Here is a 56213-nt window from a genome sequence, read left to right on the forward strand (position 1 = left end):
GTGCGGATGGTGCGGCGGCGATCCGGCACCGGGCGCGCGGGCGCGCTCCGAACAACCGGATCCATGCCGCCAAGCGCGACTATGCCCTGTCGTTGATCCGCGAGAGCTATGCGGATTTCGGGCCGACGCTGGCGGCGGAACGGCTGCGGGACGACCACGGCCTGACAGTCTCGCGCGAGACCCTGCGCAAGTGGATGGTCGCGGACGGCTTGTGGCTGTCGCGCAAGCAACGCCGGGCCTTTCACCAGCCGCGTTTGCGCCGCGAATGTTTCGGCGAGCTGATCCAGATCGACGGCTCGGAGCATCGCTGGTTCGAGGATCGCGGCGATCCCTGCACGCTGCTGGTGTTCATCGACGATGCCACCAGCACACTGATGGAACTGCGCTTCGTCACCTCCGAGTGTCAACGCCGACTGAAGTTTCCCCAGAAGTGCCGAAGTAAAATTCCCCAGTTTCCGGGTGCGGTGATCAGCCGTGCAGTTGATCGATCCTCCCATCTTTCGGGGGGCGCCCTCGGCGTTTTGGCTGCGGAGGCGGCGCGATGGTAGCGTGAGCGCGGGTATGTTCGGGCATGAGGTCGGCATGGGCCCGCAAGCGGTAGCTGGCGCCTTCGATCTGGACGACGATCGCATGGTGCAGGAGGCGATCGAGCAGCGCGGTCGCAACGACCGGGTCGCCGAACACTTCGCCCCATTCGGCAAAGCCGCGGTTCGAAGTCAGGATCATAGCGCCCTTCTCGTAGCGGTGGTTTACCAGTTGGAAGAACAGGTTCGCGCCACCAGGGGTGATGGGCAGGTAGCCGATCTCGTCGACGATGAGCAGGCTGTTGCGGCTGAAGAAGCGGAGCTTTTCCGGCAAGCGGCCGTCGCGCTCGGCCCGACTGAGCGCGTCGATGATCTCAGCCAGGCTGGCGCGGTAGACCCGCTTGCCGGCCCTGACGGCCTCGACGCCCAAGGCAGTTGCGAGATGGGATTTTCCGGTGCCCGGAGGGCCGAGCAGATGCACGACTTCCGCCCGCTCGATGAAGTGGAGTTGCGCCAGCGCCAGAATTCGACCGCGATCGAGCGAAGGCTGGAAGGAGAAGTCGAAGCTCTCGAGCGTCTTGATCGGCATCAGTCGCGCGGTCTTCACCGCGACGGTCACTCTGCGCCCTTCACGCGTGACATGCTCCTCCGCCAGCAGGCCGTCGATGGCTTCGATGGCGGTGATCTCGCCGCGCTCGAGCCGGCGGAGGGTATGGTCGAGCGCCTCGAGCGCCCGGGCCATGCGCAAGCCGACAAGGCTGGCACGAATGCGGTCGAGGATTTCGGTCATTTCCGCAGCCCCTCGCCTGAGGCCATCCGCTTGGCGACGGCATCGTAGAAGGCGAGCGGTCGACGCCCCACCTCTGTCACCCGTCCTGGCATGGCAGGCATCAAAAGCTCAGGCGGTCTCGGCGGCACGGGTCTGCGGTGACTGGGATCGGTCCGCCGCTGGTTCTTGCCCTCCAGCACCGGATGCACGGCGATCAGCACGCGATCCTCGAAAATGCGGATCTCGCGCGGATGGTTCTGGACTTCGACCACGCGTTTGCGGGTGGCGTCCGGCACGCTGTAGAGATTGCCGCCCACCGAAACCATGCCCTCGTGGCTCACGCGCCGCTCCACGGTCAAGACGGCGCTGTAGGGGATGACCGGCAACGCGGTCAGATGTGGGTGCTCTTCGGCGAAATGCTCATCGATGATCCGCCGGGTCGTTGCGTGGAGGCGGGAGTTGGCGATGGTCGTGCGCCAGTCCTCGAACTGGGCATTCAGGTCGTCCATGTTGCGGAAGGTCCGGGCGAGGAAGAAGTCCTGCCGCACATAGCGATAGGGACGCTCGACCTTGCCCTTGGTCTTGGCCCGGTAAGGGCGGCACGCTCTTGGCAGCGCGCCGTAATGCGTGAGTAGCGCGACCAGCGAGCTATTGTAGGTAATCACGCCTTCGGCGTCCTCGTCGATCACCGCCGTCTTCATCCGGTCGTAGAGCAGCTCCTGCGGCGCCCCGCCCATGGAGGTGAAGGCATCGATATGACAGCGCATCACCGTTTGCAGGTCCTGCGTGGCGCAGAAGCGTCCCCAGAGCCAGCGGCTGTGGCCAAGCACCATGGTGAACAGCCAGACGATCCGCACCACGCCGGGCTCATCGGCGAACTCGACCCGGAACTGGGCGAAGTCGACCTGACCCTGACGACCGGCCGGGGTTTCGAAGCGGCGTTCGAAGAGCTTTACCCGACCCGGACGCACTTCGCGAAGGTAGTCGGTGACGGCCGTGTAGCCCCCGCCATACCCCATTCCACGGATCTCCCTTAGAAGCCGTCGGCCCGACAGGTCGGGATAGGCAAGGATCCGTTCGTGCAGATAAGGCTCGAACCCCTCAAGGAGCCGCAGCCGTGGTGCGCGCGGACCGTAGACCGGTGCGGTCACGCCGTTCTCCAGGTGCTTGCGCACTGTCTTGCGGTCGAGCCCGACCTTGCGGGCGATGGCAGAGATCGAAAGCCCCTGCCGTTTCAAGTCATGGATCATGACAACTTCCCCAAGTCTGATCACCCGTCGCCTCCATTCCGGTCGGCATGATCAGGTGATGCGATGTGGCCGCTGCCAAGCTGTGGGGGCATGCCCTCCACAGCTTGGCGCTCAAACCCGGAAAGCTGGGGAATTTTCAAACGGCACTTTTGGGGAGAATACGTCCGGCACTAACACCGAGAGCACGTTCAGCTATTTCGAGGCACTGGAGCGCTACCTGGTGCAACATGGCCGCCCGGTCGCCTTCTACAGTGACAAGCACTCGGTGTTTCGCGTGCCGAAACCCAGCGACCACATGACCGGCATGACCCAGTTCGGTCGGGCCCTGGCGGAGCTGCAGATCGAGATCCTGTGCGCCCATTCGAGCCAGGCCAAGGGCCGTGTGGAGCGCGCCAACCGCACGCTGCAGGATCGGCTGGTGAAGGAGCTGCGTCTTGCCGGCATCTCGGACATCGCGGCGGCGAACGCGTTCCTGCCGGGCTTCGTGGCGCGCTATAACGCGAAGTTCGCCAAGCCCGAGAGTGTCAGATCTTCTGTGTATGAGTGATCCGGTCCATGCTTCTTCGAAAGGAAGCATGCATGACGATCTCCAAGGAACTGCTGGACGAACTTCTGAAGGGCGTAGAGCGCCCTGAGGACCTGCTCGGCGAGGCCGGGCTGATGAAAGAGCTGAAGATCAAGCTCATGGAGCGGATGCTCGGCGCCGAGCTGACGGCGCATCTTGGCTATGAAGAGGGCAAGGAAGCTCCTCAGGGTCAGAGCAATCGCCGGAATGGCGTCTCGACCAAGGTGCTGAAGGGGCAGGACGGCGAGATGCCGGTGGCGGTGCCTCGCGACCGCGACAGCAGCTTCGAGCCGGAACTGGTGAAGAAGGGCCAGACCCGGATCGACGGGATGGATGACAAGATCATCGGGCTCTACGCAGCCGGGCTGACGGTCCGGGACATCCGGACCCATCTACTCGACATCTATGGCCTGCAGGTCTCACCCGACCTCATCAGCCGTGTCACTGACGCCGTTCTGGACGAGGTCCGGGAATGGCAGAGCCGGGCGCTGGAGCGGATGTATCCGATCGTGATCTTCGACGCGCTGCGCGTGAAGATCCGCGATGCCGACAGCCGGACCGTGAAGAACAAGGCGGTGTATGTCGCCCTCGGCGTCACCCGTGATGGCCAGCGCGAGGTTCTGGGCCTATGGATCGCCGAGAACGAGGGCGCCAAGTTCTGGCTCTCGGTGATGAACGAGCTAAAGAACCGGGGCACTCAGGACATCCTGATCGCGGTCGTGGACGGGCTGAAAGGCTTCCCCGAGGCCATCACCGCCGCCTTCCCGGACGCCATGGTCCAGACCTGCGTCGTGCATCTGGTGCGCCATTCCCTGAACTTCTGCTCCTGGAAGGACCGCAAGGTCGTGGCGGCCGACCTGCGCCGAATTTACAGCGCCCCGACCGCCGATTTGGCCGAGGCCGAGCTTGATGCCTTCGAGGAAAAATGGGCCGGGAAATACGCGTCCATCGCGCCGGCCTGGCGTCGGGCATGGCAGGAGGTGATCCCGTTCTTTGCCTTCGATCCGGCGATCCGCAAAATCATATACACCACCAACGCCATCGAAAGCCTGAACCGCGTAATCCGGAAATCCATCAAGACGCGTGGGTCCTTCCCGACGGATGAGGCCGCGACCAAGCTGATCTACTTGGCCATCCGCAACTTCGAGAGGGACGGTCGAAATGTTCGGGAATGGTTTGCAGCCCGAAATCAGTTCGCCATAATGTTCGGCGAGCGCTTCGACGCTTGAGTATTCCAAACCGCATGGGCCGGCCCGGATACACAAAGTTGAGGGCACTCCCCCAAGCCCGCCGCCAGGCCGGACAACCTGCACAGGCCGCTGAATGTCGCGCCGGATCGACTGGTCGAGATCTTCTGCCTGCGCGACAAGCGCTATGTCAGCAAGGATCTGACGCTAAAATACGACCACAAACGCATCCGGCTGGAGGTGAACGATCTGACCCGCGAACTGGTGGGCAAATACGCCGATACCTACGAATTTCCCGATGGCCGCATCCAGATCCGGCACAAGGGCATCGTCCTGCCCTGCGCCATCTTCGATCCGCATCAGCAGCGTGTCACCCACGCCGCGATCACCAAGAACAAGCACCTCGGCGCGGTGCTGGCTCACATCAAGCGACAGCAGGACAAGGCCACGGCTGCACCCGAGGTGCGTCCCGAAAGCGCCCGCACCGGGTATCGCAAGACCGGTCGCCGCAACGACGGCTGGAACTCGAAGCTGGCTCGCCGCGCCCAGGCCCGCGCAGCCGGTCAGGCCTCCGAGAACTGAGGTCTCCGCCCTGCTCGGCTGCGCTCCCGTCAAAACCACCAGCGACACTTCTGCTTTGCAGAGCCGGTGACAATTCTGCTTGTTTGCAACAGTTGATTCGAGTGGTGGATTCACGTTCGAAGTGCAACTTCTGTATAGAAACAGATGGTTACATGGAGAGCAATCGATGGGCACCTGCTACGCACATTTGGATCTCGAAGAGCGCCAGAAACTCGCGCGGTGGCGCGAGGCAAGATTGCCGATGAAAGAGATCGCCCTGCGGCTCGGCCGCGCGCCCTCCACGCTTTACCGGGAGATGCGGCGCAATCGCTTCGTAGACGGCCACCCACGGACTCTCCGTCAGACCGGAGGAAAGACGGGTCTCCGGTCAACCGTCATCATCTGCGTTGCCGGCGGCGGGATCATCCACCTCAACCCGCGGCATGATGGACACGTCATGAAGGCGCCAATGCAGGTCGAGAAGCTGCACCTCGGCTGCCTCCACCTCGTCAGGCGAAACTGCTCCCTCGCGAGGGACGACGTAAATCGTGCCGGTGAGAAACCGGCCCTCTTCGCGTAGACGGAGGCGGCTTTCCCGCACCCAGGGCAGAGCGTCGACACTATCCCGAACTTCGTCGATCAAGGGGTCGAACTCTTTGTCGTCGATCGTCCGCGGCATCTCGTCGCTCAGGTCACGGATCGCGGCTCCTGTGTGCTTGTAGCCGTCATGCAGCACGTCGAGCGCGATCATGATGGCCGCGGCCGCGTCGGCCCACCACCACCCCATCCCGATCCCAAGGATGCCGACCACAGCGGCCAGGCTAGTCGTCCAGTCGGCCTTGTTCATCAACGCATCGGCGTAGAGCGTTTTGTCGTGGAGCTTGCGTGCCGGCCCCATCTTCAGCCGACCAAAGATGACCGGCAGCACGATACTATAGGAGAGGGCTGCGATCATAACCCAGCCGAACCATATCGTGACGCCGAAGAGCTCAAAGCTGCCGATCGTGGCATGTTCCTGCTTGATCAGCGCCATAGAGGAATCGACGATGAGGAAGAGGCCCACGCCCGCCAGCGCCACTGCGCTAACCAGGTATGTGACCGACGTCACCCGGATGTAGCCCAGCGGGAAGTTCTGGTTCGGTTTCCAACCCTCGATCCATGATCCGACTAGGAACGCCACAGGCGGAATGAAACTCAGCAAATCTTCGATCCAAGCGGTCTTCATCGCCTGACTGCTGCCGACGGCGAAGTAGATCGCCGTCACGATCGTCATCAGCACTACGATCCAGATACCTTCCAGCCAGCGTGCGCGACGTAGGCTCAGGACCCATTGATCTTGATGAGGCTGCGTGATTCAGGCTCCCCGAGGAGCATGATCAATGAGCAATCTTTTCTGGCTGACGACCGAGCAGATGGCCCGGTTGCAGCCCTTCTTTCCAAAAAGCCACGGCAAGCCACGCGTCGATGACCGCCGGGTCCTGAGCGGCATCATCTTCGTCAATCGCAACGGGCTGCGGTGGTGCGACGCTCCGAAGGAGTATGGTCCAGCCAAGACCCTCTACAACCGTTGGAAGCGGTGGAGTGACAAGGGCGTCTTCGCCCGGATGATGGAAGGCTTGGCCGCTGAAAGCCCGGAAAGAAAGACGGTCATGATCGACGCGACCTACCTCAAGGCACACCGCACGGCGACCAGCCTGCGGCTGAAAAAAGGGGGCGTGGTCGGCTGATCGGACGCACTAAGGGCGGTATGAACACCAAGCTGCATGCCGTTACCGATACCCAAGGGCGCCCCATTCGGTTCTTCATGACCGCCGGCCAGGCCAGTGACTACACAGGGGCGGCAGCGCTACTGCGCAGCCTGCCCAACGCAGAATGGTTGCTCGCCGATCGGGGGTATGATGCGGATTGGATCCGTGAAGTCTTGAAGGACAAGGGGATCAAGCCCTGCATTCCGGGCCGCAAATCTCGTGCCACGCCCGTCAAGCATGACAAGCGTCGCTACAAGCGCCGCAACAGGATCGAGATCATGTTCGGACGCCTGAAGGATTGGAGGCGGGTTGCCACGCGCTACGACAGATGCCCGAAGGTGTTCCTATCTGCCATCGCTTTGGCTGCGACCGTCTTGTTCTGGCTTTGAAGGTTAACGAGATGCCGTAACGGGGCCTGCGTCATGCATCGTCGTCACCGCTTGCTTGATCAGGACGAGGCTGTTGCCGTTCCCGTATTCGTTCAACGTGGAGGATTACGGGATGAAACTGTTTGTTGGACTGGATGTGTCGCTGGCTAAAGTCGCGATCTGTGTGGTCAGCGAGCATGGCAAGATCAGCAGGGAGGCCGAAGTGGCCTGTGAGCCGGATCCCCTGATCCGCTGGCTGAGGGACCTCGACGGCAGCATTGCCGCAATCGGCTTGGAAGCAGGCCCTCTGTCGCAGTGGCTGCACCGTGCTCTGAACGAAGCGGGGCTGGATCCTGTCCTCATGGAGACGCGGCAGGTCAAGGGCGCGCTCAAGGCTATGCCGATCAAGACGGACCGCCGCGATGCCGAGGGGATTGCACGCCTACTTCACCTTGGCTGGTTCCGGCCAGTTCACTGCAAATCCGTTTCTGCTCAAGAGGTAAGAGCCGTTCTCAGCGCCCGGAAGGCCATACAGCAAGTTATGATTTCTCTGGAGATGTCACTGCGCGGACTGCTCCGCAACTTCGGCCTGAAGGTCGGCGCGATTTCTCGCGGCAAGTTCGAGAACCGCATCCGAGAATTGGCGGATGGAAACGCCATGCTGGTAACGGCAACAGAGCCCATGCTGCGCGCCAGGACCGCGCTGCGCCAAGAACTGGCCGGCCTCGAAAAGCAGGTGCGTCAGTTCGCCCAGGACGATCCGGTTTGCCGCCGCCTGATGACGATGCCGGGGATCGGGGCGGTGGTGGCGCTGACCTACAGGTCGGCAGTGGATGACCCCGCTCGCTTCGTATCCTCGAAGAGGGTCGGGCCTTGGGTTGGCCTGACGCCTTCGCGCAGCCAGTCCGGCGAACGGGATGTTTCAGGCGGCATCACGAAAGCCGGTGACGTAAACCTCAGACGAGCGCTGTGCCAGGCTGCCACCGTCATGATGAACCGTGGCCGGTCGACATGGCTGAGAAGCTGGGGAGCTCAGCTTGCCAAACGCCGAGGACGTAAGCGCGCCATGGTCGCCTTGGCGCGTCGCATTGCAGTCATCCTGCATCGGATCTGGGTCGACGGCACCACGTTCCAGCCAGAGGCTGCCCCGAAGATGAGCTGACCAGCCGAGGCCCTACCCGTTGCCTGCTTGGTTGCAGGCCTTCGAGGTCCCGCAGGGACGTGGTTCCGATGATGCCGTGCTCAGGACTGTCGCTGGTAATGACCAAGCACGCTAATGAGATGGGCACATCGGAATTGCACCGAACCAGCATCTTGTTGGCAGCCATCACGCTGACCACGGACCGAAGCATGTGCCCGAAGGACCTCAAGCGAAGGCCCCCTCAAAGCCGGGAGCGGTATGACTAATGCTACAATCCCTCGCGGCTGCGGGACCGCCAGTCGTGTGTAATGCGCATTGACTGGGACGCCCCCGTTACCGAAGTCCTGACCCTAGGACCAGCTTGACGTATCGGGCCTCCGTCGCCGTGGGCAAATGCCGCATTCTTCGAAGGGCGCTCCTGCGCCTCACTTTTATCGTCGGTCCGGGGCGGATTGCGGGCACCAAGTGATGCTGGGCTGCGCATGCGCTCGCGGGGAACCGGGGCCACGGCGGGATCGGGCACTTCGACGTAATCCCCCGCAATCAATCGGGCTCCTCTATCATACGTCAGGTAGCGCCAGAGCCATTGTAGCGAGACGATCAGCCTATGCTGGAATCCTACCAGGAGGTAGACATGCTGGTCTGCCCCCACTGAAGTGCTCCGCCCACTGAGATAGATTTATCTCGTCAGGAGGAGGACGAAGCGATGGGTGGGAAGCGGGAGAAGCCCGAGGACATCGTGCTGAAGCTGCGGCAGATCGAGGTGCTGCATGGCCAAGGCATGCCGGTTGCCGATGCGGTGCGCCAGGTCGGGATCACGCAGCAGAGCTACTACAGGTGGCGGCGGCAATACGGCGGCATGAGCCGGAGCCAGCTGAAGCGCCTGAAGGAGCTGGAGAAGGAGAACCAGCGGCTCAGGCGAGCGGTCTCCGACCTGACGCTCGACAAGCTCATCCTGGCCGAGGCGGCGCGGGGAAACTGTCTCGAGCCCCTCGCGCCGCCGCCAGTGCATCGACCATGTGCGGCAGGAACTGGGCGTGTCCGAGCGCCGCGCCTGCCGCACACTCGGCCAGCACCGCTCCACCCAGAGAAAGGTGCCGCGTGGCCGGCCGGACGAAGCGCGCCTGACGGCGGATATCATCGAGTTGGCGCGCCAGTATGGCCGCTACGGATACCGTCCCATCACCGCGCTGCTGAAGCAGTCTGGCTGGCAGGTGAACCTCAAGCGGGTCGAGCGCATCTGGAAACGCGAGGGGCTGAAAGTCCCGCAGAAGCAGAAGAAGCGAAGCCGGCTGTGGCTGAACGACGGCGCGTGCGTCCGGCTGCGATCGGAGCGGCCGAACCACGTCTGGTCCTACGACTTCGTCCAGGACCGGACGCATGACGGCCGAGCCTACCGCATCCTCAACATCATCGACGAGTTCACGAAGGAGGCGCTGATGATCCGTGTCGACAGAAAGCTCAACTCCACCGACGTGGTCGATGCCCTGACGGACCTGTTCATCCTGCACGGGCCGCCCGAGTTCATTCGTTCCGACAATGGCCCCGAATTCGTGGCCACGAAGGTGCGGGACTGGATCGAGGCCGTGGGCGCCAGGACCGCCTTCATCGAACCGGGATCGCCTTGGGAGAACGGCTACTGCGAGAGCTTCAACGCCCGCTTCCGCAACGAGCTGCTCCGGTCTTAGGTAGCAGATGCACCAAACCCTTGCTTTGGAGGCCGGGCAGGAACAGGATGGGAACATGTTTCGCGTAGCGAGGCGCTCATGTCCCAGCATTTCCTGCTTTCCGCTGCTGCCCGGACCCTGTCTCTCAGGACGATCTACGAGGAAGGGGAGGACGCCGCATATCGGCGCTTCTGCCGGCTGCGATGGCCCGAGACGGAGGGCGCTCCGGTCTGCCCGCTCTGCGGCTGCCTCGACATCTACGATCTGAACACCCGGCGCCGGTTCAAGTGCGCCGCCTGCCACCGGCAGTTCAGCGTCACCTCCGGCACTGTCTTCGCCTCGCGCAAGCTGGCCTTCGTCGATCTGCTCGGGGCGATCTGCCTGTTCGTGAACGCCGCCAAGGGTCTGTCTGCGGTCCAGCTTTCGCGGGACCTGGACGTGCAGCACAAGACGGCCTTCGTGCTGATGCACAAGCTGCGGGAGACGATGACGCTCGAGACCCGGGAGACCCGGCTCGAGGGGGAGGTCGAAGTGGACGGGGCCATGTTCGGTGGCCAGGTCCGGCCCGCCAACGCGCGCGACGACCGGGTCGACCGCCGACTGCTCGCCAACCGCAGCGGCAAGCGCAGGGTGGTTGTCGTCCTGCGCCAGCGCGGCGGCAGGACGCTGCCCCGGAGCTTCCTGCGTGAAGCCCAAGCTGTCGATTTCGCCCGGGAAAGGATTGCCCTAGGCAGCGTCATCTCGGCCGACGAGGTTGCGCACTGGGACGTCCTCGAGCCCGAGTTCGAGATGAAACGCGTCAATCATTCCGAGGCCTACAGCCGCGAGGGCGTTCATACGAACCTGGCCGAGAGCTACTTCTCGCGGCTGCGGCGCATGATCGGCGGCCAGCACATTCGGGTGGAGGGGCAATACCTCGATGCCTACGCGGCGCACGCCGCCTGGCTCGAGGATCACCGCTTCGACAGCAACGGCGGCCTCGCGGACCGTCTCATCGGCGGCGCGCTGGCGGCGCCGGTCAGCCGGGCGTGGAAGGGCTATTGGCAACGACGCGCAGCGTGACGGCGTCTCCGGCGCTCCAGACGCACATGCCCTTGCGCTTTTCCACCAGCTGGACGAGCCGCCGGTGCCTGGCGTGCCGCAGCGCCTGGACGACCTTGAACACGACCGAGTTCCGCAGCGCCGTGTCCGACACCTCGAGGCCGCGCTCGATCATCACCCGCTCCGCCAGCTCCCGGGTGGTCAGCTCGGCGTCCACCCCCAGATGCTGCACGCAGATGTCGGCGATCTCGCCTTTCTTGAAGAACCCGTGGCTCACGATGTAGCGCGCCCGCCGGCGTTCGGGCGCCGCAAACAGTTCGATCGTCGCGTTCACATGGGCAAGGTCGTGCTTCGCATGCGCGATCTGCGTCTCGTAGGCCTTGATCTGCCCGAGGATCTCGGCGCGTTTCTGCGTCAGCGTCTGGATGATCAGGGGCTCGGCCATGCCACCATTGCAGCGAACTTCATCATCTCGGTCCATCCGGCAATTTGGTGCATCTGCTACCTAAGACCGAGCTGCTCGACGGGGAGATCTTCTACACGCTGCGCGAGGCCCAGATCCTGATCGAGCGATGGCGGAGGCACTACAACACCGTCCGGCCCCACAGCGCCTTGGGATACCGCCCGCCGGCGCCGGAAAGCATCGTGCCCGTCGACCGGAGGCCGACCATGCATTAACAATTAACCTGGAGCACTCAGTTGGGGCAGTTCACCTCGCCCGCGACGTTAAATGCAGAAGGGCGCGGTGACCCTTCAGCGGCCTCCGCGCCATGTCCGCGTCCCGCAACGGCCCGCAACCCTTTGGCGCTGCGCATGCAGGCCGGTAGGGTAAGCAGGGCGGCCTGCCATGGCGCATTTGAGGGCGCTTCACGCCACGGATGAACTGGGTTGCACCCCAAAGAAGCACCCCTGCGCCCTTGCCCCACACTCCGCATGAGCGGTCCTCCACTTCGCGCTCTCCGCCCTCAAGCCGCGCCTCGTCTGCCGTGGCCGACCGAATGCGTCCAGTAGCCCCGCCCGCACGCAACTATCGATTCTGCCTGAATTCAAATATTATACAATCTTGTTATGCAAACTTTATCCAGGCTACGATGCTTGCGAATCGGCGGCGCAAGGGAGGTGTGGCAGATGACGAAAAAGGGCGAGAGCACGACAGGCCCGACCAGCGGAACGCGCAAGCGCGGCGCCGTGACGGTCTATCAGGCGCTACGCGAAGAGATCCTTACATTGAAGCGCGAACCGGGCAGCGCGCTTGATGAAACCGCGATTGCAAAATCGTTCGAACTGTCCCGGACCCCGGTGCGCGAAGCGATCCTGATGCTGTCCGGAGAGCGCCTCGTGAAGGTGTTGCCGAACCGCTCCTGCATTGTTGAGCCGCTCACCATGCACCAGCTGCGCGAGATGCTCGACACCTGGTTGATCCTTGGTCGCGCCTTGTCACAGCACCTCAGCCGGGCCGAAATCCCAGTCGACACGCCGATGATGCAGGACCGGGTCCGGGCGTTGACCGATACCATTGGCCACGCAAGCGAGCTCGACACTGCGCTGGCCCTGCTGCAGCTCCAGCGCGGCTATGCCGATCTGGCGAAGAACTTCTTTCTCGCCCGCTACTACCTGCAATGTCTCGATGCTGGGCGGCGGACGATGCTGCTGCTCTATTTTCCCTATGCCTCTGCCGCGGACCTGCACCGGCAGGCCGATCTGCACCGCGACCTTTTCGCCGCGATCGACGTCAAGGACACCGCAGCCTGCAACCGGATCGTCGGCGAGCAGATCGCGGGCATCCTGCAGATCATTCAACACTCCCTCGTGCCCGTGGCGGCCGACGCGGTCGATCTTTCGACCTCGGCGCTCGACCTCGGCCACCCGCTTCCGACCTGACCCCGCCCTCGTGCCCCTTCCCTTACAAGCAAAGTAGCTCCGATGACCGCCACCGCCTTTATCAATGCCCGTCTTCCCGACCTTGAAACCGGGAGGCTGACGGAACCGACGACCGTCGTTGTCGAGGGAGATCGGATCGCTTCCGTCGGCGTGCCCGCGCCCGCCGCCGCGACCCCCTACGATGTTGCGGGCAAGACGTTGATGCCCGGTCTGATCGACGCGCATTTTCATGTGGTGGCCCACAGTCTGAACCTTTGGGACAACGCCATCGCGCCGGACTCGCTTGCGGCGTTCCGGGCCGGCGCGATCATGCGCGAGAAGCTGGATCAGGGGTTTACCACGGTCCGCGATCTTGGTGGCGCTGATCTGGGACTGGTGCGCGCCGTGCAAGAAGGGCACATCGACGGCCCGGATCTGGTTATCTGCGGCAAAGGCCTGTCGATGACCGGCGGCCACACGGACCTGCGCGCGCGCAGCGACGTGCGCCCAGACGCGCTTGGCTGGCGGCTGGGCAACATGGGGGTTCTGGTTGATGGCGTGGATGAGGTCCGCCGCACCTGCCGCAAGATGCTCAAGGAGGGGGCCAAGTTCATCAAGGTGATGGCCAACGGCGGGGTCTCCTCTCCGAACGATCCGATCGATGCGCTGCAGTATTCGGATGCCGAAATTCGCGCGATGGTCGAAGAAGCCCGTAACGCCAACACCTACGTTGCCGCCCATGTCTATCACGACGACGCGATCCGACGCTGCGTCGATCTGGGCGTTCATTCGCTGGAGCATTGCAATCTGATCCGGCCCGAAACCGCCCGGCGCGCCGCCGAGGCCGGCTGCATCGCCGTGCCGACGCTTGTCGCCTATGAGGGGCTCAAGGTGGAGGGGGCCGCGCTTGGTCTTGATGCCGCGTCTCAGGCGAAGATCGACGTCGTCCGCGACGCAGGCATCGAAAGCCTGGGGATCATGCGCGACGCCGGCCTGCCGATGGCCTTTGGCACCGATCTTCTGGGCGAGCTGCGCAAATATGGCGGCATGGAATTCGACCTTCTGGCCCGTGTCCTGACTCCGGCGGAGATCATCGACAGCGCGACCCGCATCGCCGCCCGCCTGTGCCAGCAGGAGGGGGAAATCGGCGTCATTGCCGTCGGGGCCCGCGCCGACATGATCGTGATCGACGGTGATCCGTTCGACGATGTCACCATCCTTGGCAAACCCGAACATCACCTAACCTGCGTGATCAAATCCGGGCGTATGGCCCGCCAATTTCCAAAGAAGGCCGCCGCATGACCGCCCTGCCCTATGACATGAGCCATATTCAGACCCTTCTGGCCGGGCCGGAGAGCGCACGGGCGCTGTTGCGATATGTGGTCCGCGGCCTCAACCGCGACGTGGGCTCGAAGCTCACCAGCGCGTCGATCTTCGACCTTGAGAACATGCGCAGCCGCCGGATCCATTCCGACAACTCTGAGGCCTATCCCGTCGGCAACTACAAGCAGATCGACCGGAACCTGTTCTTCACGACCGTTCTGGAGAATGCCCAGCCCTTCGTCACCAGCCGGATCGAGCAGATCGCCGAGGTGTTCTTCGACTGGCGCAAGATCCAAGCCCTTGGCTTCGAAAGCAACATGAACCTGCCCGCCGTTGTCGATGGCAAGGTGATCGGCACGATCAACATGCTCGCACCGGCCGGACATTTCACCGGCGAGAAGGTTGCCGCGGCGCTGGCGTGGCAGCCGATTGTCACCCTGTGTTTCCTTCTCACCGCACGCGACGAGACGCTCACCGCGTCAGTTCCCGAGGCCGACGCCGTGATGGAGCGCGCCTGACCCTCGAAACCGAAACCACCAACCACCAACAAGGAGATCAAGCCATTGAAGAATATTCTGAAACTCGCGGCCCTCACCACGGCCCTATCGCCGGTGGCGGCGCTTGCGCAAGACGATCAGATTTCGATCGCCTATCTTGCCTCGTCCAGCCAGAACGGTTTCAACCAGTCGATCTATGACGGCATCCAGCGCGCCGCGGCCGAGTATGACAATGTCTCCGTCGAGATCTTCGACGGTGAATTTTCCGCTCCGGTCCAGTTTACGCAGGTCGAGGACCTTGTCGCCGGTGGAAGGTTTGACGGGATGGTCGTGACGCCGAACGACACGGTCGGCATCGCAACCGCACTGGAAGAGGCGACCGCCGCAGGGGTCAAGGTTGCCGCCACGCTGTTCCCCATCGGCCCGGACCTGTCGAACATGCAGCCACAGGTCGAGGGCCTGGTGACCACCGTGGCCTCGGACCCCGCAATCGGCGCGACCAAACAGGCGGAAGAGGTCGTCGAGTTCTGCGAAGACCGCGACCCCTGCAAGGTTGTCATCCTGATCGGGCAGCTCGTCTTCCCCTTCGACAATGTGCGGTATGAGGCCTACCAGAGCGTTCTGGGCGCCCATGACAACATCGAAATCGTTGCAACCGGCGAAGGCAACTACAGCCCTGACACCTCGCTCAATGCGATGCAGGACATCCTGCAGGCGAACCCGGATCTGGACGTCCTGCTGTCCAATGCGGACCAGCACCTCATGGGGGCAGAAATCGCGATCCTCGATGCCGGGCTGGATCTGGAAGAGATCTACGTGACCGGCGGCGGCCTGAACCAGATTGCGACCGATGCCATCCGCGCGGGCCAGTGGGATTCGACCATCGCCATGCTGCCCCGCTCCATCGGCGAAGCGGCACTCCACGCTCTCGTGGCCTCGGTTACTGGCGAAGAGGTCGAGCCTTGGATCGACGAACTCACGCTGGGGGACGTGCCTGCGATCGTGACCCATGAGTGGCTGCTCGAGAACCCCGAGTTCGAAGCCGAGTGGCAGGGCTGAGACAACCGCATCGACCGGCCTGCCACGGTGCGGGCCGGTCGACCCAAAGGGAGGGGCCGACATGACGGACACAGAAATCGCAGTACGGATGCGCGGCGTGGCCAAGAGCTTCGGCAAGACCCGCATCCTCAACGACATCTCGATCGATTTTCTGCAAGGATCGGTTCACGCGCTGGTGGGCGAGAACGGGGCTGGAAAATCGAGCGTGGGGAAGATCATCGGCGGGTATTATGCCGCCGATGAAGGCACGGTCGAGATCTACGGCGAAACCGTAAGCCGCTTTTCACCCCGCGATGCGCTGCAACGCGGCGTCGCGATGATCCATCAGGAATTGCAGCTGGTGCCCGAACTGACCGTCTTGCAGAACGTCTTTCTTGGCCTTGAAAGCCAGTATGCGGGCGTTCTGGTTCAAGGCGACCTCGCGCGGTTCCGCGCGCTTGAGGAAACCTGCCAGTTCGGGCTCGACCCCCATGCCAAGGTCGCGCGGCTGCGCATCGCCGAGCGCCAGAAGGTCGAAATCATGCGCGCCGTCGCGCGCGAGGCGCGGATCATCATCATGGACGAGCCGACGTCGTCGCTGACCGAGGACGAAGCGGAGCGCCTGCACGCGCTGATCGCGCGGCTCAAAGCCCGCGGCAAGACCATCATCTATGTCAGCCACTTTCTGGATCATATCATTGCCAACTGTGACCGGGTCACCGTCATGCGCGACGGCCGGGTGATCCACACGGATTCCATGGCCGGAGAGACCAAGCAGTCCCTGGTCGACTCGATGCTCGGACAAGCCTCCGAGATCTCGTGGCCGGCCCTGCCCGCCGCGCCCGCTGCCGCGGTGCCGCCACTGGTGGAGCTGAAGGAGGTTTGCAGCGACACGGGCCTTGACGGCGTATCGCTCACGATCCGCCCCGGTGAGATTGTCGGGCTGATCGGACTTGTCGGGTCCGGCCGCAGCGAGATCGGGCGCGTCCTTTTTGGCGCCGACCGGATCACCTCGGGCTCCTATCTGCTTGATGGACAGGATCAGGATCGCCTGACGATCAATAAGGCCGTGCAGCAGGGCCTGGCCCTTGTTCCCGAGGACCGGCGCAAACAGGGGCTCGTCCTGACCCAGACGACCCGTCCCAATGTCAGCCTTGCCTCGCTGGACAAGATCTCGCGCTACGGTGTGCTGGATCCGCGCCGCGAACGGGCGCGGGTGGAACGGATGATCGATCATTTCGGCATTGTCCCCCGGCGCGTCGACGGGGATGTGGCGTTCTACTCGGGCGGCAACCAGCAAAAGGTTCTGCTGTCGAAATGGGCGGCCGAGACACCCCGGCTCCTCATCCTCGACGAGCCGAGCCGCGGCGTCGACATCGGCGCACGACAGCGCATTCACGAATTCATCGTCGAGATGGCGGAGGCGGGCACGGCGATCTTGCTGATCTCTTCCGAGATCGAGGAAGTCATCAACCTGTCACACCGCGGCTACCTCATGAGCGGAGGCCGCATTTTTGCCGAAGCCTCCTGCGCCGATCTGAACGTCGATGAGGCGCTAAACCGAATATTTCACGAACAAGGCGCGGACCCGTCAAGCCCAGAGAGAATCATCGCATGACCGACACCTATTTGACAGACAAGCCAGACCCGAAGATCACCCGCGCCGGCGTCGGACAATTCGCCCAGCAATACGGAGTGCTGATCATCATCGTTGCGCTGCTCATCGGGCTGAGCTTCGCCTCGGACAGCTTCTTCACAGCGCGCAACCTGCTCAACATCCTCAATCAATCCGCCCCGCTGGCGATCATCGCCTGCGCCCTGACGCTTGTGATCATCGGTGGCGGCTTCGATCTGTCCACCGGCGCGATCTTCGGCGTGGCCTCGGTGTCGGCCGGCTATATCGCGATTAACGTCGATCCCTATCTGGCGATCCTCGCCGGGCCCGTGATCGGGCTGGGACTTGGGGCCATCAACGGCCTTATCATCACCGGCTTTGGCGTGCATTCCTTTCTGGTCACCTTGGCCACCAGCCTTGTTTATCGCGGCGTGGCCATCCTGATCACCGGGGGCGCCTTGATCCCCGTGCGGATCGCCGAATTTTCATGGCTGGGACGGGAGCGGATCGGCATGATCAACGTGGCCGTCATCGTCCTTGTCCTCTTCATGCTTCTGATGATGTTCCTGCTCAACCGCACGACGTTCGGGCGCAAGGTCTTTGCCGTGGGCGGCAACGAAGAGGCGGCGCTGCTGTCGGGCATCCGCACCAATCTGATCAAGATCATGACGTTCTGCCTGTCGGGCGGGGCGGCGGGCCTTGCCGGTGTCATTGCCGTGTCGCGCATTTCCATGGCGGAACCGCAGGCCGGTATGGGGCTCGAGCTTGAGGCCATCGCGGCGGTGATCCTAGGGGGCACATCGATCATGGGCGGCTCAGGCGCGGTCTGGCGGTCGGTGTCGGGCGTGCTGCTGATCGCGCTGATCGGCAACGGGTTCAACATCCTCAACGTCAATCCGTTCTTCAAGGATCTGACGACCGGCGTGATCATCGTCGTGGCCGTGGCCCTTGCGGCCTCGGCCTCGCGCAGCCGCTGATCCCGGACGGTGCCACACAATCCGGATGCGGTGCGCCGCATCCGGTCCCATCACTCTGAACAAGAAGGTCACAAAATGGACAATACCGTCACCCGTGTGTCGACCGACGTCGGCGGAACCTTTACCGATCTGGTCTATTTCGAAACCGACACCTTGACCGGCGTGCAGACCGTGCGCACCGCGAAATCCGACACCACGCCGCCGAACTTCGAGCAGGGCGTCCTCAACGTGCTCGAGCGGGGCGCGGTCGATGTCGATGCGGTCGACATGTTCACCCACGGCACCACCGTCGTGATTAACGCGCTAACCGAGCGCAAGGGTGCCAAGGTCGGCCTGATCACCACCAGGGGCTTCCGCGACGTACTGGAAATCGGACGTGGCAACCGGCCCGACTTCTTCAACCTGATGTACAAGAAGCCCACGCCCTTCGTGCCACGTTACCTGCGGCGCGAGATCGTCGGCCGCATGGATTATCAAGGCAATGAGGTCACGCCCCTGTCATTCGACGGGCTGGATGAAACCCTTGATCTGTTCCGCGCCGAAGGGATCGAGGCGGTCGCCATCTGCCTGCTGCACGCCTATACCAACACCGCCCATGAAGAAGCCCTTGCCCAAGAGGTGGCAAAGCGCTGGCCCGAGGTCGCGGTGGTCGCCTCGCACCAGATCACCCGCGAATGGCGCGAGTATGAGCGCACCAACACCACGATCCTGTCGGCCTTCGTCCAGCCCAAGGCGCAGCGCTATCTTGAGAAGCTCGAAACCGGGCTGACCGAAGGAGGCTACAAGGGCCGGCTTTATATCATGCAGTCCAACTGCGGCGTTGACTCGCTCGAGGCGACGAAAGCGGTGCCAATCACCATGGTCGAAAGCGGTCCGGCCTCGGGCTTCTGGGGCGCGGCAGAGCTGGGCCGCATCATCGGAGAGCCGAACATTCTGGCGCTGGATATCGGCGGCACCACGGCGAAATGCTCGCTTATCGAAAAGCATCAGGTCAAGATCAAGACCGACTACTGGATCGAGCGCAACGGCAAGTCCGCCGGCTATCCGATCATGGTGCCGGTGGTCGACCTGGTCGAGATCGGCAACGGGGGCGGTTCGATCGCTTGGGTGGATGATTTCGGCAAGATGCACGTGGGTCCGCAATCCGCCGGCGCCTCGCCCGGGCCGGCCTCATACGGGCGCGGCGGCGAGAACGTGACAACGACGGACGCGAATCTTGCCCTTGGCCGGATCAACAAGGACTACTTCTGCGGGGGCACCGTCGAAGCGGACATGGCCGCTATGGAAAGAGGTTTCGAGAAACTTTCCGGCGAGCTTGGCGTCAGCCCCGCCGAAGCCGCGCGCGGCATCGTGCGCATCGCCAACTCTAACATGGTCAACGCGCTCAAGCTCGTCTCCGTGAACCGCGGCTATGACCCGCGCGACTTCACCCTTGTCGTCTTTGGCGGCGGCGGACCGATGCACGGTGTGGCCTTGGGCCAGGAACTGGGCGTCAAGAAGGTGGTCGTGCCCCGCGGCGCGCCCGTCTTCTCGGCGTGGGGCATGATGATGTCGGACCTGCGGCGCGATTATTTCGTGACCAAGCTTCAGGACGCCGACGACCATGAGGCTCTGGATAACCTGCTGCATCACACGATGGAGCTGGCCCGCGAAGAGCTGGGGCGCGAAGGAGTGGCGCGGGATGCCGTGCAGCTGTCACCGCTGATCCGCTGCCGCTACCAGAACCAGGAATTCGGCGTCGAGGTTCCGATCCCGGCCGGCCCGGTGACCGTCGAGACGTTGCAGAAAATGGTTGCCGAGTTCCACGTCCGTTACAAACGCGAATACACCTACACGCTGGACGCGGCCGTCGAGATCACCGGCATCCATCTGATCGCCGCAAGCGAGGTCGGCAAACTGGAAATCGTGCCCCTTCCCAAAAGCGGCGCTGCCCTGGCCGATGCGATGAAGGGCGAGCGTGAGGTCGATTATGCCACCGAGGGCACCCATGTCGCCACCATCTACAACGGCGAGAAGCTCGAACCCGGCATGACCTTTGCAGGCCCGGCCATCATCGAAGATCCCGGCACGACGGTGGTGGTTCATCCCGGCAACACCGTGTCGATCGACGATTTCGGCAACATCCATATCGAAACGCGGAGCTGACCCATGACAAAGCAAGATACGTTCACCCATGATCCCGTCACCTTCGACATCATCCAGAACGGAATTCAGGCCGTGGCAGACGAGATGTTCGTCGCCCAGGTGAAAACCTCGATGAGCGCGATCATCTACGAGGTGCTCGACCTTTCGACGTCGATCCTAGATGCCAAGGGCGAAATCGCGGCCTCGGGGGCGGGCATTCCCGCGTTCATCGGCGTTCTCGACAAGGCCATCCACGGCATCCTGCAGAAGTTTCCGCTGGACGACATCCGCCCCGGTGACCTTTTTGCAACCAACGATCCCTATTACGGCGGCGTCAGCCACCTCAACGATATGGTTCTGGCCTCTCCGGTCTTCTCCGAAGGTCGTCTGGTCGCTTGGGTCGCCAATATCGCCCACTGGAACGACGTGGGCGGCATGGTGCCGGGGTCCATGTCGTCGGATGCCACCGAAATCTTCCAGGAAGGCGTGCGCATTCCGGCAGTGAAGCTGTTCGACAGGGGCGAGGAAAACAAGTCGGTGTTTGACATTCTTTATGTCAACACGCGGCTGCCCGATTACCTGCGGGGGGATCTTTGGGCCGGCATCGCGGGCTTGCGGATCGGCGAACGTCGCGTCCTCGAGATCATTGAAAAATACGGCACCGATATCTTCGAAGCCGCGATTGCCGATTTCATGGACTTCGGCGAAACCCGCGCCCGCGCCGCGCTCAAGACACTGCCTGAAGGCACCTACAGCTTCGAGGAAGAGCAGGACTCGGGCCAGATCCACAAGGTCGAGATCACCATCAGCAAGGATGAATTTCTTGTCGATCTCACGGACAATCCGGCGCAGGCCGGCTCTTCCAACTCCTCGCGCGAGGGAACCGAGATTGCCGTGCAACTGGCGTTCAAGTCCTTCACCGATCCGGACGCGCCGGGCAATGGTGGCTTTTTCCGCCCGCTCACGGTCAAGACCACGCCAGGCACCATCTTCCACGTTCAGGAACCCGGGGCATTGGGCTATTATTCCGAGGTCGAGATCCGGCTCTTCGACATGCTGCTGCGTGCCCTGGCCCACCATTTTCCCGGCGTCGTGCCCGCGGGCAACTTCGCGTCGATCTGCGGCACCGTAGTGGGCGGCCCCCACCCAGACACCGGGCGGCATTACACCATCGTCGAACCCCAGGTCGGCGGCTGGGGGGCCTGGCAGGGGAACGACGGTCCCTCCGGCCAGTTCTCGGGGTTCCATGGCGAAACCTTCAACTGCCCCGCAGAAGTGGCCGAAGCTCGCTATGGGCTGACCGTGGATCAGGTCGCGCTCAACCCCGAACTGGGAGGTGAGGGCCAATGGCGGGGCGGAAAAGGGATCGACGTGCATTACCGCGTCCGGGCCGACAACAATTTCCTGTCGGTGGGCTACACCCGCTCGCGCATTCCGCCGTGGGGTGTCAATGGCGGGCATGATGGCTCGTGCAACTACGTCGAGGTTCTGCGCACCGATGGCAGCTCCGAACGACATGCTTTTGCGACCAATGTCGAAGTGAACACCGACGATGTGATCCGCGTCGTGACCGGCAACGGCGGTGGCTTCGGGGACCCGGCGAAACGCAGCGCCGAAGACCTCGCGCGGGACATCCGTGACGAATACCTGACGCCAGAGCGCGCGCGTGAGGTTTACGGCCACCAGGGTTAAGCCCCGGGGCACGCCATTCCCTTGGCGTGCCTTGGTCCATTCCTTCCTTCGCCACATAGTCAACGCCGATGACTGCGTTGAGCGGACCACATTTGCACAACACCAGGGGCAGGATGTTCCGCTTGCCGGTTCAGCAGGACCGCAAAGCGATTTCAGCCCCGTTTCTCGCTGTTCGGCCGCTAGAAGCCTTAGGTCAGCATGTCCAAAGCATAGGAGATGGCCTCAGGCGCCGCGTCGAAACGGGCGACCGGCTGGCTGAGGATCGTGACGGGCACGGCGGCGATGAATTGTGCGACCGAGACGACCGGCTCGCCCTCCACCTGGAGCACCGGATTGGCGAATACATCGAACCGCGTCATCAGAACGGGCGGAACCGCGCCAGGGGCGCGTCGTGGGCTTCGACGTAGAAGTTGGAGCTTTCCAAGACTGCCGCATTTTCGGCTTTCCGGCGTTCGGCCTTGGCGCAGGCGACCGCGTGGCGCACATCTTCCTCGGCGGCGCGGGACATTCACCTTGAACGCGCGCCTCGGACAGCAAGGCCGCCGCCGCCCCCAGGCCCCGACCCCGTCGACCCCGCCGAGACGCCAGCCAGCAATCCGGCGGGCAAGATCGCCCTTGTGGTCGTCCTTCTGCTGCTTGTGCTGATCGTGATCCATGCGCTCAGCGACCGATGGCGCCCGCCTGCCCGGCGAAATCACCCGGGTCGTGGTGGCCGACGACGCGGTGGTCGAAGCGGGCGAGGTGCTGTTCGAACTCGACCCCCGCCCCCTCGAGCTTGTTCCGGCTCAGGCCGAAGCCAACCTTACCACGACAGCGCAGAATATCAGCGCGTCATGCGCGTCTCTGGTCGCGGCGCAGGCGCAGTTAGAGCGCGCGCAGTATGATCTGGCCTCGACCATCATGCGCGCGCCGCATCTGGGCATGGTCACCAATGTCACCCTGTCGGAGGGGCAGTATATCGGCGCCGGGAAACCCGCCCTGACCTTCATCGACTCCGGCGCCGCCTGGATCACGGTGGATCTGCGCGAGAACCAGCTGCAGCAGGTCGATCCGGGCGACCCTGCGCATCTTCTGTTCGACGCGCTGCCGGGGCGGATCTTCGAGGGCCGGGTCGAGAGCATCGCCTGGGGCATCAATCCGGGCCGCAATGTCCAGGGCGGTCTGGTGGTGAACCAGCCCGCGAACCGCTGGTTCGAACCGGCGTGGCAGATCCCCGTGCGGATCGAGCTGGCCGGCGGGATGGAGAATTTGTCCGACGCGGTGCGCGTCGGCGGCAAGGTGCATGCGGTCGACTATGGCAGCGGCACCGGCAACCCGATCGCCTAGGCCGCCGCGATGTATGTCACCCCGCGCTCCGTTCTCTCCGAGGATCCGCTGTACGCGGTGTGTCTGGCGCTGACCTTTGCGACGATCCCGATCCTCAACCCGGCGCTACCGCCGATCATTGCCGCCTTGCCCGTGGGGCTGATCGTGGCGCAGCGCGGGACGTTCAACCCGGCGCGGATGCTCGCAGCGCCGGTGGTGATGATCCTGCTTGTCTATGTCATGACGTGGTGCGTCGAACAGTTGCGCCCGATGCCCGTGGTCTATGTGGGGGCGATGTGGCTGACCTGTTTCTTCGGCTTCCGGATGGTGCTGCAAACCGGCGCGATGGCGGGCATGCTGATCCTGAGCGTCGCCGTGCTGATGTCGGTCATGGGAATGACGTGCTGATGTCGGTCATGGGAATGAACGGCAATGCCCCGGTCGAGGCGATGCGCGGCGATTTCGTGAAGACCTCTCTCGTGTCGGCGGTGCTCGGGCCGCTGGCCTATCTGCTGCTGGCCGCCCGCACGCGGAAGATTCACTAGGATGATCCGAGACCCGACCCCGGGCGCATCAACACCGCGGCCGCGCACAGATAAAATACTTCGTCCGATTTTTTTGTCGACATTGAGTATGCAACAGGCTTATGTGAACCGGAACCCGATGCCGTGGCCCCGTAAACGGGGACGGATTATTGAGGCGATGCCGTAGAATAAAGGAATGACGGATGGACAATGCTGTTTTCACTGGCACCATGCCAGCACTGATGACCCCCTGCAAAGAGGATCGCACCCCCGATATCGATGCGCTCGTCCGCAAGGGGCGTGAGCTTGTGGATGCAGGCATGTCCGCTGTCGTCTATTGCGGCTCCATGGGCGACTGGCCCCTGCTGACCGACGAGCAACGCATGCAGGGCGTGGAAGCCCTGGTGAAGGCGGGCCTCAAGGTTGTCGTCGGCACCGGTGCCGTGAACACCAGGATTGCCGCCGAACACGCCGCCCACGCCGCCCGCGTCGGCGCGGCCGGTCTGATGCTGATTCCCCGCGTGATGTCGCGCGGCGCGTCGATCCCTGCACAAAAGGCGCACTTCAAGGCGATCCTGTCTGCCGCCCCCGACCTGCCAGCGGTGATCTACAACTCGCCCCACTACGGCTTCTCCACCGGCGCGGACCTATTCTTTGCCCTCAAGAGCGAGCACCCGAACCTCGTTGGTTTCAAGGAATTCGGCGGCAAGGCGGCCCTCACCTATGCGGCCGAGCATATCTCGAGCGGCAACCCCGACGTGACGCTGATGGTCGGCGTCGACACCACCGTGTTCCACGGCTTCGTCAATTGCGGCGCGACTGGTGCGATCACCGGGATCGGCAATGTGCTGCCCAAGGAAGTGCTGCATCTGGTCGAGCTGTCGCAGAAAGCCGCCAAGGGTGACGTGGACGCCCGCCGCCGCGCGCAAGAGCTTGAGCAGGCGCTTTATGTCTTGTCCAAGTTCGACGAGGAAGGCGACCTCGTGCTCTACTACAAGCACCTGATGGTGCGCGACGGGAACGAGGAATACCGCCTGCATTTCAATGAGACCGATGAGCTGAGCGATGCGCAGCGCGCCTTTGCCGACGTCCAGTATGACCTGTTCAAGACATGGTATGCCGAGTGGTCCAAAGCGGCCTGATGCGAAAACCGGACACCCCTGCGGGTGTCTGGTCCGATCTTGTTCAAGAAACGATCAACGAGGCGTGGCCGCTTGAGCCGCGCCTTCTTTTTCCAGCCGGTCGAGTTCGTCCAGCTCGGCCTTGGTCAGGGGAATCCCGTCGCGCAGGGCTTCGGCCCGGGCGGCGAAACGGCGCTGGCCGGGCAGGCGCGCGCCCTGCCCTTCGATCGCGCCGATAAAGGCTTCTGCCGTCGCGCGCGGATCGGCGCGGCCCCCTGCGAAACGCTCGGGATCGAAGGCGAGGATAAGCTCACCATGGCGGGGGGCGATCGTCGTCGTGCCGAGCCACTCCAGCGCCTTGTCCGAGGTAAAATCCCCGATCAATGCGCCTGCCAGCAATTCGATCATCGTCGAGATCGCCGACCCCTTGTACCCGCCGAAGGGCAGCATCGCCCCGTCCAGTGCGGCTTCGGGGCTGGTGGTGGGCTGGCCGTCGGCGTCCAACGCCCAGCCTTCGGGCAGGGGATTGCCGGCGCGGCGATAAAGCTCGATCTCGCCCCGGGCGACGACGCTGGTGGCGAAGTCGAAAACGTAAGGGCTCTTGCCTTCGCGCGGCCAGCCGAAGGCGAAGGGGTTCGTGCCGAGCAAGGGCTCGGTGCCGCCGACCGGCGCGACGGTGGCGTAGCTGGGGCACATGGCCATCCCTGCCAGCCCTTCGGCGGTGATGTCCTCGATCTCGGGCCAGAGCGCCGCGAAATGCACGCAGTCGTTGATCACCAGCGCGGCCAAACCGCTTTTGCGCACCTGCTCGGCCAGCACCGGAAGCCCGCGCGCGAACGCAAGGTTCGAGAACCCGCCCTTGGCGTCCACCCGGATGATGACCCCGTCCGGTTCTGCCACCTCCGGATCGGCGTCGGGCACGACCTTGCCCGCTTCCAGCGTACGCAGACAGCCCGCGATGCGGTAGATGCCGTGGGACTTGCACCCGTCCCGCTCTCCCGCGACGATCGCCCGGCCAAGGGCGGCCGCGTGATCCGCCGAAAACCCGCCCGTGACGAAAATCGCTTCGACCCGCTCGGTCAACGCCGCGACCGAAACCAACTCATAAGACATCCGACCCTCCTTTACCCTTGGGATACTTCGTGAACTGGATAGGCAGGCGGGGGTCATTCAGCAAGCTAGTATTTTTTATGTCGACAACATTCGGGTGCCATCCTAGGGTCTTGTTCGACAGGACTGGCACAACCTTGCCGGTCCGCGGGCTTTAGTCGGAGGACCCATGCGCAGCAGCAAGATCGTTCATATCATATCCGCCCATGCGGAAGGCGAAGTCGGCGATGTCATCGTCGGCGGCGTGGCCCCGCCGCCCGGCGACACGATCTGGGAGCAATCCCGCCGGATCGAACGGGACGGCACGCTGCGCGACTTCGTCCTCAATGAACCGCGCGGCGGTGTCTTCCGGCACGTGAACCTTCTGGTGCCGCCCAAGGACCCCCGCGCCGATGCGGCTTTTATCATCATGGAACCAGAGGACACGCCGCCGATGTCCGGCTCCAACAGCATCTGCGTCTCCACTGTGCTGCTCGACAGCGGGCTGGTGCCGATGCAGGAGCCGGTGACGGAAATGGTGCTCGAGGCGCCGGGCGGTCTGGTTCAGGTCCGCGCGGAATGTTCCGGCGGCAAGGCGCAGCGCATTTTTGTCGAGAACCTGCCCAGCTATGCAGACCGGCTTGATGCCACGCTCGAGGTCGAGGGCATCGGCACGCTGACCGTCGACACCGCCTATGGCGGAGACAGCTTCGTGGTCGTGGACGCCGAAGCGCTTGGCCTGTCGCTGGTCGAGGAGGAGGCGCACAAGATTGCCTGCATGGGCGTGAAGATCACCGAGGCCGCAACCAAGGCCCTGCCCTTCCGCCACCCGACGAACCCGGACTGGAACCACTATTCCTTCTGCCTGTTCGCCGGTCCGATGGGTCACGACGAGAACGGAATGCGCAGCCGTCAGGCGGTGGCGATCCGCCCCGGCAAGGTTGACCGCTCCCCCACGGGCACGGCGCTCTCGGCGCGTATGGCGCTTTTGTCGGCGCGGGGGAAAATGGGGCCGGACGACAGGCTAACGGCGGAATCGCTGATCGGCTCGACCTTTTCTGGCCGTATCTTGGGCGATGCAAAAATCGGCGACCGGACCGGCATTCGCCCCGAAATCTCGGGCCGGGGCTGGATCACCGGGACCCATCAGCACATGCTGGATCCCGATGATCCCTGGCCGCGCGGCTACCGGCTCTCGGACAGCTGGGGCGCGCGCTGATCCAGTGGTGCCGTCGCCGCGATCAACCAGTCCCGCACCGCTCCGGACAGGAGCGGTGCAACAGCCTCACGCACCCGCGCGTGATAGCTGTCGATCCAGCCCCGCTCTCCGGCGTCCAGGGCGTCGAGGTCATAGAGACCGAGGTCAATCGGCACCAGCGTCATCGGATCGAATCCGATAAAGCCCGCATCCCGTGCGACCACTCCGACCTGATTTTCCACGCGAATGCCCCAGACGTCCGCCTCGTAGAACCCCGGTTCAAGGGTCAGAACATGGCCCGATCGAAGCGGGAACGGGTTGGGTTTTTGTCCGATCCGGTGGGGGTGTTCATGCACCAGTAGATTGTGACCGACGTTGTGACCGGTGCCGTGATCGTAATCCAGCCCCATGTCCCACAGCGGCGCCCGTGCCAGCGCGTCGATCTGGTGCGGCATCGTCCCGTCGGGGAATTGCGCCCGCGACAGGGCGATGAACCCGCGCAGGACCGCCGTGGCGATGCGGCGCACCTCGTCGCCCACCGGGGCGAAGGCATAGGTCCGCGTCACATCGGTGGTGCCGCCGGCGTATTGACCGCCGGAATCGCACAGGAAGACGGCGTCGCGCGACAGACGGGCCGAGCCCTGTGCAGGCGGGTGGTAATGGCACATCGCCGCATTGCCGCCGGTCGCGGCGATGGTGACAAAGCTCGGCTCCTGATACGCGTCCGATCGGGCGCGGAAGCTTTCGAGCTGGGCGGCGGCAGCGGATTCATCCGGCCAGTCCTCCCCGCTCATCACCTCTGACAGCCAGTGGCCGAAATGCGCCATGGCCACGGCGTCGTCCAGATGCGCCCGGCGGAACCCGTCGAGTTCCGCCCGGGTCTTCAGCGCCTTTTCGATGGTCACGAGGCCCTTCGCATGACGGCTCTCACCCAAGGCCTGTTCGACCGCGTCCGGCGTGAAGGCGGGGTCGAAGGCGCAGGCCACGGTCTGATCCTTCAGCCAGGGAATAAAGACCTCGATGGGGTGGAGGATCACACCCTCGGGCCGGATGTCCTTGCACTTGAACGGGTCGATGAACCAATGGGCCGCGCCCTCGGCGGTGATGGCGGCAAAGGACAGGGGCAGCGGGTTCATCGCCACGTCGCCCCCGCGCATGTTGAACAGCCAAGCGATGTTGTCGGGCCGCGTTTCGACCCAGACCCCGGCGCCAAGCCCGTCCAACGCCTGCGCCACCCATTGCAGCTTGTCGCCGGCACTGCGGCCCGCTTCCGCCTCTGGCATCGCGCGCAGCGGAGCTTGCGGCATCGCGGGCCGATCGCTCCAGATTGCATCGAAGGGGTCGTCGCAGGGTGTCAGCGTCGCCGTCCCAGCCTTGTCGCGCAGCCTCTCCATCTGCGCCACGCTCCACCGCATCGGATCATAGCCGATGTTGCGGGCTGCGGCGCGGTCACGCAGCCAGTCCCCCAGCGGCGCGTCATGGATGTGACCGAAGGTCCAGTCGGCCCCGTCCACCTGCTGCGTCGCCTGAATGCCGTAGCGCCCGTCGACCAGAAACACCGCGCCCTCGGCCATCACCAGCGCATGGGCGAGCGTGCCGGTAAAGCCGGTGAGCCAGGCAATGTCGCGATCATGTTCTGGCGCGTCCTCGTTTTGGAAGGCATCGGCGCTGGTCAGGATCACGCCGTCCAGCCCCTGCCCCGCGATCCAGTCGCGCAGGCCGGCAAGGCGGGTGCCGTGATCAACCAAGGTATGCATGTCCATCGAGGGAGTCCTCCATCGCAAAGAGATGCTCCAGAACGCGACCGGTGTGACGCAATCCGTTGTGTTCGTATTCGTTGGTCAGCCAGACCCGCACGTTGCCCACGTCACGGGCGGTCTGCATGGACAGGCTCATGTCCACATACATGTCGTCGGCATAGACCGCCGCCCAGACCGGAACCGCGTTTTCGGCCAGACGGGCATGATCGTAAAGCGGCGCATCCAGCGGCCGCTGCGCCAGCGCTTCAGCGGCCGGTTTGAAAGGCCGCAGCGCGCGGATGTCGTCGAACATCCACGGATAGATCATCTCTCCGGTGAACAGCAGCGGGCGGGCGTCGTCGGCGAAAGCCGGGAATTCGGACAGCAGCTGTTCGGCGGCCCAGCCAGTACGCGCGCCGCCCTGCCCGTAGATCCCTTCGTGGATCGCGGCAAACAGGGGGTTGTCGTCAAAGGCGGTCATGCCGCGCACCGCGCCCAGGAAACTGTCCGACACTTCGCCATCGGCGGCAAAGGCTTCATCCAGCAGCCAGTGCAACGTCTCAAACCCCTCGACGGTGCCCAGCTCCATCCCGAGGTATTGCAGCCGCCGCACGGTCAGCACGTCCCCATCGGGCAAGCGCACATCCCCCTGCGCCAGCCGGTCGGCCAGCCGGTCCACTTTGGCGCGATCGCCGGGGTAGCGGTTGAAATAGAGCGCGTTCTTGTGGGCCACGCGGGGATAGGTGTGGCGATAGATCGTCGCTGCATCGGCCTTGACTCCCGCCAGACCGCCGGTGACGTAACAGCCCGCCAGCCCCTCGGGCGCGTGGGACAGATAGGACAGGGTCAAGAACCCGCCGTAACTTTGTCCCAGCGTGAACCACGGCTTGCCGTCAAACAGCGTCTTGCGGATGTGCTCGCAGTCCTTCACCACGCTATCTGCCCGCAGGCACGACAGGTAATCCGCGCCCTCTTCGGCCCCCATGGCGGCGAACTGACGGCCCTGCACGGGGGTTGACCGGCCTGTGCCGCGCTGGTCCAGCAACAGCACGCGATGGCGCCTCGTGGCCACATCAAGCCAGGCCGGGCCGCGGTTGGGGCGCGGGGATTTGCCCCCCGGCCCGCCTTGCAGGAACACCAGCACCGGCAGATCCTCCTGCATCCGGCCCGGGGCCGTCACCTCACGCGCGAAGACCTCGATCGTCGGGCCGTCGGGCTTGTCCCAGTCCAGGCGAACATCGACCATCCGGTCGCGCGTGTCATAGCCGGGAATTCGTTGCATCGGTTTGCCTGCCTGTAATGAAAGTGAAATTTACCTGACCCGCGGATCAAGCGCTGCATAAAGCAGATCAACGATCAGGTTGGTTGTGACGATGAACAGCCCGCCCAGCATGACCACGCCGATGATGATCGGCCGGTCCTGGTTCTGCACCGCCTGCACGGCCAGCGCGCCGACCCCCTGCAGGCCGAACACCTGTTCGATGACGATCACCCCGCCCAGAAGCACCGCGATATCGGCCCCCAGTTGCGTGACCAGTGGCGTCAGCGTCGCGCGCATCCCGTGGCGATAGACGACCCGCCGTTCGGTCAGGCCCTTGGCGCGGGCGGTGCGGATGTAATCCTCGCCGAGCACCTGCAGAAGCTGGCCCCGCGTCAGGCGCGCATAGATTGCCGCCACGACCAGCGCCAGCGTGGTCCAGGGCAGGGCCAGATGCCAGGCCCATTTGGCGGGGTTCTCCAGAAACGGCGCGTAGCCCCCCGGCGGGAACAGGGTGAAACCTGCGGTGCGCGGCAGGAAATACAGCGTATAAAGGGCCAGCATCCCCAGAACGAAGGTCGGAAACGACAGGCCCAGCAGGATGAAGACCTGTCCCAGCCTGTCCTTCCACGTGCCTGGATTGCGCGCCGAGATGATGCCGATGGGCACCCCCAGCGCCAGCCAGAACAGCACGCCGCCAAACACCAGCGACACGGTGACCGGAATCCGCCGCACGATCAGATCGGTGACCGGCTGTCGATTGCGATAGGAAAAGCCCAGATCACCTTGGGCGGCGCGGGTCACGAAACGCAGATATTGTTCGGGCATCGGCCGATCAAGACCGAGATTCTCGCGCACCTGCTGCAGCTGTGCCTCAGGGGCCTTGTCGCCCGCCACAACGCGGGCCGGATCGCCGGGGGCCACGAAGAACAGGAAGAAGACGAACAGGCTGAGCGACAACAGAACGAACACACCGAAGGTCAACCGTTTGATAAGAAACACAATCATGTCTTATCCCTTCGTCAATTTCTTCTTGCGCAGCACCGCGCGGCCGCGTGCGGACGGGTCCAGCGCATCGCGCAACCCGTCGCCCAGAATGTTGAACGCCAGTGTGGAGGCCAGCAGCGCCAGACCGGGGAAAACCACCAGCCACCACGCCACCAGATAGATCGAGTTCGCGCCCGCCTCGGCCAGCATGCCGCCCCAAGACGGTGTCGGTGGCACGATGCCCATCCCCAGATAGGACAGCGTCGCCTCGAACACGATCGCATTCGGGATCAGCATGGTCGTATAGATGATGATCGTGAGCGCGAGGTTCGGCAGAATGTCCCGCAGCAGGATGTAGCCGTGACCCGCACCGAGCGACCGGCTCGCCTGCACGAACTCCCGCCGCACGAGGGATGTCGTCTCTGCGCGGATCACACGGCCGATGGTCGTCCAGCTGAAGAACACGATGACCGAGACCGACAGTGGCAAGGACGGCCCGAACACCGACACCAGCGCCAGCGCGCACAGCAGAAACGGCACGGACATCACCAGATCCATCAGCCGGCCCAGCACCACGTCGACCCAACCGTCGAAGTAGCCAGCGAGCATGCCCACGGTGACGCCAATGGTCGCCGCCAGAAGCGAGGCAAGCACACCCACCAGCAGCGACACCCGCGCGCCATAAGCGATGCGCACTAGAACGTCGCGGCCCAGCTGGTCCCCGCCCAGCAGGAACTCGGCGTTTGGCCCCACGGGCAAGCCCACCGGCGACAAGGCGGTTTCGCGGTATTGCTCGATCGGCCCGTGGCCGGTCCAGGCTTCGACCAGCGGCGCGCCCACGGCAAAGACCACCAGCGCGATGATGAATATAAAGGCGATGACGCTCGCCGGATCGTGGGCCAGTCGCCGGAACGTCAGCGACGCCGACGAGCGCTGCACGACCACCGGCGCGTCCTCGGCCTCGGCGGTTTGGGCTTCGGTGGCGGCTTTCCGGCTGCGGGTCTGGAACTGTCCCATCACACGGCCCCCTGTTGTGGCAAGGTTGCAATCAGCTCCCGATGGTCGGGCGCGGCAGGACGAGGCGGTACATGGGATGCCGCCAGCAGGGTGCGGGTGTAATCCTTACGCGGGGCGGCGAAGATCGTGCCCGCCTCTTCCAGCTCGATGATCCGCCCACCGTTCATCACCGCGATCCGGTCGCACATGTGGCGCACCACGGTCAGGTCGTGGGAAATGAACAGGCTGGTGAGGTTCAGCTCCTCTTGCAGCTCGCGGATCAGGTTGAGGATCTGCGCCTGGATCGAGACATCGAGCGCCGAGACAGGTTCGTCGAAGATCATCAGATCGGGTTTGAGAGCCAGCGCGCGTGCGATGCCGATGCGCTGCCGCTGGCCGCCGGAAAACTCGTTGGGGAAACGGTTGTAGTGTTCCGGGTTCAACCCCACGAGGCCCATGAGCCTCCGTACTTCGTCCTTGAGCGCGCCCCCCTGCGCCAGCCCGTGAATCTTCAGCGGCGCGCCGATGATCGCGCCCACGCGGCGGCGCGGGTTGAGCGAGCCATAGGGGTCCTGAAACACGATCTGCACCCGTTTGCGCAACTCGCGCCACTCCTGTCCCGAAACGTCGGACAGGCGCGAGCCGTCGAAATCCACCTCGCCGCCGGTGGCGGGCTCAAGGCCCGCGACAATCCGCGCAAGGGTGGATTTCCCGCAGCCGGATTCTCCCACGAGACCCAGCGTTTCGCCCCGGATCACGTCCAGATCGATGCCCTTGATGACCTGCAATTCACGGGTACGCGCAAAGCCCGACGCGATGCGGTAGGTCTTGGTCAGCCCCCGGATCGACACCAGCGGAGCGGCCTTGGTTGCATCGGTGGCGCGGTGCGCATGGCTCAGCGCCTCCATATCGTGGGGCACGGGTTCGAAATGGCAAAGTGCCGCGCTACCGTCGGCATATTCGCGCACCGGCGGTGGCGTGCGGCAAATCTCTTGCGCCTGCGGGCAGCGCGGCGCGAAGATGCAGCCCCGGGGCGTGGCCAGCAGGCTGGGCGGGCGTCCGGGGATCGACATCAAGGGCTCATCCGGGCCGGAAATGCCCGGCGAGGACAGCAGCAAGCCTTGGGTGTAGGGATGTGTCGGCGTGCCGAACACGGCGCTGGCGGGGCCGAGCTCCAACCGGTGGCCGGCATAAAGGATCATCACCCGGTCCGCGACCGAAGACAGCAGCCCCAGATCGTGGGTGATCATCACGATGGTCACGCCAAGCTCGTCGCACATCCGCTTGAGCAATTCCATGATCTGCGCCTGCACGGTCACGTCCAGCGCAGTTGTCGGCTCATCGGCGAAGATCAGCGGCGGTTCGAGGATCAGCGCCATGGCGATCATCACGCGCTGACGCATGCCGCCGGAAAACTGGTGCGGGAAATCGTCGAGCCGTGCGGCGGCATTCACGATCCCGACTTTTTCAAGCATCTCTGCCGCACGTCGCCGTGCGTCGGCGTTCGACACGTCCTCATGGGTGTGGATCACCTCGGTGATCTGGCGGCCGATACTATAGTAAGGGTGCAGGCTCGACAACGGGTCCTGAAAGACCATGCCGATCTGGCGCCCGCGCAGGGCCCGCAACTCTTCTTGCGACATCGCCAGAAGGTCCTGCCCCTGAAACAGGCATTCGCCCTCGATCTCCGCCTGCGGCAACAGCCCCATGATCGCCTGGATCAGGACGCTCTTGCCCGATCCGCTTTCCCCGGCGATGCCGAACAGGCTGCCGGCCTCGACCGTGAAGGACAGGTTGCGGGCCGCATGAACGACGCCGTCTTCGGTGGGAATGCGGATGGAGATGTTGCGCGCCTCGATCAACGGCATGGCGGGTCCTTGGGGCTGCTTCGAGGGAAGGGGGAAGAAGAAGAGGCACGCCACAAAGCCTGCGGCGCGCCCCTGTCGATCAGCGCAGATCAGCGATCGAGCCAGACGTTGGTCCAGTCACCATTCGCGCCCAGGGCGTAGGGCTCGAAATTCTCGACCGCGTCGCTGTGATAGACGACCACGTTCTGCGAGATGAACGGCGCCACCGGTGCGTCGGCCATCACGATCTCATCGACCTCACCCCACAGGCGCGCGGCCTCTTCGACAGAGGTGGCGTTGATCGCTTCCTTGGCGCGGGCGTTCGCCTCATCGTTGTTGTAGTCCGTGTAGTTGTAGGTCTGGTGCCGGCCGTCATAGCTAAACTGCGGCTGGAAGACCGAGCGCGCGGCCCCGCCGGCCCAGTCGGGCGACCAGCTCACCGGGGCGATGTCCCATGCGCCGTCGGTCGTGTTCTGCGGGTTGGTCATATACTTGGAATAGTAGTCCGCAGCAGAGACGGGGATCAGCTCGATCTCGATACCGGCCTCGGCGAAGCTCGCCTGCAACGTCTGCGCGATGGCGCTTTCGTTGTTGAGGTTGCGGAACGGCATCTTCAGGCTGATCCCGTCGGGATATCCCGCCTCGGCCAACAGTTCGCGGGCCTTTTCGGGATCGCCCTTGGCATCCTCGGAAGGGTAGAGGTCGAAATCGTGATAGCCCAGCAGACCGGGTCCGAAGATCCCGTTCTGGGGTGCGGCCACGAAGGGCCCGCCCAGCTGCTGCACAACGGCGGCCTTGTTGATCGCATAGTTGAGCGCCTGACGCACCCGCAGATCGGCCAGTGCCCCATCCGCGTTGGAGGACTTGGTGTTGATGAAGATGAAGGCCGTGCGCCCGGTCGAGATCGCGACCAGCTTGTCGTCGCCGGTGGCCTGCAACATCGGGATCAGCGCCGGCGGCACAAGGATGTCGTAGAGCATATCGGCGTCACCGGCCTGGATCTGCTGGATCGCCGCATCGGCCTGAAGCCCGAAGGTCAGCTCGATCTCGTCCACGTAGCCTGCGCGCAGCGGGTCGCTATCAGGATTCCAAGAGGGGTTGCGGACCAGACGGGTCTGCACATCGGGGATATTCTCGGCCAATGTGTAAGGCCCGGACGAGATGAAGTTCTCGCGGTATTCGGGGCTGTCGGGCAGGTAGTCCAGAACCTCTACCGGCGCAGGCGCCGCTGCAGAGAGCGAGAGCATATAGATAAAGTCACCGGCCTCTTCGGTCAGGTTGAACACCACTGTGTCCTCGTCCGGGGTCTCGATGCCGGAGATGTCGTTGTTCTGGATGTAGTCCTTCATGGCCCCGACAGTCGGCTCGACCTCGGCGAAGCCATCACAGAACGTGTCCATGCCTTCGATCAGCGAGACGTAGTAGGTCAGGAACGGCGTGCCGAGCAAGGGGTTGCAGGTCCGCTTGAGGCCGCGTTCGAAATCTTCGGCGACGATGGGGCGGGCGCCGTCGGGCGCGTCCCAAGTGATGCCGTCACGCAGGGTGAAGGTGTAGGTCAGCCCGTCGTTGGACGGCTCCGGCACTTCGGTCGCAAGGTCGGCCTTGGGCGCGATGCGCGCGTCTTCGTCCATCGAGCTTTCGTAGCTGATCAGGGTGCGAGCCGTGGCGCGTACGAAGTTGTTGTCGATCACGGTGGCGACGGTCATCGGGTCCAGCCGGCCCAGATCGCCGGAGCCGAGAATGCGCAGAACGCCGCCATCCTGTCCCTGGGCCAAGGCGGGCATCGCCCCGGCCATTACCAGCGCTACGGCTGTGCTTGCAAAGGCCGCCCGGCGTGCCCCGTCGAAAGACGTGATCATACAATTCTCTCCCTTTATGCTATTATTGTCGACAATGATTATACGAGACGCATATTCTGTCAACCTAACGCGGCGGCGGCGCGATCACGATTGGCCCGCACCCCTTGCCACACAGGCCGCCCCACTTCGGGCCCCCTTGCCAAGCTTCTGTTCTGAAATGGGTTTCGTCGCTTTGCCGGTACGTCGACCTGGCAACTGTTTCCGTCAGGCGCCTAGAAAGCCCCATGGTTTGCGCGCTTTGCATAGAGCGTTAGCGATATTGACGAATTTTCGTCCGATCGCAGTGATGATGACTTTGAGGGGGTCCTCGAAATCCGGACTCACTGCCAGGCTTGTCGCCAAGGATGACGAGGACGAACAGCGTGGCTGGCAAACGGAAGAACTACAGCGCCGAGTTCAAGGCGAAGGTGGCCTTTGAGGCCATACGGGGTGAGGCGACGGTCGCAGAACTGGTGGCGAAGCACGGCATGCATCAAACGGTAATCAATGCCTGGAAGCGCCAAGCGCTCGCGGGCATGGCCGGGATATTCTCTGGCAAGGCCGAAGCGCACGCGGCCCAGAAGGAGCGTCAGATCGAGAAACTTCACACGAAGATCGGGCAGCGCGTGGTTGAGCGCGATTTTTTGGCCAAAGCCCCCGGCCGGTGAGCGTGGCCCGGAGGCGAGAGATGATCGAACCTCGGCACCCCGCCTTGTCCGTCAGTCGACAATGCGCGTTGATCGGCATCAGCCGCTCGGCCTGGTATGGGCTGAGACAGGAGGAGAGCTCGCTGAACCTCGCGCTGATGAAGCTGATCGACGCGCGGTCTACCAGAGGCCACGCACCACCGTGCCCCACCCGGAGCACCGCAGATGGCCTTACCTGCTGCGAGGCAAAGGGGCTTTCTTCATCTCGTCGCGATCATGGATCGGGCGGCGCGCCGCGTTCTGTCCCGGCGGCTGTCAAACACGATGGATGTCGAGTTCCGCATCGAGGCGTCGGAGGACGCGATGCAGCGCCACGGGCTGCCGAAGACCTTCAACTCAGATCAAGGCAGCCAATTCACCAGCCCGCGCTTCACCCAACTCTTGCTGGACGCAACGGTGAAGATCTCGATGGACGGCGGTGGACGCTGGATGGATAACGTCATGATCGAGCGCCTATGGCGGTCCCTGAAATACGACTGCGCCTATCTGAACGCGTTCGAGACCGGCTCGGCGGCCCGGGCGGGTATCGGAAGGTGGATCGATTTCTACAACACTGAGCGGCCTCTCACGGCGCTCGGTGGACGAACACCGGCCGAGGCCCATGCGGGCCTCGGCCTGAAAGCGGCGGCATGATCAACAGGCAAGCTTAGCAGCGCCGCGAACTTGTCCAGGAAATGGGGACCACCTCACACCTCGCGCGACAACATCTCCCAGGGCATGCCGGTCCGCAACACGAACGCGATCCCCCGAAGCGCATCTCGGTCCGGCATCCGAGGGCGCCCCCCTTCGGCTTCGGCGTCTCTTCCGGCAGCAGCGACGCCACCACCGCCCACATCTCATCGGGCACAAGCTCATCTCTCATGGCAAGAGAATCCGCGGGACAGGAATAGGTTTCACCAGGCGTTCTAAAGCGCCAGCCCGGTACTGGTGCGACGGTCGGCGGCGACGTAGGACTGGATTTGTTTCACGATCTGGTCCGCATGGGCCAGGGCAAGGGCGTCTGCCGCCTCTACATCCTGCCGCGCGATCGCGTCGATCAGGCCATCATGTTCGGTTACGTATTCGCGCGGCAATTCATCATTGAATGACGAGTAATACAACCGCAGGATGCGCAACCCGTCATCGAGCAACTGGGCGAACAGGTTGATGTAATACTTGTTCCGGCCCGCTTCGGCGATGCCATAATGAAAGTCGCGGTTGGTCGAGATCATCTCGAGCGCGTCGCTTGAGTCGACGCTGCGCGCGAAGGCGGCCTGCAGCTTACGGATCTTTTCAAGATCGGCCTCTGTCCGGTTTTCCGCCGCCCCCCGTGTGGTGACACGGTACATTAGCGTCAGCGCATCGAAGAAGGCCGGCATGTTGACGAAATCGATCTGCGAGACGACCGTGGCGCGGTTGGTCAGGATCGTTATCAGGTTTTCCGCCGCCAGCCGCACCAGAGCCTCGCGCACGGGGGTGCGCGACATTTCGAACCGTTCGGAAAGCTGCACTTCGTCGATGGGGCTGCCCGGTGCCAGCGTCAGATCAATGATCTCCCGCCGCAGGGTCTCATAGACCACCGCGACGCCGGAACCTCGCTTGCGCCCGTGCTTGCTTTTTGCTCCATTCACGCTACTCGCTGCGCTCATCAATCCGTCCCGTGCAAAACCAGTATCGCTGCCGGTTTTATGCGAGCCCATGGGAAATTGCTAAATGTATTATTTGTGTCGACATAGAAAGTCGGGACCGATAAGACGTGAGGCAATGAGGACGAGAGGTGGCCCATGCGCATAGGGATTGTCGGTGCAGGAGTGATCGGGGTCAGCGTCGCGCAGGCCCTGATGCGCGACGGGCATCACGTCACCCTATTCGACCCCGACGGGGTGGCCCAGGGTGCGTCGCGGGGGAACGCGGGAGCCTTTGCCTTTGCCGACATCATCCCGCTGGCCATCCCGGGCATCTGGAAGCAAGCGCCGAAATGGCTGCTTGATCCTCTGGGCCCGCTTTCGATCCGTCCGGCCTATGCGCTGAAACTCCTGCCGTGGCTGCTGCGGTTTGCCGGGGCCTCGACTCCGCAGCGCTACGCCGCCGCACGGGATGCCCAGACCGCGATGATGCAACTTTCGGCGCAGGCCCTCGACCGGGTGCTCGAGGCCCATGACATGCATGATCTGATCCGTCACGAGGGCCAGCTTCAGCTTTACGACAGCCCGCGCCAACTTGCCGCCGCCAAACCCGGCTGGGACGAACGCGCCGCGGTGGGCATCCGCTTTGAAACCCTCACCTCGCACGAGGCAATCCGCGAGGTGCAGCCCGGCCTCAATCCGCAGTTCACCTCGGCCGTGTTCACCCCCGACTGGTTCAACACCACCGATCCGGAGCTTTGGGTCAAGACCCTGGCCGAACGTGTGGTCGCGGGTGGAGGCGAGATCCTGCAAGCGGCGGTGCGCGGGCTCGACACCAGCGGGCCGGGCGTGACCGTGACGCACGACAACGGTACGGCGCAGTTCGACAAGGTCGTGCTGGCCGCCGGGGCGCAGTCCAACACCCTGCTGCGGCCCCTTGGCCTCAAGCTGCCGCTAGAGACCGAGCGCGGCTACAACACCACATTGCCAGCCAGCGCCTTTGACCTGCGGACGCATCTGACATTCTCGTCCCACGGTTTCGTCGTGACCCGCATCGGCGACGGCCTGCGCGTCGGCGGCGCGGTCGAGCTGGGCGGGCTTGACCTGCCTCCGAACATGAAACGGGCGCAGATCCTGCTCGACAAGGCGCGCGATTTCCTGCCCGAGCTCGACACCACGGGCGGCGTGAAATGGATGGGGTTCCGGCCCTCCATGCCCGACAGCCTGCCGGTGATCGGCGCGGCCCCGCGCCACCCCGATCTGGTGCTGACCTTCGGGCATGGGCATCTGGGGCTGACCCAATCGGCGGGCACCGCCGAACTGGTGGCCGATCTGGTCGCCGGACGCCCCCCTGCCCTTGATCTGACGCCATTCGCGCCACAGCGTTTTCTGAAAGACAGACCATGACCAACCACAGTTTTTCTTGTTTCGACGGCCACACTTGTGGCAACCCCGTGCGACTGGTAGCGGGGGGCGGCCCCCGTCTTGAGGGCGCCAACATGATCGAGAAGCGCGCCCATTTCCTTGCCGACTATGACTGGATCCGCACGGGCCTGATGTTCGAGCCGCGCGGCCACGACATGATGTCCGGCGCGATCCTCTATCCGCCCACGCGCGACGATTGCGACGTGGCGGTGCTGTTCATCGAAACTTCGGGCTGCCTGCCCATGTGCGGCCACGGCACCATTGGCACCGTCACCATGGCGCTGGAAAACGGTCTTGTCACCCCGCGGGAGCCGGGCAAGCTGCGGCTTGACACGCCCGCCGGTCTGGTCACCGTCGAATACCGGCAGGAAGGGCGCTTCGTGGAAGAGGTCCGCCTGACCAATGTGCCGGCCTTCCTCTATGCCGAAGGGCTCGAGGCCGAGGTCGAGGGTCTGGGCAAGGTGACCGTCGACGTGGCCTATGGCGGCAATTTCTATGCCATCGTGGAACCGCAGGAGAATTTCCGCGACATGGCCGATTACACCGCCGGGGAGCTCGTGGGCTACAGCCCCGAGTTGCGCCGCGCCCTGAACGACGCCTACAGGTTCGAACACCCCGAAAACCCCGCCATCAACGGGTTGTCGCACATCCTGTGGACCGGCGCGCCGACGCGGGACGACGCCCATGCTCGAAACGCGGTGTTTTATGGCGACAAGGCGATCGACCGCTCGCCCTGCGGCACCGGCACCTCGGCGCGCATGGCGCATCTGGCGGCGCGGGGTTCATTGACGGTGGGGGATGACTTCGTCCACGAAAGCATCATCGGCAGCCTGTTCAAGGGGCGCGTCGAAGCCGCCGCCAAGGTGGGCGACCGGGATGCGATCATCCCCTCCATCGGAGGTTGGGCGCGTCAGACCGGCATCAACACCATTTTCATCGACGACCGTGACCCCTATGCGCACGGCTTCGTGGTGACCTGAGACGATCGGCCCGCCGGGCCACCCGAAAATCCGACCTAACAGGAGAGATACATGACCTATACGCCCCACGGCAAACACCTGATCGCAGGCGAACAGGTCGACGCAGACGCGCGGTTCACCTCCTCGCCCATCGCGGGTGAGGGCCAGTCCTTCGCCGCTGGCAACTCCGCGCTGATCGACCGCGCCGTACGCGCGGCTGACGCGGCGTTTGTCGACTACGGCAACACCGGCTCCGAAACCCGCGCCCGGTTCCTTGAGACCATCGCCGGCGAGATCGACGCCCGCGGCGCCGAGATCACCGAGATGGGCCACGCCGAAACCGGCCTGCCCACCGCCCGGCTTGAGGGTGAGCGCGGCCGCACCATCGGCCAGTTGCGCATGTTCGCCGAGCACATCCGCAAGGGCGACTACCTTGACCGGCGGCACGACACCGCGCTGCCCGACCGCGAACCACTCCCGCGCCCGGATCTGAAGCTGATCCAGCGTCCCATCGGCCCGGTCGCGGTCTTCGGTGCCTCGAACTTCCCGCTGGCCTTCTCCACCGCCGGGGGCGACACCGCCTCGGCGCTGGCGGCGGGCTGTCCTGTGGTCGTGAAGGGCCACGAAGCGCATCCCGCGACCGCCGAGCTGGTAGCCGACGCGATCACCGCCGCCGTGGCGAAATGCGACCTGCATCCGGGCACTTTCTCGATGGTTCACGGCGGCTCGCTCGAAGTTGGCAAGGCGCTCGTGGAACATCCCCTGATCCGGGCCGCGGGCTTCACCGGTTCCCTGCGCGGGGGCCGCGCGCTCTATGACCTTTGCGCCGCCCGCCCCGAGCCGATCCCCTTCTTCGGCGAGCTCGGCTCCGTGAACCCGATGTTCCTGCTGCCTAACGCCATGTCCGACCGCGCCGCCGCCTTGGGCGAAGGCTGGGCCGGGTCGCTGACCATGGGCGTGGGCCAGTTCTGCACCAGCCCCGGTGTGGTCGTGATGCTGGCCGGGCCCGAGGCCGACGCCTTCATCGCGGCCGCCGCCAAGGCCCTGGACAAGGTCGAAGGCCAAACCATGCTCACCGACGGAATCGCCGAGGCCTACCGCAGCGGCCGGGATGCCGTGGTCGCCACCGGTGCTGTGAGCAGCGTCCTGTCGAAACAGTGCGACGGCCGCACCGCCGCCCCCTCGCTTTTCGTGACCACCGGTGCGGACTGGCGCGCGAACCCCGACCTGTCCCATGAGGTGTTCGGGCCGTTGGGCATCGTCGTACGTGTCACCGATCTGGACGAGATGGAACAGCTTGCCCAAGAGCTCGCCGGGCAGTTGACCTGCACCCTGCACATGGACGACGCCGACACCGACGTGGCCAAGCGGCTTGTCACCATTCTGGAACGCAAGGCCGGACGTCTGCTGGTCAACGGCTTCCCCACGGGTGTGGAAGTCGGTGATGCCATGGTGCACGGCGGCCCCTACCCTGCGACCACCTTCTCGGGCACCTCGGTGGGCACGATGGCGATCCGCCGCTTCCTGCGCCCCGTGAGCTTCCAGAACGTCCCCAACGCGCTGCTGCCCAACGTCTGGGCCTAAGATCACACTCCCCGCGCAGGTGACGTGCTTGCGCGGGGTCGATCCGGCCAAGAACGACTTCCAACTGCACGCTGCGGACCGTGCGGGCCGAGCTGTCACGAAGAAGCGGGTCGCGCGCTCGCTTCCTATCGCTCATGTCGCAGATCGCGCCCTGCGTCGTGGCAATGGAGGCCTGCGCGACCTCACATGTGCGGGTAGCCCCGGTTTTGCGGGCTCATCAAACTACTGCTGCAATCATACGGTCGAATGCGTCCATGTGTCAGGCCTTTTCGCGGGGCGCTTTGCCCTCATGGCCGGTATGGGATCCGCGGGTCAGGCTCAAAACATCAAACCGAGCTCGAAGCTCTCCATGTGACACTGATTGACCCAACCCCGATCTGTCGATCGATTTCATGCAGCTTCAGCTTCTCCCGCTGCTTTCGAGGAGATGGCCCCTGACAGGGGTCCGTGCGCCAGAAGCGGTCCTCCCCGAAACTCTTCATTTCTTGCGATCATGGCCCATAGCATTCGAGCCATCTTGTTTGCCAGTGCAATAGCCGCCAGCATTCTCGGCTTGCGAGCCAGAATGCGCCCCAGCCAGGAGTTCTCTGCGGGCGGCCGGACTTTGCACCCTGAAATCACCGCCATCGCACCGATGATCAGCAAGTGCCGGATATCTCGCTGACCGGATTTGCTCGTGCGCCCGAGCCTTTGCTTGCCACCACTCGAATGCTGCCGTGGCACGAGCCCGAGCCAAGCCGAAAAGTCACGGCCCCGCCGGAAGTTCTCCATCGGTGGCGCGAAGGCAGCCAGGGCCATGGCGGTCACGGGACCAACACCGGGCATCCTCTGCATGCGTGTGGAAAAACGCAATCGCCGACTGGCCACCGATATCTGAGCGTCGATCTCCTCGATGCGCCGAGACAAGTCGGCGATCTGGTCCAGACAAAGTCGCGCCATCTGGCGCATGGGAGCCGGAAGGTCACCCGCACCTCATGGCCGAAACCCATCAAAGTGCGGGCCCAGTGGTGAGCCGTGGCGCACGCCTCCATCGCGACGCGGCAAGGAGGATGTGCCTCCATGAATGCCACGAACTGATCGCGCGACAGCTTCTCTCAAAAGACGACTTCGCCGTCGGTGGTCGCTCCGTGGAGCTGGAACACCTGCTTGGCCAAGTCGACGCCGATGATTGATACGTCCTTCATCATAGCTCAACACTCCTGATCCGATCCGGATCATCGTGGCGCAAGTGCCGTCAGGAGGGGCTACCCAACCCATCATCATCAAGCCCCCCCGAAAATGTCGACAAAAAATTTGCTACATGTATAAATATTGTATTTTACTTGTATTGGTATCTGTAATTATCTGTATCCAGACTCGTCGCCAACAGACGGGCACCTACCCACCAGCAGAGAGCATCAAATGACATTCTACCGTTTTCCCGCAGGCCTTCTGGCCGCGGCTCTGGTTGCCGGCCCGGTTCAAGCGGACAAGCTCGATGACATCATCTCATCGGGCACGCTGCGCTGCGCCGTCGTGCTGGACTTCCCGCCGATGGGCTCGCGCGACGCCAATAACGAGCCGGTCGGTTTCGACGTCGACTACTGCAATGATCTCGCGGCGGCGCTTGGTGTCGAGGCGGAAATCGTGGAAACGCCGTTCCCCGACCGCATCCCGGCCTTGGTATCCGGCCGCGCCGATATCGGCGTAGCCTCGACCTCCGATACGCTCGAACGCGCCAAGACGGTGGGCTTCAGCATCCCCTATTTCGCGTTCACCAACGTCGTTCTCACCCGCGAGGATGCGGGCATCTCGGATTTCGACGCGCTCGAAGGGCGCACAGTGGGATCGGTGGCCGGCACCTACGAGGCGATCGCCCTCGAGGCCGATGTCGAGGAATGGGGGGAAGGCAGCTTCCGGCCGTATCAGAGCCAGGCCGATGTGTTCCTAGCCCTGTCGCAAGGCCAGATCGATGCCACCATTGTCACCTCGACCGTGGCGTCCTCGATTATTGAAAGTGGCAAGTTCGAGGGGCTGACGATCGCCGGGGAGGCGCCCTATGATGTCGATTATGTTGGCCTGATCACGCTGCGTAATGAATACGGCCTTCTCAACTATCTCGATCTCTTCGTGAACCAGCAGGTTCGCACGGGCCGCTATGCGGAACTCTATGAAAAATGGGTCAACGACACGGCGCCCGACCTGGTAATCGAAAAGGTCTATCGCTGAGCCGGATCGGGGACGCCCTTCGAGTGCCCCCGATCCGTTGACCGTTTCGAGCGGAGAGCCCGATGTTCAACTATACCTTTCAGTGGCGGCAGGCCTTCCGCGCCTTGCCAGAGATGCTCGACGGGGCGCTGGTCACACTGCAGATTGCGGTCCTGTCGATGCTCATCGGCATGACGTTCGCCGTGATCCTTGCGGTGGCGCGCAATTCCGCCTCACGCTGGCTGCGCGCGCCGGCCACGGCCTGGGTCGAGGTAGCCCGCAACACGCCGGCGCTGTTCCAAATCTACATGGCGCATTTCGGACTCGGCTCCTTCGGGATCTATCTGAGCCCGTTTGCCGCGCTGCTCGCCGGTATCGCGTTCAACAATGCCGGCTATCTGTCCGAGACCTTCCGCGGTGCGCTGCGCGCGATCCCGGACACGCAGATCCGGGCCGGACGCTCGCTCGGCATGGGACAGGCCCAGGCGTTTCGGCTGATCGTCATGCCGCAGATGCTGCGCATCTCCTTCCTGCCGACAATGAACCAGACGGTCTGGGCAATCCTGATGACATCGCTCGGTGTCACGGTAGGGATGAACACCGACCTCGCCGGCGTCACGCAGGACCTCAACGCGCGCAGCTTCCGCACCTTCGAGTTCTTCGCTCTCGCGGCGGTGATCTATTACGTCATCGCCAAGGCGGTGATGCTGGCGTCGCGGCTCGCCGCATGGCGCATGTTCCGTTACTGACGGGGAGGGGAGAACATGTTCGACACCAGCCTCACTCTCAACGACGTCTGGTTCATGCTGAAAGGGGCGGGGGTCACGCTCGCGGTCACGGCATTCGCGGTGACGGGGGGCACGGTTCTGGGCCTTCTGTTCGGCGTGATCCGCAGCCAGGTCAGGCCATGGATCACCTTGCCGCTCATCTTCGTGCTCGACATCTTCCGCTCGGTGCCGCTGCTGATCCAACTCATTCTCGCCAACGCGCTGCAGGCCATCGCCGGGTTCCAGATTTCGCCCTTCGTCACGTCTTGCATCGTGCTGGCGCTCTATACATCGGCCTATTGCACCGAGATCGTGCGCGGCGCGATCGAGGCGGTGCCCAAGGTGACCCGCCGCGCGGCTCGCTCGCTGGGCATGACATGGGGGCAGGACATGACGCAGATCGTCTTTCCCATGGCGTTGCGCGTCGGCCTGCCGAGCTGGATCGGCCTGACGCTGGGGGTGATGAAGGACAGCGCCCTGATACTCTGGCTGGGTCTGATCGAGTTGCTGCGCGCCTCGCAGATCCTGGTGACGCGGTTGCAGGAGCCGATGTTCATCCTGCTCGTCGCCGGCGCGATCTATTTCGCGCTGAGCTTTCCCATCGCCCGCTTCGGCGCCCATCTCGAAAGACGGTGGCAAGAGAATGATTGAAATCGAAAACGTGCATAAATCCTTCGGCGCCCTGGAGGTGCTCAAGGGCATCGACCTGACCGTCGAGAAAGGCGAGGTCGTCTCCGTGATCGGCGGATCCGGCTCCGGCAAGTCGACCTTGCTGACCTGCATCAACGGGCTGGAGCCGATCAACACGGGCCGGATCGTCGTCGACGGTACCGAGGTGCATGCCGCCTCGACCGATCTGAACCGGCTGCGCCGCAAGATCGGCATCGTGTTTCAGCAGTTCAACGCCTTTCCGCATCTCACGGTGCTGGAGAACGTGACCCTGGCGCTGCGCAAGGTGTTGGGCAAGTCGCGTGGCGAGGCCGAGGAAATCGCGGCGCGCCAGCTCGGCCATGTCGGGCTTGGTGACAAGCTCAAGGTCTATCCCGGTCGCCTGTCGGGCGGACAGCAGCAGCGCATGGCGATCGCGCGCGCGCTGGCGATGTCGCCCGACTACATCCTGTTCGACGAGGTGACCTCCGCGCTCGATCCGCAGCTGGTCGGCGAGGTGCTCGATACGCTCAAGCTGCTGGCCGAGGAGGGCATGACGATGATCTGCGTGACTCACGAGATGAACTTCGCGCGCGACGTCTCGCATCGCGTCGCGTTCTTTCACAAAGGCGTCATGGCCGAGATCGGCGCGCCCGACCAGATCTTCGGCGCGCCCGAGCGGCCCGAAACCCGCGAGTTCCTGTCGAACGTGCGCTGATGGAACGGGATAATCGTCCTCATCGGTGCCGGGGTCGTGGGCCTGTCGATTGCTCTCGCTGCCCAAGCGCGCGGGCTGAAGGTCCGTGTGATCGACCGGGGGGGCGTTCGGCGGGCGCGAGCGCGGGCAATGCCGGGGCCTTCGCCTTCAGCGACGTGCTGCCGCTCGCCTCGTCGCGGGTCCTCCAGCAGGCGCCCTTTTGAAAGCATCATCGGCTCGCTGTTCCGGGGGCGAATCGAGGCTCGGACCGAGCTGGCCGGCCGGCCGCCATCGCGGGCTGAGCGCGGCTGACCGGGTACAATACCATCTTCATCGGCGAACGCATGGCTTCGTCGTCACGTGATCCGGGAGGAGGCATCATGACGCTCTGCATCGTCGCGGGCCGGGCCGAGGCTCCGGTGCTCGTGCTGTCGGAAGGGTTGAGCTTCTGGGGCGGGGTGGACCCGGCCAGCGGCCGGATCATCGATACACATCACCCCCAGCACGGCGAAAGCCTCGCGGGCCGGGTGGTGATGATGCCGACGAGCCGGGGCTCGTGCACCGGCAGCGGCGTGCTGTTGGAGCTGGCGTTGAACGGCCATGCGCCCGCCGCGCTCGTGTTTCGGGATTCCGAGGACATTCTGACGCTGGGCGCGTTGATCGCCTCGCGCATGTTCGGCCAGTCCCTACCGGTGCTGCGGCTCGATGCGGTGGGATATGACGCGCTGTCGCGACAAGGCCGGGTCGGGATCGAGGAAACCCAACTCCGAGCGGGGGATCTGCGCCTGCGGCTCGATCCGGTCGCGCCCGACGGGCTGGAGATGGAGGAGACCGACCGCGCGATGCTGCAGGGTAGCGAAGGCCCGGCCATGCAATTCGCGATGGAAACGGTCTGCACCATGGCCCTCGTGCAGGGCGCGCGCAGCCTCGTCGGGGTGAGCCGTGCCCATATCGACGGCTGCATCTATGCCAGCCCCGCCAATCTGCGCTTCGCCGAGGCGATGCTGGAACAGGGGGCGAAGGTGCGCCTGCCCACGACCATGAACGCCATCTCGGTGGATCGGGGCAATTGGCAAAGCCAGGGCGTGGCGCCCGATTTCGGCGGCCCGGCGGCCCGGCTGGCCGACGCCTATGTGGCGATGGGCGCGCAGCCGAGTTTCACCTGCGCGCCCTATCAGCTCGACGACCGGCCGGCGCGGGGAGAGTTCATCGCCTGGGCCGAGTCGAACGCGGTGATCTATGCCAACAGCGTGATCGGCGCGCGCAGCGTCAAGCATCCCGATTTTCTCGACCTGTGCATCGCCATGACCGGCCGCGCGCCGCTGTCCGGCGTCTATCTCGACGCGGAACGCGTCGCGCGCCGCGTCATCGCGGTCGATCTGCCCCCGGACCATGACGAGGCGCTCTGGCCGATGCTCGGCTATCTCGCCGGCAAACTGTCGCCGGACCGGATCCCGCTGCTCACCGGGCTGGAACATGCGCGGCCGAACGAGGACGACCTGAAGGCGCTCTGCGCGGCCTTCGGCACCAGCTCGGCCGCACCGATGCTGCACGTCGCCGGGCACACGCCCGAGGCGTCCCATGTCGCGCCGGAGGCGGATCGGCTCCAGGTCGGCGCCAAGGAACTCGCGCAGGTCTGGCACCAGTTCAACGCGGCCGAAGAGACGGTCGATCTGGTCGCCTTCGGCAGCCCTCATTTCTCGGCCACCGAATGCCGGCGGGTGGCGAAGCTGCTCGATGGGCGGCGCTGCCTTGAGACGACCGCGACCGTCGTCACCGTGGGTCCCGGCACGTTTGAGGCGATCAAGGAATGCGGCACGTTGTCGACGCTCGAGACGGCGGGTGTTCGGGTCGTCCCCGACATCTGCTGGTGTTCGATCGTCGAGCCGGTGTTTCCGCCGACGGCGCGGGTGCTGATGACCAATTCAGGCAAATACGCCCACTACGCGCCGGGGTTGTCGGGCCGCGGCGTGCGCTTCGGCAGCCTTTCCGAATGCGTGGAGACGGCGCTGAACGGACGCGCCCCAGCCGGTCTGCCGGCATGGCTCGATTGAAACGAAGGAAGGGCCGATGCGCAGGGCGTTGATGATGTGACCGCCCCCCGACGGCATCGATGTGCCAAGGTGGGTTTGCAACAATCCACATTGGAGGGCGGTCATGTCGGACGTTACCACAATCGGTCTGGATCTGGCGAAGAACGTGTTTCAGGTGCATGGAGCTGATGGCTCCGGCAACGCGGTCATTCGCAAGAAGCTGCGCCGGGATCAGGTTCTGTCCTTTTTCAGCCAAGTGCCACCGTGCCTCGTCGCCATGGAAGCCTGTGGCGGTGCCCATTTCTGGGGCCGTGAAATCGGTAGGCTGGGCCACGAGGTGCGGCTGATCCCGCCAGCGTATGTGAAGCCCTTTGTCAAACGCCAAAAGAACGATGCGGCCGATGCCGAGGCGATCTGCGAGGCGGCGCAGCGCCCGTCGATGCGTTTTGTGCCGGTGAAGAGTGAAGCGACCCAGGGTGCGGCCATGGTCTTCCGCGTCCGGGAGCTTCTGATCCGGCAGCGCACCCAAGCGATCAACGCCCTGCGGGGCCACTTAGCCGAGTTCGGGGCTGTGGTGTCACAAGGGGCCGCCAACGCCGCGCGCCTGGTGGCGCTTGTGGAGGACCGGGACAGTGGCTTGCCGGACGATGCACGAGGCACCTTGGAAGTTCTGGTCGGAACGCTGGCCCAGCTCGACGCTCAGATCGGGAAGCTCGACGCAGAGATTGCCCGCCGCGCCAAGGAGAACGACGTCGCGCGACGGCTGATGACGGTCCCGGGCATTGGCCCGCTGATCGCCACGGCGATTGCGGTTCTGGCGCCCCCGCCAGAGACGTTCCGAAGGGGTCGGGACTTTGCCGCCTGGCTCGGCTTGGTGCCGCGACAGCATTCGACGGGCGGCAAGCAGCGTCTGGGTGCCACCACGAAGATGGGGGAGCGGTCCTTGCGACGTCTTCTCATCATCGGTGCCAATAGCGTCGTCATCAAACGACACGTCCACAAGGAGGCGCAGCCGGGCACCTGGCTGGGCGGCCTGCTGTCGCGCAAGCCGCCGATGTTGGTGCGGGTGGCGCTGGCCAACAAGATGGCGCGGATCGTCTGGGCCTTGATGGCTCGAGGCGGCGTCTACAGGTCTCCGGTCGCGATGGCGTAAGCCAGCGTCGGCCGCGAGCGCGTCGGAGCGAAAGAGGGCAAGGAGTTGTATGGCGCAACGGTCGTGAGACGGGATCGGGAAAACCAGTGTGCAACAGAGTGCCTTCGAGCACGCGGCGTTGATTTGGATCCGACCTGCGCACACCATACGGGCCTGCGGCATGTATGGCCGCATCAGAGGCCGGACACATGTCAGCACCCGACGACGCGCCAAGATCAGCTCTGAATATACCTCTTGCGCTTGGGGCGGTTACACATGTTGCAGAACTCCCCGCCTGCCGGTTCACACAACGAAGCAGCCGCTTAGGTGGGTGGCATGACGAAGCCTCTACCTGCCCGCTATCGCACGACCAACTGGTCCGCCTACAACGCTGCGCTGCGGAAGCGTGGCTCCCTGCTGATCTGGCTGGACCAGGAGATGACGTGGCTTGCACCGCATGAGGGACGGCCGGGTCGTCCCCCGGTCTTCTCCGAAGGTGCGATACAATTCTGTCTCTCGATCAAGGTCCTGTTCAAGCTGCCGCTGAGGCAGACGGCAGGGATGGTGGCCAGTCTGTTGCGGATGGCGGGGCTGGACTGGCCGGTGCCGGATTACTCGACGCTGTGCCGCAGGCAGAAGACTTTGGCCGTCCAGATCCCGTATCGCCGGGCCGGTGGCCCGCTGAACCTGCTGGTGGACAGCACCGGCATCAAGTTCCTCGGCGATGGCGAATGGCAGGCCCGCAAGCATGGGGCGCAGGGCCGGCGCCAGTGGCGGAAGATCCATCTGGCCATGGACCCGGCCACCTCCGACATCCGCGCCGTGGAGTTCACCCCCAGCCGCGACGGCGACAGCCCGGTCCTGCCGGACCTGCTCGACCAGATCCCCGACGATGAGCCGATCGGCAGCGTGACCGCTGATGGTGCCTACGACACGCGTCGTTGCCACACCGCGATCATCGAACGCCAGGCCACGGCGATCATCCCGATCCGCAAGAATGGACGACCTTGGAAAGAAGATGGACCGGCCGCTGCGGCCCGCAACGACATCCTCCGGGCGACACGGCACTTTGGCCGAGCCTTCTGGAAACGATGGACCGGCTACCATCTCCGCAGCCGCGTCGAAGCCAAGATGCGCTGCCTCAAGGCATTCGGAGAGCGCATCGCCGCAAGAGACCCCGACCGCCAGACCGCCGAAGTCCACATCCGCATCGCCCTTATGAACCGCTTCTCAGCTCTCGGCACCGCCGAGATCGTTCGCGTGACATGACCTCCCTGAGGAAAGGGGCACCTGCGGCTCACGCCTGAGTTCTGCAACATGTGTAACCGCCCCAAGCGCAAGAGGTGTTTTTAGAGCTGATCCTGGCGCGTCGTCGGGTGCTGACATGTGTCCGGCCTCTGATGCGGCCCTACATGCCGCCGGCCCGTATGGTGTGCGCAGGTCCGGTCCAAATCAACGCCGCGTGCTCGAAGGCACTCTGTTGCAGACTGGTTTTCCCGATCCCGTCTCACGACCGTTGCGCCATACCGCTCCTTGCCCTCTTTCGCTCCGACGCCCTCGCGGCCGACGCTGGCTTACGCCATCGCGACTGGAGACCTGTAGACGCCACCTCGAGCCATCAGGGCCCAGACGATCCGTGCCATCTTGTTTGCCAACGCCACCCGCACCAATATCGGCGACTTGCGCGACAGCAGGCCGCCCAGCCAGGTACCCGGCTGCGCCTCCTTGTGAACGTGTCGTTTGATGACGACGCTATTGGCACCGATGATCAGCAGGCGTCGCAAGGATCGCTCCCCCATCTTCGTGGTGGCACCAAGTCGCTGCTTGCCGCCCGTCGAATGTTGCCGCGGCACCAGGCCGAGCCACGCCGCGAAATCCCGACCTCTTCGGAACGTCTCCGGCGGGGGCGCCAGAACTGCGATCGCCGTGGCAATCAACGGGCCAATGCCCGGGACCGTCATCAGCCGTCGCGCGACATCGCTCTCCTTGGCGCGGCGGGCAATCTCTGCGTCGAGCTTTCCGATCTGGGCGTCGAGCTGGGCCAGCGTTCCGACCAGAACTTCCAAGGTGCGTCGTGCATCGTCCGGCAAGCCACTGTCCCGGTCCTCCACAAGCGCCACCAGGCGCGCGGCGTTGGCGGCCCCTTGCGGCACCACAGCCCCAGAATTCGGTGAGGTGGCCCCGCAGGGCGTTGATCGCTTGGGTGCGCTGCCGGATCAGAAGCTCCCGGACGCGGAAGATCATGGCCGCGCCTTGGGTCTCTTCGCTCTTCACCGGCACGGAGCGCATCGACGGTCGCTGCGCGGCTTCGCAGATCGCCTCGGCGTCAGCCGCATCGTTCTTCTGCCGTTTGACGAAGGGTTTCACATAAGCCGGCGGGATCAGCCGCACATCGTGGCCCAGTTTGCCGATCTCACGGCCCCAAAAGTGAGCGCCGCCACAGGCTTCCATGGCGACAATACACGGTGGCACTTGGCTGAAATAAGCAAGGACCTGATCTCTACGCAGTTTCTTGCGAATGACCGCACGGTCGGAGCCATCAGCTCCATGCACCTGAAACACGTTCTTCGCCAGATCCAGACCGATTGTGGTAACGTCCGACATGACCGCCCTCCAATGTGGATTGTTGCAAACCCACCTTGGCACACCGATGCCGTCGGGGGGCGGTCACATCATCAACGCCAAGATGGACTGTACTGTCGGGGATTGATCAGGCCGCGTCAGTATCGGGTGGCGGCATCGTGTCGAGCACGACGACGGTGTCGATCCGCCCGTCGTTGTGCAGAAGCGGCGCTGCTTGCAGGTGCCGCATCCCAATCAGGGTGGCGCCAAGCAGCGAGGCGACGAGGACATGCCCCGGACGGGGAGCCGGGCACATGGACAGCAGGCCCGCGTGCGGCTCCTCGTCGGCGATCCTGTAGGTGACGCGGCATCCGGCCACCACGAACTCGGGCGATACCGGTTCCCGCGCGCCGCGGGAGATGCGCAGTTTGTAACGCAGCAGCTGGTTCAGAAGCACGGGATCGGGGGAATGACGGGTGTCGTGGCGCCGCAGCAGACCCTCGATCCCGGCCCGGTCCCCGACCGTGAGAAGAAACCCGGTTTCGAAGGCGCAGCGTTCGAACACGGCACGAAGATCGCGGCGCCGGGGCAGCCGCACGACATTGGCAATGGACATGGATGATCTCCCGAAGCGGCAGGACCGCCATTTCTGGCAAGGATGCGAGAAAGCCCCGGGCGGTCGAAATCGCGCCTAGACGCGCGCCGCCCGGGGTTCCGGGCGGTTCAGAAGCAGAAACCGGAAGTGGTTCTCATGCGTGACCATGCCGCGACGGTAACCGACCTGCTGGGTCTGTCAATGCCCTAGCCAAACGGCGCACAGCCCGTATCGATCCTACGGCGGCGACCGTCAGGCACGGACTGGACGGCCGCCGCTCGTGTCACGGATGGGATCCGGCAGCGAGAGTTTTTCGCTTTGCCGGTGTGCCGAGACGTTGTTCCGGGACCGACCGTGCCGAGGGAACGATTTTCTTTTCTCGCCGTGACCGTTTTAATTCCGCCCGGTTTCGAGGCAGGGAATGGTGTCGGCTGCCTGTTTACTAGGCACACGGCTGACTGGGAGAACGAGCGAATGCGCGTCTGGCACCACCTTCACCCGGCCCTTCCGCCATTCCACGGCCTCGAGCAGCTCCGGTCCGGGATCGGCGCGCTGGTCGGGATCGGCCTGTGCAGCCTGCTGGTCGGGATCGGGTCCGGCTTCGGCCTGACGTCTCTGCATCTCGTGGCACCCCTCGGCGCGACGGCGGTTCTAGTGTTCTGCGTGCCGAACTCGCCATTGGCCCAGCCCTGGTCCGCGATCGCCGGCAACATGGTGTCGGCCTGCGTCGCGCTGGTGATGATCTGGATTTTGCCCGCGCCGTGGTCCGCCGGGATGAGCGTCGGCGCGGCGATCGTGGCGATGATGGCGATCCGGGCCCTGCATCCGCCCGGCGGGGCGGTCGCGCTTCTGACCGCGCTGGATCCCGCGCCCGCCATCGAGGGCGGCCCGGCCTTCGCGGTGCTGCCGGTCGGGCTCTTGACCGCCGGGCTCGTTCTCGCCGGCGCCGCCTACAACCGCGCCACCGGACGGGTCTACCCGTTCCGGCAGCCAAAGACGGTCGAGGCGGAAGACGCCTCGCTGCGGCTGGGGCTGACGAACCACCAGCTCGAGCAGCTGCTCGACCACTTCAACCAGACGCCCAACTTGGGCGTGGCCGATCTCGGTCGGCTGCTCGCGGCAGCCGAGGCCGAGGCCGCCCGGCACCGCTTCGACGGCACGACCTGCGCGGACGTGATGACGGCCGATCTCATCACCGTCCGGCCCGACACGCCGCTGCGCGAGGCGGCCCGCCTGTTTCGCACCCGCGCCATCAAGAGCCTCCCGGTGGTCGACGTGGAGATGAGACCACGCGGCATCGTGCTGCAGTCCGATCTGCTCGGCGAGCTGGAGGGGCGGAACGGCCCGATGCGACTCAGACCGCGGCACAAGGTGGCCGAGGTGATGCGGCCCGCCGACCGGACCGTTCCGCATGACCTGCCGGTCGGTGCGCTTCTCGACCGGTTGGCGGTGCAGGGGAATGAGGTGGTCCCCGTGACCTGCGACGGGCGGCTCGTCGGCATCCTCACGCGGTCCGACATCATCCGCCTCCTGCTGCGTGGCAGCGAGGAGCGATCGGCCGCGTGACTGCGCGACCCGATCCCGCGTGACTGCGCGACGCGATCCCGCGTCACTGCCTCGCCATCCGGCTCCGCTTTCCGTCGGCTCGGGGCCACGCTAGGTTGTGCTCGCCAGCCCCGGGCCGAGGGAGCAACCCGAATGCATGAGGACGACGTAGGCGGCTCCGAACCTTGTTTCGCGCACCATCTGGTCGGCGGGCACCCGGTCGATCTACAGACCGCCAAGGACGTGGCCCGTTTCCGACGGGCCGAGCGTCAGCGGCTCATCGCGGCACGCGGATTGACTCCGGATGAGCGCGCGCACGCGACCGAGGCGCTCATCGAAGGGCTCGATCGGATCATCGGGATCGAACGCGACGTGGACATTGCCGTCTACTGGCCGATCCGGGGCGAACCAGACCTGCGTCCTTGGATGCATAGGGCCCATGCCGCCGGCGCGCGGATCTCGCTCCCGGTCGTGGTCGAGGCGCGGGCCCCCCTTGCCTTCCACGCCTGGATGCCGGGCTGCCAGATGACGCGCGGGATCTGGAACATACCCGTGCCAGCCAAGGGCGCGATCAGCCGGCCCGACATCATCGTCGCGCCGCTAGCGGGCGCGGACAGGGCAAATCACCGGCTCGGCAATGGCGGTGGCTATTACGACCGCAGCTTGGGCGAGATGGCGCCGCGCCCGCGCAGCATCGGGGTGGGGTTTGAGGGATGTTTGCTGCCAACCATCTTCCCGATGCCTTGGGACGTGCCGTTGGATGAGATCTTGCTGTCGGGTGGCACCTATTCGACCCGCTGAGCGAACGAGACTCAAAGGAAGAAGAACACTAGGGTCAGCACCGCGCCCACTGCAACGATGACGGCCCTCAGGAGTTCGGTGCGCCTGATCCGCCGCGCCTGTCGCGCACCGACATATCCGCCCAGCGTCGTCGCCAGCGCCAGGACCAGGGCGGGCTCCCAGGCGATCAGGCCGGCGGCGGCGTAGCTCGCTGTCGAAACCAGCGCCAGCACGGCCGAAAGCAGGTTCTTCAAACCGTTCATGCCGTGCAGGTCGCGGAAGCCGATCAGGGCGAACACCGCCAGCAGCATGATTCCGAGCCCGCCGTTGAAATACCCCCCATAGGCCGCCACAACACCTATTGCCAAGGCCGAGAGCCGCGGGCCGGTGACGCCGTGACCACGCTTTTGCACATGCTCGAGCAAACGTGGGCCAAGGACGAACAGCAGTGTGGCGGTCAGCAGCAGCCAAGGCACGATGCCCACGAAGGCGTCGCCCGGCGTGATCAGCAGCAGACCGGCCCCGGCTAGTCCGCCGATGGCGGCAAGCGCGATGATCCGGCGCAGCGAAAGGCTCCCCTCGGCACGGATGTCCTGCCGATAGGCCCAGCCGCTACCCATATAACCGGGTAGCGCCGTCAGCGTGGCGGTGGCGTTGGCCATGACCGGCGGGACACCCAGCCAGATGAGGACCGGAAAGCTCAGCAACGTGCCGCCCCCCGCAATGGCATTGACGACTCCGGCAAGAAGGCCGGCAATGGACAGAAGGAATATGGAAAGCATGAACAGGATCCCCCGCTACGGTTCCAGTTCGATGCACTATCCCGATGTTGGTCTGCAAATTGGTCTGATTGGCTTGCTCTCGCGACGATTTGTACCGACCCGGCTTCTTGCGGATCCTACTGCCCCTCACGCGCCCATGCGGCGGGTGGCGGAAAGAGACCGACCGAACTGCTGGCTGTAGGCGCGAGATAATGTCGAGGCCGAAGCAAAGCCGCAGCGCAGCGCAATCTCGCGCAAGGGCAAGCCGGTCTCGGTCAAGAGGTTCTGTGCCCGCGTCAGACGCAGAGCGCGGTAATACACGCCCGCTGAGGTGCCCAGTTCACGCCGGCAGAGCCGGTCGAGCGTGCGCAGTGAAAC

47 protein-coding genes and 11 pseudogenes (2 of these 58 running past the window's edge) are annotated in these 56213 nt (G+C 64.3%); 37 read left to right on the forward strand and 21 right to left on the reverse strand.

Features of this window, described 5'->3' with window-relative positions; genetic code table 11:
* Positions 1-401: pseudogene (locus ACRAQ3_RS16470) on the forward strand (helix-turn-helix domain-containing protein) (its annotated part extends 145 nt beyond the left edge of the window); the annotation flags it as partial.
* A gap of 67 nt (positions 402-468) precedes the next feature.
* Here the strand turns inward: ACRAQ3_RS16470 and istB are convergent.
* Positions 469-1314, reverse strand: coding sequence for an IS21-like element helper ATPase IstB (gene istB / locus ACRAQ3_RS16475; protein ID WP_432256326.1), 846 nt, complete (start codon positions 1312-1314; stop codon positions 469-471).
* Complete coding sequence (gene istA / locus ACRAQ3_RS16480) at positions 1311-2567, reverse strand: IS21 family transposase (protein WP_432256327.1); 1257 nt, start codon at positions 2565-2567, stop codon at positions 1311-1313. The genes istB and istA overlap by 4 nt, the downstream gene beginning before the upstream one ends.
* A 151-nt stretch (positions 2568-2718) precedes the next feature.
* On the opposite strand from istA, the pseudogene ACRAQ3_RS16485 reads away from it, so the two are divergent.
* The 4 genes and pseudogenes from ACRAQ3_RS16485 to ACRAQ3_RS16500 all read left to right on the forward strand — a co-directional run.
* Positions 2719-3057: pseudogene (locus tag ACRAQ3_RS16485) on the forward strand (ISNCY family transposase); the annotation flags it as partial.
* A gap of 65 nt (positions 3058-3122) precedes the next feature.
* On the forward strand, positions 3123-4337 hold the full coding sequence (locus tag ACRAQ3_RS16490; RefSeq protein ID WP_432256328.1) for an IS256 family transposase: 1215 nt from the start codon (positions 3123-3125) through the stop codon (positions 4335-4337).
* A 198-nt stretch (positions 4338-4535) separates the two neighbouring features.
* On the forward strand, positions 4536-4877 hold the full coding sequence (locus tag ACRAQ3_RS16495) for a hypothetical protein (RefSeq protein ID WP_432256329.1): 342 nt from the start codon (positions 4536-4538) through the stop codon (positions 4875-4877).
* A 166-nt stretch (positions 4878-5043) separates the two neighbouring features.
* Positions 5044-5214: pseudogene (locus ACRAQ3_RS16500) on the forward strand (helix-turn-helix domain-containing protein); the annotation flags it as partial.
* A 30-nt stretch (positions 5215-5244) separates the two neighbouring features.
* On the opposite strand, the gene ACRAQ3_RS16505 reads toward ACRAQ3_RS16500, so the two are convergent.
* The gene (locus tag ACRAQ3_RS16505) at positions 5245-6135 is read right to left on the reverse strand and encodes a cation transporter (protein ID WP_432256330.1); all 891 of its coding nucleotides are present in this window, start codon (positions 6133-6135) and stop codon (positions 5245-5247) included.
* 100 nt (positions 6136-6235) lie between these two features.
* Between ACRAQ3_RS16505 and ACRAQ3_RS16510 the strand changes: the two genes are divergently transcribed.
* Positions 6236-6993 (forward strand): IS5 family transposase gene (locus ACRAQ3_RS16510; RefSeq protein ID WP_432256331.1). Its coding sequence is split into 2 segments (ribosomal slippage): positions 6236-6572 and positions 6572-6993, totalling 759 coding nucleotides; the frame shifts between segments, so codons are not numbered across the junction.
* Between the two features lie 112 nt (positions 6994-7105).
* On the forward strand, positions 7106-8134 hold the full coding sequence (locus tag ACRAQ3_RS16515; protein ID WP_432256332.1) for an IS110 family transposase: 1029 nt from the start codon (positions 7106-7108) through the stop codon (positions 8132-8134).
* A 247-nt stretch (positions 8135-8381) separates the two neighbouring features.
* Here the strand turns inward: ACRAQ3_RS16515 and ACRAQ3_RS16520 are convergent.
* Positions 8382-8750 (reverse strand): annotated as a pseudogene (locus tag ACRAQ3_RS16520) (hypothetical protein); the annotation flags it as partial.
* A gap of 69 nt (positions 8751-8819) precedes the next feature.
* On the opposite strand from ACRAQ3_RS16520, the pseudogene ACRAQ3_RS16525 reads away from it, so the two are divergent.
* Positions 8820-9792 (forward strand): annotated as a pseudogene (locus ACRAQ3_RS16525) (IS3 family transposase); the annotation flags it as partial.
* An 87-nt stretch (positions 9793-9879) separates the two neighbouring features.
* Complete coding sequence (locus ACRAQ3_RS16530; RefSeq protein ID WP_432256333.1) at positions 9880-10842, forward strand: IS1595 family transposase; 963 nt, start codon at positions 9880-9882, stop codon at positions 10840-10842.
* Here ACRAQ3_RS16530 and ACRAQ3_RS16535 read toward each other — a convergent pair.
* Entirely contained in the window at positions 10799-11266 is a 468-nt protein-coding gene (locus ACRAQ3_RS16535; protein ID WP_432256334.1) for a hypothetical protein, read from the reverse strand. The two genes, ACRAQ3_RS16530 and ACRAQ3_RS16535, sit on opposite strands and share 44 nt — an antisense overlap.
* Before the next feature lie 62 nt (positions 11267-11328).
* Between ACRAQ3_RS16535 and ACRAQ3_RS16540 the strand changes: the two are divergent.
* The 9 genes and pseudogenes from ACRAQ3_RS16540 to ACRAQ3_RS16580 form a co-directional block, all read left to right on the forward strand.
* Positions 11329-11499: pseudogene (locus tag ACRAQ3_RS16540) on the forward strand (integrase core domain-containing protein); the annotation flags it as partial.
* A 450-nt stretch (positions 11500-11949) separates the two neighbouring features.
* On the forward strand, positions 11950-12702 hold the full coding sequence (locus ACRAQ3_RS16545; protein ID WP_432256570.1) for a GntR family transcriptional regulator: 753 nt from the start codon (positions 11950-11952) through the stop codon (positions 12700-12702).
* Positions 12703-12744: 42 nt separating this feature from the next.
* Positions 12745-13983, forward strand: a complete 1239-nt coding sequence (locus ACRAQ3_RS16550) for an amidohydrolase family protein (RefSeq protein ID WP_432256335.1) — start codon at positions 12745-12747, stop codon at positions 13981-13983.
* A 17-nt stretch (positions 13984-14000) separates the two neighbouring features.
* On the forward strand, positions 14001-14522 hold the full coding sequence (locus ACRAQ3_RS16555) for a hypothetical protein (protein WP_432256336.1): 522 nt from the start codon (positions 14001-14003) through the stop codon (positions 14520-14522).
* Positions 14523-14567: 45 nt separating this feature from the next.
* Positions 14568-15560 carry a sugar ABC transporter substrate-binding protein gene (locus ACRAQ3_RS16560; protein ID WP_432256337.1) on the forward strand — a complete coding sequence of 331 codons (993 nt, stop codon included), beginning with the start codon at positions 14568-14570 and terminating at the stop codon, positions 15558-15560.
* Between the two features lie 61 nt (positions 15561-15621).
* Positions 15622-17157: a sugar ABC transporter ATP-binding protein gene (locus ACRAQ3_RS16565; RefSeq protein WP_432256338.1), complete on the forward strand. Its 1536-nt coding sequence runs from the start codon at positions 15622-15624 to the stop codon at positions 17155-17157.
* Positions 17154-18131, forward strand: a complete 978-nt coding sequence (locus ACRAQ3_RS16570) for an ABC transporter permease (RefSeq protein ID WP_432256339.1) — start codon at positions 17154-17156, stop codon at positions 18129-18131. Before ACRAQ3_RS16565 ends, ACRAQ3_RS16570 begins: the two co-directional genes overlap by 4 nt.
* A gap of 75 nt (positions 18132-18206) precedes the next feature.
* Positions 18207-20276, forward strand: a complete 2070-nt coding sequence (locus tag ACRAQ3_RS16575; protein WP_432256571.1) for a hydantoinase/oxoprolinase family protein — start codon at positions 18207-18209, stop codon at positions 20274-20276.
* 3 nt (positions 20277-20279) lie between these two features.
* The gene (locus tag ACRAQ3_RS16580; protein WP_432256340.1) at positions 20280-21947 is read left to right on the forward strand and encodes a hydantoinase B/oxoprolinase family protein; all 1668 of its coding nucleotides are present in this window, start codon (positions 20280-20282) and stop codon (positions 21945-21947) included.
* A gap of 188 nt (positions 21948-22135) precedes the next feature.
* On the opposite strand, the gene ACRAQ3_RS16585 is transcribed toward ACRAQ3_RS16580, so the two are convergent.
* Both ACRAQ3_RS16585 and ACRAQ3_RS16590 read right to left on the reverse strand, forming a co-directional pair.
* Positions 22136-22306, reverse strand: coding sequence for a CcdB family protein (locus ACRAQ3_RS16585; protein ID WP_432256341.1), 171 nt, complete (start codon positions 22304-22306; stop codon positions 22136-22138).
* Entirely contained in the window at positions 22306-22455 is a 150-nt protein-coding gene (locus tag ACRAQ3_RS16590; protein ID WP_432256342.1) for a type II toxin-antitoxin system CcdA family antitoxin, read from the reverse strand. The genes ACRAQ3_RS16585 and ACRAQ3_RS16590 overlap by 1 nt, the downstream gene beginning before the upstream one ends.
* Before the next feature lie 146 nt (positions 22456-22601).
* On the opposite strand from ACRAQ3_RS16590, the gene ACRAQ3_RS16595 reads away from it, so the two are divergent.
* From ACRAQ3_RS16595 to ACRAQ3_RS16610, 4 genes are all read left to right on the forward strand, one after another.
* Complete coding sequence (locus tag ACRAQ3_RS16595) at positions 22602-23273, forward strand: HlyD family secretion protein (protein ID WP_432256343.1); 672 nt, start codon at positions 22602-22604, stop codon at positions 23271-23273.
* Positions 23274-23282: 9 nt separating this feature from the next.
* Positions 23283-23660: a hypothetical protein gene (locus tag ACRAQ3_RS16600; RefSeq protein WP_432256344.1), complete on the forward strand. Its 378-nt coding sequence runs from the start codon at positions 23283-23285 to the stop codon at positions 23658-23660.
* The gene (locus ACRAQ3_RS16605) at positions 23660-23797 is read left to right on the forward strand and encodes a hypothetical protein (protein WP_432256345.1); all 138 of its coding nucleotides are present in this window, start codon (positions 23660-23662) and stop codon (positions 23795-23797) included. The genes ACRAQ3_RS16600 and ACRAQ3_RS16605 overlap by 1 nt, the downstream gene beginning before the upstream one ends.
* Before the next feature lie 182 nt (positions 23798-23979).
* Entirely contained in the window at positions 23980-24918 is a 939-nt protein-coding gene (locus tag ACRAQ3_RS16610; RefSeq protein WP_432256346.1) for a dihydrodipicolinate synthase family protein, read from the forward strand.
* Positions 24919-24972: 54 nt separating this feature from the next.
* Here ACRAQ3_RS16610 and ACRAQ3_RS16615 read toward each other — a convergent pair whose 3' ends face one another.
* Positions 24973-26010 carry an Ldh family oxidoreductase gene (locus ACRAQ3_RS16615; protein ID WP_432256572.1) on the reverse strand — a complete coding sequence of 346 codons (1038 nt, stop codon included), beginning with the start codon at positions 26008-26010 and terminating at the stop codon, positions 24973-24975.
* Between the two features lie 166 nt (positions 26011-26176).
* Between ACRAQ3_RS16615 and ACRAQ3_RS16620 the strand changes: the two genes are divergently transcribed.
* Positions 26177-27205 carry a trans-3-hydroxy-L-proline dehydratase gene (locus ACRAQ3_RS16620; protein WP_432256347.1) on the forward strand — a complete coding sequence of 343 codons (1029 nt, stop codon included), beginning with the start codon at positions 26177-26179 and terminating at the stop codon, positions 27203-27205.
* On the opposite strand, the gene ACRAQ3_RS16625 is transcribed toward ACRAQ3_RS16620, so the two are convergent.
* The 6 genes from ACRAQ3_RS16625 to ACRAQ3_RS16650 form a co-directional block, all read right to left on the reverse strand.
* Entirely contained in the window at positions 27172-28947 is a 1776-nt protein-coding gene (locus tag ACRAQ3_RS16625; RefSeq protein ID WP_432256348.1) for an aminopeptidase P family protein, read from the reverse strand. The two genes, ACRAQ3_RS16620 and ACRAQ3_RS16625, sit on opposite strands and share 34 nt — an antisense overlap.
* The gene (locus tag ACRAQ3_RS16630; protein WP_432256349.1) at positions 28925-30205 is read right to left on the reverse strand and encodes an alpha/beta fold hydrolase; all 1281 of its coding nucleotides are present in this window, start codon (positions 30203-30205) and stop codon (positions 28925-28927) included. Before ACRAQ3_RS16630 ends, ACRAQ3_RS16625 begins: the two co-directional genes overlap by 23 nt.
* Before the next feature lie 30 nt (positions 30206-30235).
* Positions 30236-31189 carry an ABC transporter permease gene (locus tag ACRAQ3_RS16635; RefSeq protein WP_432256350.1) on the reverse strand — a complete coding sequence of 318 codons (954 nt, stop codon included), beginning with the start codon at positions 31187-31189 and terminating at the stop codon, positions 30236-30238.
* Between the two features lie 3 nt (positions 31190-31192).
* The gene (locus tag ACRAQ3_RS16640; RefSeq protein ID WP_432256351.1) at positions 31193-32185 is read right to left on the reverse strand and encodes an ABC transporter permease; all 993 of its coding nucleotides are present in this window, start codon (positions 32183-32185) and stop codon (positions 31193-31195) included.
* On the reverse strand, positions 32185-34032 hold the full coding sequence (locus tag ACRAQ3_RS16645; RefSeq protein WP_432256352.1) for a dipeptide ABC transporter ATP-binding protein: 1848 nt from the start codon (positions 34030-34032) through the stop codon (positions 32185-32187). Before ACRAQ3_RS16645 ends, ACRAQ3_RS16640 begins: the two co-directional genes overlap by 1 nt.
* An 89-nt stretch (positions 34033-34121) precedes the next feature.
* Positions 34122-35870: an ABC transporter substrate-binding protein gene (locus tag ACRAQ3_RS16650; protein ID WP_432256353.1), complete on the reverse strand. Its 1749-nt coding sequence runs from the start codon at positions 35868-35870 to the stop codon at positions 34122-34124.
* A 362-nt stretch (positions 35871-36232) separates the two neighbouring features.
* Here ACRAQ3_RS16650 and ACRAQ3_RS16655 point away from each other — a divergent pair.
* Positions 36233-37189: pseudogene (locus tag ACRAQ3_RS16655) on the forward strand (integrase core domain-containing protein).
* 62 nt (positions 37190-37251) lie between these two features.
* On the opposite strand, the pseudogene ACRAQ3_RS16660 reads toward ACRAQ3_RS16655, so the two are convergent.
* Together ACRAQ3_RS16660 and ACRAQ3_RS16665 are read right to left on the reverse strand one after the other, a co-directional pair.
* A pseudogene (locus tag ACRAQ3_RS16660) lies at positions 37252-37418 on the reverse strand (transposase); the annotation flags it as partial.
* A 43-nt stretch (positions 37419-37461) separates the two neighbouring features.
* Positions 37462-38184, reverse strand: coding sequence for a GntR family transcriptional regulator (locus ACRAQ3_RS16665; protein ID WP_099275773.1), 723 nt, complete (start codon positions 38182-38184; stop codon positions 37462-37464).
* A 135-nt stretch (positions 38185-38319) separates the two neighbouring features.
* Here ACRAQ3_RS16665 and ACRAQ3_RS16670 point away from each other — a divergent pair, with 135 nt between their 5' ends.
* Genes ACRAQ3_RS16670 through ACRAQ3_RS16680 form a run of 3 tightly spaced genes read left to right on the forward strand, consistent with a single transcriptional unit; the run spans position 38320 to position 42128 of the window.
* Positions 38320-39567, forward strand: a complete 1248-nt coding sequence (locus ACRAQ3_RS16670; RefSeq protein ID WP_432256354.1) for an NAD(P)/FAD-dependent oxidoreductase — start codon at positions 38320-38322, stop codon at positions 39565-39567.
* A complete protein-coding gene (locus ACRAQ3_RS16675) occupies positions 39564-40565 on the forward strand; it encodes a 4-hydroxyproline epimerase (RefSeq protein ID WP_432256355.1) in 1002 nt (333 codons plus the stop codon). Before ACRAQ3_RS16670 ends, ACRAQ3_RS16675 begins: the two co-directional genes overlap by 4 nt.
* A 51-nt stretch (positions 40566-40616) precedes the next feature.
* A complete protein-coding gene (locus ACRAQ3_RS16680) occupies positions 40617-42128 on the forward strand; it encodes an aldehyde dehydrogenase (NADP(+)) (RefSeq protein ID WP_432256356.1) in 1512 nt (503 codons plus the stop codon).
* A gap of 390 nt (positions 42129-42518) precedes the next feature.
* Here the strand turns inward: ACRAQ3_RS16680 and ACRAQ3_RS16685 are convergent.
* Positions 42519-43312, reverse strand: a pseudogene (locus tag ACRAQ3_RS16685) (IS110 family transposase).
* A 217-nt stretch (positions 43313-43529) separates the two neighbouring features.
* Between ACRAQ3_RS16685 and ACRAQ3_RS16690 the strand changes: the two are divergent.
* The 8 genes and pseudogenes from ACRAQ3_RS16690 to ACRAQ3_RS16725 all read left to right on the forward strand — a co-directional run bounded on the left by ACRAQ3_RS16690 (position 43530) and on the right by ACRAQ3_RS16725 (position 50861).
* Positions 43530-44336, forward strand: coding sequence for a transporter substrate-binding domain-containing protein (locus tag ACRAQ3_RS16690; protein ID WP_432256357.1), 807 nt, complete (start codon positions 43530-43532; stop codon positions 44334-44336).
* Positions 44337-44398: 62 nt separating this feature from the next.
* Positions 44399-45064, forward strand: coding sequence for an amino acid ABC transporter permease (locus ACRAQ3_RS16695; RefSeq protein ID WP_099275761.1), 666 nt, complete (start codon positions 44399-44401; stop codon positions 45062-45064).
* A 15-nt stretch (positions 45065-45079) separates the two neighbouring features.
* Positions 45080-45733, forward strand: a complete 654-nt coding sequence (locus tag ACRAQ3_RS16700; protein WP_099275759.1) for an amino acid ABC transporter permease — start codon at positions 45080-45082, stop codon at positions 45731-45733.
* Entirely contained in the window at positions 45726-46448 is a 723-nt protein-coding gene (locus ACRAQ3_RS16705) for an amino acid ABC transporter ATP-binding protein (protein ID WP_099275757.1), read from the forward strand. Before ACRAQ3_RS16700 ends, ACRAQ3_RS16705 begins: the two co-directional genes overlap by 8 nt.
* A 9-nt stretch (positions 46449-46457) precedes the next feature.
* A pseudogene (locus ACRAQ3_RS16710) lies at positions 46458-46645 on the forward strand (FAD-dependent oxidoreductase); the annotation flags it as partial.
* Positions 46646-46807: 162 nt separating this feature from the next.
* The gene (locus tag ACRAQ3_RS16715; RefSeq protein ID WP_432256358.1) at positions 46808-48481 is read left to right on the forward strand and encodes an aconitase X; all 1674 of its coding nucleotides are present in this window, start codon (positions 46808-46810) and stop codon (positions 48479-48481) included.
* 103 nt (positions 48482-48584) lie between these two features.
* Positions 48585-49613, forward strand: coding sequence for an IS110 family transposase (locus ACRAQ3_RS16720; protein ID WP_432255594.1), 1029 nt, complete (start codon positions 48585-48587; stop codon positions 49611-49613).
* 315 nt (positions 49614-49928) lie between these two features.
* Positions 49929-50861: an IS5 family transposase gene (locus tag ACRAQ3_RS16725; protein WP_432256359.1), complete on the forward strand. Its 933-nt coding sequence runs from the start codon at positions 49929-49931 to the stop codon at positions 50859-50861.
* 305 nt (positions 50862-51166) lie between these two features.
* Here ACRAQ3_RS16725 and ACRAQ3_RS16730 read toward each other — a convergent pair.
* A pseudogene (locus tag ACRAQ3_RS16730) lies at positions 51167-52196 on the reverse strand (IS110 family transposase).
* 106 nt (positions 52197-52302) lie between these two features.
* Positions 52303-52770, reverse strand: coding sequence for a hypothetical protein (locus ACRAQ3_RS16735; protein ID WP_432256360.1), 468 nt, complete (start codon positions 52768-52770; stop codon positions 52303-52305).
* Between the two features lie 453 nt (positions 52771-53223).
* Between ACRAQ3_RS16735 and ACRAQ3_RS16740 the strand changes: the two genes are divergently transcribed.
* On the forward strand, positions 53224-54315 hold the full coding sequence (locus ACRAQ3_RS16740) for an HPP family protein (RefSeq protein WP_432256361.1): 1092 nt from the start codon (positions 53224-53226) through the stop codon (positions 54313-54315).
* 132 nt (positions 54316-54447) lie between these two features.
* On the forward strand, positions 54448-55095 hold the full coding sequence (locus ACRAQ3_RS16745; RefSeq protein WP_432256362.1) for a 5-formyltetrahydrofolate cyclo-ligase: 648 nt from the start codon (positions 54448-54450) through the stop codon (positions 55093-55095).
* 11 nt (positions 55096-55106) lie between these two features.
* On the opposite strand, the gene ACRAQ3_RS16750 is transcribed toward ACRAQ3_RS16745, so the two are convergent.
* Positions 55107-55856, reverse strand: a complete 750-nt coding sequence (locus ACRAQ3_RS16750; RefSeq protein ID WP_370162693.1) for a sulfite exporter TauE/SafE family protein — start codon at positions 55854-55856, stop codon at positions 55107-55109.
* A 126-nt stretch (positions 55857-55982) separates the two neighbouring features.
* Positions 55983-56213, reverse strand: partial view of a GlxA family transcriptional regulator gene (locus tag ACRAQ3_RS16755; protein ID WP_432256363.1) — the final stretch only. The gene runs 732 nt beyond the window's last position; 231 of the gene's 963 nt are visible here — the last part of the coding sequence; the start codon falls outside the window, past its right edge; it ends in the stop codon at positions 55983-55985.

Source organism: Limimaricola sp. AA108-03, assembly GCF_050847355.1.
In the GTDB taxonomy this organism is placed as follows: Bacteria; Pseudomonadota; Alphaproteobacteria; order Rhodobacterales; family Rhodobacteraceae; genus Limimaricola.

What these genes read in the sequence shown, in the direction of transcription:
- istB (WP_432256326.1), bottom strand. Translation starts at nt 1,314, where the DNA reads ATGACCGAAATCCTCGACCGCATTCGTGCCAGCCTTGTCGGCTTGCGC.
- ACRAQ3_RS16490 (WP_432256328.1), top strand. Translation starts at nt 3,123, where the DNA reads ATGACGATCTCCAAGGAACTGCTGGACGAACTTCTGAAGGGCGTAGAG.
- ACRAQ3_RS16515 (WP_432256332.1), top strand. Translation starts at nt 7,106, where the DNA reads ATGAAACTGTTTGTTGGACTGGATGTGTCGCTGGCTAAAGTCGCGATC.
- ACRAQ3_RS16530 (WP_432256333.1), top strand. Translation starts at nt 9,880, where the DNA reads ATGTCCCAGCATTTCCTGCTTTCCGCTGCTGCCCGGACCCTGTCTCTC.
- ACRAQ3_RS16535 (WP_432256334.1), bottom strand. Translation starts at nt 11,266, where the DNA reads ATGGCCGAGCCCCTGATCATCCAGACGCTGACGCAGAAACGCGCCGAG.
- ACRAQ3_RS16545 (WP_432256570.1), top strand. Translation starts at nt 11,950, where the DNA reads ATGACGAAAAAGGGCGAGAGCACGACAGGCCCGACCAGCGGAACGCGC.
- ACRAQ3_RS16550 (WP_432256335.1), top strand. Translation starts at nt 12,745, where the DNA reads ATGACCGCCACCGCCTTTATCAATGCCCGTCTTCCCGACCTTGAAACC.
- ACRAQ3_RS16555 (WP_432256336.1), top strand. Translation starts at nt 14,001, where the DNA reads ATGAGCCATATTCAGACCCTTCTGGCCGGGCCGGAGAGCGCACGGGCG.
- ACRAQ3_RS16565 (WP_432256338.1), top strand. Translation starts at nt 15,622, where the DNA reads ATGACGGACACAGAAATCGCAGTACGGATGCGCGGCGTGGCCAAGAGC.
- ACRAQ3_RS16570 (WP_432256339.1), top strand. Translation starts at nt 17,154, where the DNA reads ATGACCGACACCTATTTGACAGACAAGCCAGACCCGAAGATCACCCGC.
- ACRAQ3_RS16575 (WP_432256571.1), top strand. Translation starts at nt 18,207, where the DNA reads ATGGACAATACCGTCACCCGTGTGTCGACCGACGTCGGCGGAACCTTT.
- ACRAQ3_RS16580 (WP_432256340.1), top strand. Translation starts at nt 20,280, where the DNA reads ATGACAAAGCAAGATACGTTCACCCATGATCCCGTCACCTTCGACATC.
- ACRAQ3_RS16585 (WP_432256341.1), bottom strand. Translation starts at nt 22,306, where the DNA reads ATGACGCGGTTCGATGTATTCGCCAATCCGGTGCTCCAGGTGGAGGGC.
- ACRAQ3_RS16590 (WP_432256342.1), bottom strand. Translation starts at nt 22,455, where the DNA reads ATGTCCCGCGCCGCCGAGGAAGATGTGCGCCACGCGGTCGCCTGCGCC.
- ACRAQ3_RS16595 (WP_432256343.1), top strand. Translation starts at nt 22,602, where the DNA reads ATGCGCTCAGCGACCGATGGCGCCCGCCTGCCCGGCGAAATCACCCGG.
- ACRAQ3_RS16600 (WP_432256344.1), top strand. Translation starts at nt 23,283, where the DNA reads ATGTATGTCACCCCGCGCTCCGTTCTCTCCGAGGATCCGCTGTACGCG.
- ACRAQ3_RS16605 (WP_432256345.1), top strand. Translation starts at nt 23,660, where the DNA reads ATGTCGGTCATGGGAATGAACGGCAATGCCCCGGTCGAGGCGATGCGC.
- ACRAQ3_RS16610 (WP_432256346.1), top strand. Translation starts at nt 23,980, where the DNA reads ATGGACAATGCTGTTTTCACTGGCACCATGCCAGCACTGATGACCCCC.
- ACRAQ3_RS16615 (WP_432256572.1), bottom strand. Translation starts at nt 26,010, where the DNA reads ATGTCTTATGAGTTGGTTTCGGTCGCGGCGTTGACCGAGCGGGTCGAA.
- ACRAQ3_RS16620 (WP_432256347.1), top strand. Translation starts at nt 26,177, where the DNA reads ATGCGCAGCAGCAAGATCGTTCATATCATATCCGCCCATGCGGAAGGC.
- ACRAQ3_RS16625 (WP_432256348.1), bottom strand. Translation starts at nt 28,947, where the DNA reads ATGGACATGCATACCTTGGTTGATCACGGCACCCGCCTTGCCGGCCTG.
- ACRAQ3_RS16630 (WP_432256349.1), bottom strand. Translation starts at nt 30,205, where the DNA reads ATGCAACGAATTCCCGGCTATGACACGCGCGACCGGATGGTCGATGTT.
- ACRAQ3_RS16635 (WP_432256350.1), bottom strand. Translation starts at nt 31,189, where the DNA reads ATGATTGTGTTTCTTATCAAACGGTTGACCTTCGGTGTGTTCGTTCTG.
- ACRAQ3_RS16640 (WP_432256351.1), bottom strand. Translation starts at nt 32,185, where the DNA reads ATGGGACAGTTCCAGACCCGCAGCCGGAAAGCCGCCACCGAAGCCCAA.
- ACRAQ3_RS16645 (WP_432256352.1), bottom strand. Translation starts at nt 34,032, where the DNA reads ATGCCGTTGATCGAGGCGCGCAACATCTCCATCCGCATTCCCACCGAA.
- ACRAQ3_RS16650 (WP_432256353.1), bottom strand. Translation starts at nt 35,870, where the DNA reads ATGATCACGTCTTTCGACGGGGCACGCCGGGCGGCCTTTGCAAGCACA.
- ACRAQ3_RS16665 (WP_099275773.1), bottom strand. Translation starts at nt 38,184, where the DNA reads ATGAGCGCAGCGAGTAGCGTGAATGGAGCAAAAAGCAAGCACGGGCGC.
- ACRAQ3_RS16670 (WP_432256354.1), top strand. Translation starts at nt 38,320, where the DNA reads ATGCGCATAGGGATTGTCGGTGCAGGAGTGATCGGGGTCAGCGTCGCG.
- ACRAQ3_RS16675 (WP_432256355.1), top strand. Translation starts at nt 39,564, where the DNA reads ATGACCAACCACAGTTTTTCTTGTTTCGACGGCCACACTTGTGGCAAC.
- ACRAQ3_RS16680 (WP_432256356.1), top strand. Translation starts at nt 40,617, where the DNA reads ATGACCTATACGCCCCACGGCAAACACCTGATCGCAGGCGAACAGGTC.
- ACRAQ3_RS16690 (WP_432256357.1), top strand. Translation starts at nt 43,530, where the DNA reads ATGACATTCTACCGTTTTCCCGCAGGCCTTCTGGCCGCGGCTCTGGTT.
- ACRAQ3_RS16695 (WP_099275761.1), top strand. Translation starts at nt 44,399, where the DNA reads ATGTTCAACTATACCTTTCAGTGGCGGCAGGCCTTCCGCGCCTTGCCA.
- ACRAQ3_RS16700 (WP_099275759.1), top strand. Translation starts at nt 45,080, where the DNA reads ATGTTCGACACCAGCCTCACTCTCAACGACGTCTGGTTCATGCTGAAA.
- ACRAQ3_RS16705 (WP_099275757.1), top strand. Translation starts at nt 45,726, where the DNA reads ATGATTGAAATCGAAAACGTGCATAAATCCTTCGGCGCCCTGGAGGTG.
- ACRAQ3_RS16715 (WP_432256358.1), top strand. Translation starts at nt 46,808, where the DNA reads ATGACGCTCTGCATCGTCGCGGGCCGGGCCGAGGCTCCGGTGCTCGTG.
- ACRAQ3_RS16720 (WP_432255594.1), top strand. Translation starts at nt 48,585, where the DNA reads ATGTCGGACGTTACCACAATCGGTCTGGATCTGGCGAAGAACGTGTTT.
- ACRAQ3_RS16725 (WP_432256359.1), top strand. Translation starts at nt 49,929, where the DNA reads ATGACGAAGCCTCTACCTGCCCGCTATCGCACGACCAACTGGTCCGCC.
- ACRAQ3_RS16735 (WP_432256360.1), bottom strand. Translation starts at nt 52,770, where the DNA reads ATGTCCATTGCCAATGTCGTGCGGCTGCCCCGGCGCCGCGATCTTCGT.
- ACRAQ3_RS16740 (WP_432256361.1), top strand. Translation starts at nt 53,224, where the DNA reads ATGCGCGTCTGGCACCACCTTCACCCGGCCCTTCCGCCATTCCACGGC.
- ACRAQ3_RS16745 (WP_432256362.1), top strand. Translation starts at nt 54,448, where the DNA reads ATGCATGAGGACGACGTAGGCGGCTCCGAACCTTGTTTCGCGCACCAT.
- ACRAQ3_RS16750 (WP_370162693.1), bottom strand. Translation starts at nt 55,856, where the DNA reads ATGCTTTCCATATTCCTTCTGTCCATTGCCGGCCTTCTTGCCGGAGTC.